At 71.0% G+C, this 54605-nt stretch carries 56 protein-coding genes (1 of these 56 running past the window's edge); 36 read left to right on the top strand and 20 right to left on the bottom strand.

Annotated elements, in window-relative coordinates; genetic code table 11:
* A protein-coding gene (locus ACIBJB_RS25730; protein ID WP_398933477.1) for a glycoside hydrolase family 3 protein crosses the window boundary here: on the top strand, window positions 1–1471 show its 3' portion. It extends 14 nt beyond the left edge of the window; the window shows 1471 of its 1485 coding nt (coding positions 15–1485); the start codon falls outside the window, past its left edge; the stop codon is at window positions 1469–1471.
* 78 nt (window positions 1472–1549) lie between these two features.
* On the opposite strand, the gene nagB is transcribed toward ACIBJB_RS25730, so the two are convergent.
* A complete protein-coding gene (gene nagB, locus ACIBJB_RS25725) occupies window positions 1550–2335 on the bottom strand; it encodes a glucosamine-6-phosphate deaminase (RefSeq protein WP_398933476.1) in 786 nt (261 codons plus the stop codon).
* 175 nt (window positions 2336–2510) lie between these two features.
* Here nagB and ACIBJB_RS25720 point away from each other — a divergent pair, with 175 nt between their 5' ends.
* Window positions 2511–3584 (top strand): SIS domain-containing protein, encoded by a 1074-nt coding sequence (locus ACIBJB_RS25720; RefSeq protein ID WP_398933475.1) that lies wholly within the window; start codon window positions 2511–2513, stop codon window positions 3582–3584.
* A gap of 15 nt (window positions 3585–3599) precedes the next feature.
* Here the strand turns inward: ACIBJB_RS25720 and ACIBJB_RS25715 are convergent, their stop codons facing one another.
* The gene (locus ACIBJB_RS25715) at window positions 3600–4352 is read right to left on the bottom strand and encodes an SDR family oxidoreductase (protein ID WP_398933474.1); all 753 of its coding nucleotides are present in this window, start codon (window positions 4350–4352) and stop codon (window positions 3600–3602) included.
* Window positions 4353–4446: 94 nt separating this feature from the next.
* Between ACIBJB_RS25715 and ACIBJB_RS25710 the strand changes: the two genes are divergently transcribed.
* Both ACIBJB_RS25710 and ACIBJB_RS25705 read left to right on the top strand, forming a co-directional pair.
* On the top strand, window positions 4447–5097 hold the full coding sequence (locus tag ACIBJB_RS25710; protein WP_398933473.1) for a TetR/AcrR family transcriptional regulator: 651 nt from the start codon (window positions 4447–4449) through the stop codon (window positions 5095–5097).
* Between the two features lie 370 nt (window positions 5098–5467).
* Entirely contained in the window at window positions 5468–6934 is a 1467-nt protein-coding gene (locus ACIBJB_RS25705; RefSeq protein WP_398934005.1) for a sensor histidine kinase, read from the top strand.
* A 181-nt stretch (window positions 6935–7115) separates the two neighbouring features.
* Here the strand turns inward: ACIBJB_RS25705 and ACIBJB_RS25700 are convergent, their stop codons facing one another.
* Together ACIBJB_RS25700 and ACIBJB_RS25695 are read right to left on the bottom strand one after the other, a co-directional pair.
* Entirely contained in the window at window positions 7116–7373 is a 258-nt protein-coding gene (locus ACIBJB_RS25700; RefSeq protein WP_006142322.1) for a WhiB family transcriptional regulator, read from the bottom strand.
* A gap of 320 nt (window positions 7374–7693) precedes the next feature.
* On the bottom strand, window positions 7694–8662 hold the full coding sequence (locus ACIBJB_RS25695; RefSeq protein WP_398933472.1) for a diacylglycerol/lipid kinase family protein: 969 nt from the start codon (window positions 8660–8662) through the stop codon (window positions 7694–7696).
* 169 nt (window positions 8663–8831) lie between these two features.
* On the opposite strand from ACIBJB_RS25695, the gene ACIBJB_RS25690 reads away from it, so the two are divergent.
* Window positions 8832–9281 (top strand): hypothetical protein, encoded by a 450-nt coding sequence (locus ACIBJB_RS25690; protein WP_326664532.1) that lies wholly within the window; start codon window positions 8832–8834, stop codon window positions 9279–9281.
* 667 nt (window positions 9282–9948) lie between these two features.
* Here ACIBJB_RS25690 and ACIBJB_RS25685 read toward each other — a convergent pair.
* From ACIBJB_RS25685 to ACIBJB_RS25675, 3 genes are all read right to left on the bottom strand, one after another.
* Complete coding sequence (locus ACIBJB_RS25685) at window positions 9949–11094, bottom strand: RNA polymerase sigma factor SigF (protein WP_398934003.1); 1146 nt, start codon at window positions 11092–11094, stop codon at window positions 9949–9951.
* A 17-nt stretch (window positions 11095–11111) separates the two neighbouring features.
* Window positions 11112–11525, bottom strand: coding sequence for an anti-sigma regulatory factor (locus ACIBJB_RS25680; protein WP_004925829.1), 414 nt, complete (start codon window positions 11523–11525; stop codon window positions 11112–11114).
* 260 nt (window positions 11526–11785) lie between these two features.
* Complete coding sequence (locus tag ACIBJB_RS25675; protein ID WP_069765922.1) at window positions 11786–12046, bottom strand: UBP-type zinc finger domain-containing protein; 261 nt, start codon at window positions 12044–12046, stop codon at window positions 11786–11788.
* 90 nt (window positions 12047–12136) lie between these two features.
* Between ACIBJB_RS25675 and ACIBJB_RS25670 the strand changes: the two genes are divergently transcribed.
* Window positions 12137–13732 (top strand): Na+/H+ antiporter, encoded by a 1596-nt coding sequence (locus ACIBJB_RS25670; protein ID WP_398933471.1) that lies wholly within the window; start codon window positions 12137–12139, stop codon window positions 13730–13732.
* A 79-nt stretch (window positions 13733–13811) separates the two neighbouring features.
* On the opposite strand, the gene ACIBJB_RS25665 is transcribed toward ACIBJB_RS25670, so the two are convergent.
* Window positions 13812–14726 (bottom strand): 1-aminocyclopropane-1-carboxylate deaminase/D-cysteine desulfhydrase, encoded by a 915-nt coding sequence (locus tag ACIBJB_RS25665; protein ID WP_398933470.1) that lies wholly within the window; start codon window positions 14724–14726, stop codon window positions 13812–13814.
* Between the two features lie 10 nt (window positions 14727–14736).
* A complete protein-coding gene (locus tag ACIBJB_RS25660) occupies window positions 14737–15327 on the bottom strand; it encodes an N-acetylmuramoyl-L-alanine amidase (protein WP_398933469.1) in 591 nt (196 codons plus the stop codon).
* Between the two features lie 312 nt (window positions 15328–15639).
* Between ACIBJB_RS25660 and ACIBJB_RS25655 the strand changes: the two genes are divergently transcribed.
* From ACIBJB_RS25655 to ACIBJB_RS25645, 3 genes are all read left to right on the top strand, one after another.
* Complete coding sequence (locus ACIBJB_RS25655) at window positions 15640–17046, top strand: family 2B encapsulin nanocompartment shell protein (protein WP_398933468.1); 1407 nt, start codon at window positions 15640–15642, stop codon at window positions 17044–17046.
* A 587-nt stretch (window positions 17047–17633) separates the two neighbouring features.
* Window positions 17634–18752 (top strand): family 2 encapsulin nanocompartment cargo protein polyprenyl transferase, encoded by a 1119-nt coding sequence (locus tag ACIBJB_RS25650; protein ID WP_398933467.1) that lies wholly within the window; start codon window positions 17634–17636, stop codon window positions 18750–18752.
* Window positions 18753–18920: 168 nt separating this feature from the next.
* A complete protein-coding gene (locus ACIBJB_RS25645) occupies window positions 18921–19526 on the top strand; it encodes a GNAT family N-acetyltransferase (RefSeq protein WP_398933466.1) in 606 nt (201 codons plus the stop codon).
* Window positions 19527–19995: 469 nt separating this feature from the next.
* On the opposite strand, the gene ACIBJB_RS25640 is transcribed toward ACIBJB_RS25645, so the two are convergent.
* On the bottom strand, window positions 19996–20610 hold the full coding sequence (locus ACIBJB_RS25640) for a TetR/AcrR family transcriptional regulator (protein WP_398933465.1): 615 nt from the start codon (window positions 20608–20610) through the stop codon (window positions 19996–19998).
* A gap of 119 nt (window positions 20611–20729) precedes the next feature.
* Here ACIBJB_RS25640 and ACIBJB_RS25635 point away from each other — a divergent pair, with 119 nt between their 5' ends.
* From ACIBJB_RS25635 to ACIBJB_RS25615, 5 genes are all read left to right on the top strand, one after another.
* Window positions 20730–21314 carry a dihydrofolate reductase family protein gene (locus ACIBJB_RS25635; RefSeq protein WP_398933464.1) on the top strand — a complete coding sequence of 195 codons (585 nt, stop codon included), beginning with the start codon at window positions 20730–20732 and terminating at the stop codon, window positions 21312–21314.
* Window positions 21315–21372: 58 nt separating this feature from the next.
* Window positions 21373–21606 (top strand): hypothetical protein, encoded by a 234-nt coding sequence (locus ACIBJB_RS25630; protein ID WP_398933463.1) that lies wholly within the window; start codon window positions 21373–21375, stop codon window positions 21604–21606.
* 85 nt (window positions 21607–21691) lie between these two features.
* Complete coding sequence (locus ACIBJB_RS25625) at window positions 21692–22105, top strand: YciI family protein (RefSeq protein ID WP_398933462.1); 414 nt, start codon at window positions 21692–21694, stop codon at window positions 22103–22105.
* Window positions 22106–22110: 5 nt separating this feature from the next.
* Complete coding sequence (locus tag ACIBJB_RS25620; RefSeq protein WP_398933461.1) at window positions 22111–23316, top strand: RNA polymerase sigma factor; 1206 nt, start codon at window positions 22111–22113, stop codon at window positions 23314–23316.
* A 9-nt stretch (window positions 23317–23325) separates the two neighbouring features.
* On the top strand, window positions 23326–23655 hold the full coding sequence (locus ACIBJB_RS25615) for a DUF952 domain-containing protein (protein WP_398933460.1): 330 nt from the start codon (window positions 23326–23328) through the stop codon (window positions 23653–23655).
* Between the two features lie 76 nt (window positions 23656–23731).
* Here ACIBJB_RS25615 and ACIBJB_RS25610 read toward each other — a convergent pair whose 3' ends face one another.
* The gene (locus ACIBJB_RS25610) at window positions 23732–24124 is read right to left on the bottom strand and encodes an ArsR/SmtB family transcription factor (protein ID WP_398933459.1); all 393 of its coding nucleotides are present in this window, start codon (window positions 24122–24124) and stop codon (window positions 23732–23734) included.
* 96 nt (window positions 24125–24220) lie between these two features.
* Here ACIBJB_RS25610 and ACIBJB_RS25605 point away from each other — a divergent pair, with 96 nt between their 5' ends.
* On the top strand, window positions 24221–25486 hold the full coding sequence (locus ACIBJB_RS25605; RefSeq protein ID WP_398933458.1) for an MFS transporter: 1266 nt from the start codon (window positions 24221–24223) through the stop codon (window positions 25484–25486).
* A 307-nt stretch (window positions 25487–25793) separates the two neighbouring features.
* Here the strand turns inward: ACIBJB_RS25605 and ACIBJB_RS25600 are convergent, their stop codons facing one another.
* Entirely contained in the window at window positions 25794–26447 is a 654-nt protein-coding gene (locus tag ACIBJB_RS25600) for a ScbR family autoregulator-binding transcription factor (protein ID WP_398933457.1), read from the bottom strand.
* A gap of 242 nt (window positions 26448–26689) precedes the next feature.
* On the opposite strand from ACIBJB_RS25600, the gene ACIBJB_RS25595 reads away from it, so the two are divergent.
* The 13 genes from ACIBJB_RS25595 to ACIBJB_RS25535 all read left to right on the top strand — a co-directional run bounded on the left by ACIBJB_RS25595 (window position 26690) and on the right by ACIBJB_RS25535 (window position 40582).
* The gene (locus ACIBJB_RS25595) at window positions 26690–27634 is read left to right on the top strand and encodes a ScbA/BarX family gamma-butyrolactone biosynthesis protein (protein ID WP_398933456.1); all 945 of its coding nucleotides are present in this window, start codon (window positions 26690–26692) and stop codon (window positions 27632–27634) included.
* The gene (locus tag ACIBJB_RS25590) at window positions 27628–28764 is read left to right on the top strand and encodes an acyl-CoA dehydrogenase family protein (RefSeq protein ID WP_398933455.1); all 1137 of its coding nucleotides are present in this window, start codon (window positions 27628–27630) and stop codon (window positions 28762–28764) included. The genes ACIBJB_RS25595 and ACIBJB_RS25590 overlap by 7 nt, the downstream gene beginning before the upstream one ends.
* Window positions 28761–29531 (top strand): HAD family hydrolase, encoded by a 771-nt coding sequence (locus tag ACIBJB_RS25585; protein WP_398933454.1) that lies wholly within the window; start codon window positions 28761–28763, stop codon window positions 29529–29531. The genes ACIBJB_RS25590 and ACIBJB_RS25585 overlap by 4 nt, the downstream gene beginning before the upstream one ends.
* A gap of 81 nt (window positions 29532–29612) precedes the next feature.
* Complete coding sequence (locus tag ACIBJB_RS25580; protein WP_398933453.1) at window positions 29613–30242, top strand: TetR family transcriptional regulator; 630 nt, start codon at window positions 29613–29615, stop codon at window positions 30240–30242.
* A 146-nt stretch (window positions 30243–30388) separates the two neighbouring features.
* A complete protein-coding gene (locus tag ACIBJB_RS25575) occupies window positions 30389–31417 on the top strand; it encodes a LysR family transcriptional regulator (protein ID WP_398933452.1) in 1029 nt (342 codons plus the stop codon).
* A gap of 267 nt (window positions 31418–31684) precedes the next feature.
* Window positions 31685–32671, top strand: coding sequence for an NAD(P)H-dependent flavin oxidoreductase (locus ACIBJB_RS25570; RefSeq protein WP_398933451.1), 987 nt, complete (start codon window positions 31685–31687; stop codon window positions 32669–32671).
* A gap of 125 nt (window positions 32672–32796) precedes the next feature.
* A complete protein-coding gene (locus ACIBJB_RS25565) occupies window positions 32797–33387 on the top strand; it encodes a YciI family protein (protein WP_398933450.1) in 591 nt (196 codons plus the stop codon).
* Between the two features lie 48 nt (window positions 33388–33435).
* Entirely contained in the window at window positions 33436–34866 is a 1431-nt protein-coding gene (locus tag ACIBJB_RS25560) for an FAD-binding protein (protein WP_398933449.1), read from the top strand.
* Between the two features lie 31 nt (window positions 34867–34897).
* A complete protein-coding gene (locus ACIBJB_RS25555; RefSeq protein ID WP_398933448.1) occupies window positions 34898–35830 on the top strand; it encodes a hypothetical protein in 933 nt (310 codons plus the stop codon).
* Window positions 35831–35847: 17 nt separating this feature from the next.
* Window positions 35848–36750: an alpha/beta fold hydrolase gene (locus tag ACIBJB_RS25550; RefSeq protein WP_398933447.1), complete on the top strand. Its 903-nt coding sequence runs from the start codon at window positions 35848–35850 to the stop codon at window positions 36748–36750.
* The gene (locus ACIBJB_RS25545; RefSeq protein WP_398933446.1) at window positions 36747–38612 is read left to right on the top strand and encodes an isocitrate/isopropylmalate family dehydrogenase; all 1866 of its coding nucleotides are present in this window, start codon (window positions 36747–36749) and stop codon (window positions 38610–38612) included. The genes ACIBJB_RS25550 and ACIBJB_RS25545 overlap by 4 nt, the downstream gene beginning before the upstream one ends.
* Entirely contained in the window at window positions 38605–39462 is an 858-nt protein-coding gene (locus ACIBJB_RS25540; RefSeq protein ID WP_398933445.1) for a DUF6282 family protein, read from the top strand. The genes ACIBJB_RS25545 and ACIBJB_RS25540 overlap by 8 nt, the downstream gene beginning before the upstream one ends.
* A gap of 88 nt (window positions 39463–39550) precedes the next feature.
* Window positions 39551–40582 carry an MBL fold metallo-hydrolase gene (locus tag ACIBJB_RS25535; protein ID WP_398933444.1) on the top strand — a complete coding sequence of 344 codons (1032 nt, stop codon included), beginning with the start codon at window positions 39551–39553 and terminating at the stop codon, window positions 40580–40582.
* Window positions 40583–40630: 48 nt separating this feature from the next.
* Here ACIBJB_RS25535 and ACIBJB_RS25530 read toward each other — a convergent pair whose 3' ends face one another.
* Genes ACIBJB_RS25530 through ACIBJB_RS25520 form a run of 3 tightly spaced genes read right to left on the bottom strand, consistent with a single transcriptional unit; the run spans window position 40631 to window position 42230 of the window.
* A complete protein-coding gene (locus ACIBJB_RS25530) occupies window positions 40631–41374 on the bottom strand; it encodes a VOC family protein (RefSeq protein ID WP_398933442.1) in 744 nt (247 codons plus the stop codon).
* Between the two features lie 37 nt (window positions 41375–41411).
* A complete protein-coding gene (locus tag ACIBJB_RS25525) occupies window positions 41412–41825 on the bottom strand; it encodes a VOC family protein (protein ID WP_398933441.1) in 414 nt (137 codons plus the stop codon).
* A 9-nt stretch (window positions 41826–41834) separates the two neighbouring features.
* A complete protein-coding gene (locus ACIBJB_RS25520) occupies window positions 41835–42230 on the bottom strand; it encodes a helix-turn-helix transcriptional regulator (RefSeq protein WP_398933439.1) in 396 nt (131 codons plus the stop codon).
* A gap of 103 nt (window positions 42231–42333) precedes the next feature.
* Here ACIBJB_RS25520 and ACIBJB_RS25515 point away from each other — a divergent pair, with 103 nt between their 5' ends.
* From ACIBJB_RS25515 to ACIBJB_RS25495, 5 genes are all read left to right on the top strand, one after another.
* On the top strand, window positions 42334–43488 hold the full coding sequence (locus ACIBJB_RS25515; protein ID WP_398933438.1) for an anion permease: 1155 nt from the start codon (window positions 42334–42336) through the stop codon (window positions 43486–43488).
* 20 nt (window positions 43489–43508) lie between these two features.
* Window positions 43509–43745: a hypothetical protein gene (locus ACIBJB_RS25510; protein ID WP_398933437.1), complete on the top strand. Its 237-nt coding sequence runs from the start codon at window positions 43509–43511 to the stop codon at window positions 43743–43745.
* Between the two features lie 27 nt (window positions 43746–43772).
* Window positions 43773–44645 carry a polyphosphate kinase 2 gene (gene ppk2 / locus ACIBJB_RS25505; protein WP_398933436.1) on the top strand — a complete coding sequence of 291 codons (873 nt, stop codon included), beginning with the start codon at window positions 43773–43775 and terminating at the stop codon, window positions 44643–44645.
* Window positions 44646–44793: 148 nt separating this feature from the next.
* Window positions 44794–46539: an aminotransferase class I/II-fold pyridoxal phosphate-dependent enzyme gene (locus ACIBJB_RS25500; protein WP_398933435.1), complete on the top strand. Its 1746-nt coding sequence runs from the start codon at window positions 44794–44796 to the stop codon at window positions 46537–46539.
* Window positions 46536–47339 carry a phosphatidate cytidylyltransferase gene (locus ACIBJB_RS25495; protein ID WP_398933434.1) on the top strand — a complete coding sequence of 268 codons (804 nt, stop codon included), beginning with the start codon at window positions 46536–46538 and terminating at the stop codon, window positions 47337–47339. Before ACIBJB_RS25500 ends, ACIBJB_RS25495 begins: the two co-directional genes overlap by 4 nt.
* Window positions 47340–47413: 74 nt before the next feature.
* On the opposite strand, the gene sodN is transcribed toward ACIBJB_RS25495, so the two are convergent.
* Window positions 47414–47809 carry a superoxide dismutase, Ni gene (gene sodN / locus ACIBJB_RS25490; protein ID WP_020136639.1) on the bottom strand — a complete coding sequence of 132 codons (396 nt, stop codon included), beginning with the start codon at window positions 47807–47809 and terminating at the stop codon, window positions 47414–47416.
* Window positions 47810–47954: 145 nt separating this feature from the next.
* Here sodN and sodX point away from each other — a divergent pair, with 145 nt between their 5' ends.
* Entirely contained in the window at window positions 47955–48392 is a 438-nt protein-coding gene (sodX, locus tag ACIBJB_RS25485) for a nickel-type superoxide dismutase maturation protease (RefSeq protein WP_398934001.1), read from the top strand.
* On the opposite strand, the gene ACIBJB_RS25480 is transcribed toward sodX, so the two are convergent.
* The gene (locus tag ACIBJB_RS25480) at window positions 48296–48925 is read right to left on the bottom strand and encodes a CGNR zinc finger domain-containing protein (protein WP_355757500.1); all 630 of its coding nucleotides are present in this window, start codon (window positions 48923–48925) and stop codon (window positions 48296–48298) included. The genes sodX and ACIBJB_RS25480 overlap by 97 nt on opposite strands.
* Window positions 48926–49023: 98 nt before the next feature.
* Here ACIBJB_RS25480 and ACIBJB_RS25475 point away from each other — a divergent pair, with 98 nt between their 5' ends.
* The gene (locus ACIBJB_RS25475) at window positions 49024–49782 is read left to right on the top strand and encodes a class I SAM-dependent methyltransferase (RefSeq protein ID WP_398933433.1); all 759 of its coding nucleotides are present in this window, start codon (window positions 49024–49026) and stop codon (window positions 49780–49782) included.
* A gap of 99 nt (window positions 49783–49881) precedes the next feature.
* Here the strand turns inward: ACIBJB_RS25475 and ACIBJB_RS25470 are convergent, their stop codons facing one another.
* From ACIBJB_RS25470 to ACIBJB_RS25460, 3 genes are read right to left on the bottom strand one after another with little or no spacing between them, the layout of a single operon-like run.
* The gene (locus ACIBJB_RS25470) at window positions 49882–50643 is read right to left on the bottom strand and encodes an amino acid ABC transporter ATP-binding protein (RefSeq protein ID WP_398933432.1); all 762 of its coding nucleotides are present in this window, start codon (window positions 50641–50643) and stop codon (window positions 49882–49884) included.
* The gene (locus ACIBJB_RS25465; protein ID WP_398933431.1) at window positions 50640–51584 is read right to left on the bottom strand and encodes an amino acid ABC transporter permease; all 945 of its coding nucleotides are present in this window, start codon (window positions 51582–51584) and stop codon (window positions 50640–50642) included. The genes ACIBJB_RS25470 and ACIBJB_RS25465 overlap by 4 nt, the downstream gene beginning before the upstream one ends.
* 30 nt (window positions 51585–51614) lie before the next feature.
* Complete coding sequence (locus tag ACIBJB_RS25460) at window positions 51615–52577, bottom strand: ABC transporter substrate-binding protein (RefSeq protein WP_398933430.1); 963 nt, start codon at window positions 52575–52577, stop codon at window positions 51615–51617.
* A gap of 580 nt (window positions 52578–53157) precedes the next feature.
* On the opposite strand from ACIBJB_RS25460, the gene ACIBJB_RS25455 reads away from it, so the two are divergent.
* Complete coding sequence (locus ACIBJB_RS25455) at window positions 53158–54381, top strand: NADP-dependent malic enzyme (protein WP_398933429.1); 1224 nt, start codon at window positions 53158–53160, stop codon at window positions 54379–54381.
* Window positions 54382–54605 lie beyond the last annotated feature (224 nt).

The following is a 54605-nucleotide window of genomic DNA, read 5'->3' as shown; positions in this document are numbered from 1 at the left end:
CAGCGGCACAGACACGCTGACCCGCGACGCGCTGACCGTCCTGCAGCCCGGCTTCACCGGCACCACCGCCCCCGACTGGCTGCTGCGCCGCCTCGGGGAGGGCCTCGCCTCGGTCGGCCTGTTCGGCCGCAACATCGCCTCGCCGGAACAACTGGCCGCCCTGACAGCCCAGTTGCGCGCCGAACGCGACGACGTCCTGGTGGCCATCGACGAGGAGGGCGGTGACGTCACCCGCCTGGAGGTGCGCACCGGCTCGTCCTTCCCCGGCAACCACGCCCTCGGCGCGGTGGACGACGTGGAACTGACACGGGAGGTGGCCGCGGAACTCGGCCGCCGTCTCGCGGCCTGCGGGGTCAACCTCAACTGGGCCCCTTCGGCCGACGTGAACTCGAACCCGTCCAACCCGGTGATCGGCGTACGCTCCTTCGGCGCCTCCTCGAAGCTGGTCGCCCGCCACACCGCCGCCTACGTCACCGGCCTCCAGTCGGCGGGCGTGGCGGCCTGCACCAAGCACTTCCCGGGCCACGGCGACACCGCGATCGACTCCCACCACGCACTGCCGCGCATCGACGTGGACGAGTCGGTCCTGCTGGAGCGGGAACTGCGGCCCTTCCGCGCGGCCATCGCCGCCGGCACCCGCGCGGTGATGACCGCCCACATCCTGGTCCCCGCCCTGGACCCGGAGCGCCCGGCAACCCTGTCCCACAAGGTGCTGACCGACCTGCTCCGCGGCGAACTCGGCTACACCGGCCTCATCGTCACCGACGGCATGGAGATGCAGGCCATCGCCGGCACCTACGGCATCGAGCGTGGCAGCGTCCTGGCCATCGCCGCCGGCGCCGACGCGATCTGCGTGGGCGGCGGCCTGGCCGACGACGAGACGGTACGGCGCCTGCGCGACGCCCTGGTCTCGGCGGTGCGCTCGGGCGAACTCCCCGAGGAGCGGCTCGCGCAAGCGGCGGAGCGCGTCCGCACGCTGGCCCACTGGACGGCGGCCGGCGCGGCCGACGCGCAGCTGCCGGCCGACGAGGAGGTGGGACTGCGCTCGGCCCGAAGGGCGTTGCGCATCACCGGCGCGGACGGCTTCACCCCCCTCACCGCGGCGCCCTACGTCGCCGCCTTCACCCCGGTGGCCAATGTGGCCGTCGGCGACGAGACGCCCTGGGGCGTCGCCGCCGAACTCGCCCGTCTGATCCCGGGCACGGAAACGGGCAGCTTCGCCGGCGAGGACGCGGGCCTCGCCACCCTGGCCGCAGCCGGCCCCCGCCGCATCGTGGCCGTGGTGCGCGACGAACACCGCCATCCCTGGATGGGAGCGGCCCTGGACACCGTCCTCAGAACCCGCCCCGACACGATCGTGATCGAAATGGGCCTCCCTCAGGCCCCCGCCCGCGGAGCCCTGCACATCGCGACCCACGGCGCGGCCCGTGTCTGCGGAAGGGCGGCGGCGGAGATCATCGCGGGGGAGTAGCTCCTACGGCAGACAGGTGCCGGTTCCCTTTCGAGGGAACCGGCACCTGTCTTCGCCGGGGGCCGCCGGGAACTCGTCCTAAATCCCCTGCCAGTCAGGCTTGTTGACGAAGGTGTGCCGAAAGTAGTCCGCCAGCTTCAACTTCGAAGCGGCCCCCTCGTCGACCACGACCGTCGCATGCGGGTGCAGCTGAAGCGCCGAAGCAGGACACACCGCGGCCACCGGTCCCTCCACCGTCGCCGCCACCGCGTCGGCCTTCCCCTCACCCGTGGCGAGCAGCACCAGATGCCGGGCCTCGAGAATCGTCCCGATCCCCTGAGTGATCACATGGTGCGGCACCTGCGAGATGTCCCCTTCGAAGAACCGCGCGTTGTCCACCCGGGTCTGCTCGGTCAACGTCTTGATCCGAGTCCGCGAGGCCAGCGAGGAACACGGCTCGTTGAACCCGATGTGCCCGTCCGTCCCGATCCCGAGCAACTGCAGGTCCACACCCCCCGCATCGGCCAGCGCCGAGTCATAGGCCTCACAGGCGCCGGGGATGTCCTCCGCCGTCCCGTCCGGCCCCAAGAACGAGGACATCGGCACCCCCAGCGGCTCCAGCACCTCGCGCCGCAGCACCGAACGGTAGGACTCCGGATGCTCGGCCGGCAGCCCCACGTACTCGTCGAGCTGGGCTACCCGCGCCCGCGAGGCGTCCACGGCACCGGACCGCACCTTGGCCGCCAGCGCCTCGTAGACGGGCAGCGGGGTCGAGCCGGTCGCCACGCCGAGCAGGGCGTCGGGCTTGCGCCGGAGCAGCTGGGCCATGGCCCCGGCGATGAGCTCGCCACCCGCCTTGGCATCCGGAACGATGACAACTTCCACGCTGGGCCTGCCGATCTGAGGAAACGGTCTGATCTGGAGAAACGGTCTGAGTGGTTTAGACCAATCTAACAGAATCGGGTTCCACGGCCCAGGTCCACGAAAGCCATCACCGCTCCACATCTCGGACAGGCCCCATTCCACGCGGGGGAGCGGAAGGGGGAGTGGAATAGAGGCCATGACCACCGTCACGACACCCGACCCCCAGAGCGAACCGCCCGGCCGGATCATGGCCCGTGAAATGGCCGAACAGCCCGCCGTCCTGCGCCGCATCCTGGACGAGGGCGCCCCGGCGATCCGCCAGGTCGCCCAGGAGATCGCCGCCCGCGCGCCCCGCTTCGTCCTGCTGACCGCCCGCGGCACGTCCGACAACGCCGCCCTCTATGCCAAATACCTCCTCGAAGTGCGCCTCGGGCTGCCCTGCGGCCTGACCTCCATGTCGACCACCACCGCCTACGGGGCCCGCCCCGATCTCAGCGACGTCCTGGTCGTCGCCGTCAGTCAGTCCGGCGGTTCTCCGGACCTGGTGGCCTCGACCCGGGCCGCCCGCGAGGCCGGCGCCCTCACCCTCGCGGTGACCAACAACCCCGACTCCCCGCTGGCGGGTGTCTCCGAATACCACGTCGACATCATGGCCGGGCCGGAGAAGGCCCTGCCCGCGACCAAGACCTATACGGCCTCCCTCCTCGCCCTCTATCTCTTCGTCGAAGGTCTGCGCGGCGGGGACGGCGCTCCCGCCCAGGTGCTGCCGGACCTGGCCGCCGGACTGCTCGCCCGGCAGGACGAGGTCCGCGCCCTCGCCGCCCGCTACCGCTTCGCCGAGCGCATGGTGATCACCTCCCGCGGCTACGGCTATCCCACCGCCAAGGAAGCCGCTCTCAAGCTGATGGAGACCAGCTACATCCCCGCGCTCGCCTACTCGGGTGCCGACCTGCTGCACGGGCCCCTCGCCATGGTCGACAACGTCTCGCCGGTCATCGCGGTCGTCACCGACGGCAAGGGCGGCGAGGCCCTCCAGCCCGTCCTCGACCGGCTGCGCGGCCGGGGTGCGGACCTGGTCGTGGTCGGTCCCCGGAGCCAGGTCGAGCAGGCCTCGGCCGGCTTCGTCCTGCCGACCGAGAACGTCGCCGAGGAAGTCCAGCCCGTCCTGGAGATCATTCCTCTCCAGCTCCTGGCCTACGAGGTCACCCTCGCCCGCGGCCAGGACCCGGACGCACCGCGGGCACTCGCGAAGGTGACGGAGACACACTGAGCCCTGCCGGGCGGCTCACGGCATCGAACCTCCCGTCGCGTCCACCCAGCTCCCGGTCACCCACCGCCCGTCGTCCGAGGCCAGGAAGGCGACCACGTCCGCGACGTCGGCCGGTGTCCCCACCCGCCCGAGCGCCGAATAGGCCTCCGCCTGCGCCCAGCCGCCCTCGGTGCCGTGCAGGAAGTCGGCGGTGTTGTCCGTGTCGACCAGGCCCGGTGCCACCGAGTTGACCCGGATGCCCCGGGCGCCCAGCACCTTGGACAGGTCTCGGGAGAACACGTCCAGCGCGCCCTTCGTCATGGCGTAGGCCATGTTGTGCGGCATGGCCGCGGTGCGGGCGAGTCCCGACGAGACGTTGATGACCCGGCCACCGTCGCGCAGTCGTATCAAGCCCTGCTTGACCAGGAAGAACGGTGCCTTCACATTCACCGTGAAGAGACGGTCGTACTCCTCCTCGTCGATCTCCTCGATGGGGCGTGAGCTGCCGATGCCCGCGTTGTTCACCAGGATGTCCAGCCCGTCCGCGTGCCGGTCGAACTGCTCCCAGAGGGCCTCGACGGCTCCCGGTGTCTCCAGCTCGGCCCTGATCGTGAAGGCGGAGCCGCCGGACGCCTCGATCGCGGCGGCCGTCTCCTTCGCCGCCGTCTCGCTTCTGCCGTAGTGCACCGCGACCCGCGCGCCGTCCCGCCCCAGCCGCTCGGCGATCCCTCGTCCGATGCCCCTGCTCGCACCCGTGACCAGAGCTGTCCTGCCCGCAAGCACGCCCATGTCGGCGCCCCCTCATGTTGTCTAATGGTCGCTACAGAAAGACCGTACAACAGGGGCCGGAACTTTCTCTAGCACCCGCTATACAATTCACTCCATGGTGAGCAGCAAGGACACCGAAGCGCAGGTCAAGCCCGCCCCCAAGGCGTCCGGGACGTCCAGGCCGCGTGGCCGTCCCCGCTCCTTCGACCGCGAGACCGCGCTGGAGAAGGCGATCCTGGCCTTCTGGGAGCACGGGTACGAGGCGACCTCCGTCTCCGACCTCACCCGCGTCATGGACATCGGGGCTCCCAGCCTCTACGCGGCCTTCGGTGACAAGCGGTCCCTGTTCGACGAGGTCGTCCGGGAGTACGGACAGCGGTACGGCTCCTTCGGCGACCGGGCGCTCGCCGAGGAGCCCACCGCCAGAGCCGCGGTGGAGCGGACGCTGCGCGAGGCCGCGGCCGAGTACACGGCTCCTGGCCGCCCGCACGGCTGCCTGGTGATCCATGCCGCCACAAACTGCTCGACCCCCGGAGTCGAGGAGTCGCTGCGGGCGCGGCGCAACGCCAACATCGCCGCCCTGGAGAGCCGCATAAGAGCGGAGATCGCCGCAGGTGAGCTGCCGGCCGGAACCAACGCCGCCGCGCTCGCCCGGCATGCCGGCGCGGTCATCCAGGGCATGTCCCAGCAGGCGCGCGACGGCGCGAGCCGGGAGGAGTTGGAGGCGGTCGCGGAAATTGCCATGGCCATCTGGCCCCGCACATGAACCCACACGGGCTAGGCTGCGTGGTGGTTGCTAGGGCGTCCGACTAGGTGACTCCCGTGAGGGAAAGCTCCAACAACAAACAGGCTCCAACGCATGGACACACCTAGTGGTCTAGTCCACAATTGAACACGTGACTTCCGTCTTCCCCGCACAGGAAGGCGGACCGAGGAACCGGAGCTCTCTGCCCTGACTGCCCCGGGTCCTCATCTCGGCCGACCGGGACCGCACACCCCACGGCCGATATTGCTCCGGGCTGCGGTGCCGGGAAGGTTGAGGGTCCTTCCCAGGCGCCGCGGCCCGCGGGTGTTCTCAGGCCCGGTGTTTTTAGGTCACTCACATACCCCCAGGTACGCTCGCACCTGTGCCCTCCATGAACGAACTGGTCCGCCAGCACACCGCCCTCGACGACTCCGACCTCGAGTGGCTGCATCTGCTGGTCTCGGAGTGGCAGTTGCTCTCCGACCTCTCCTTCGCCGACCTCGTTCTCTGGGTCCCCACCCGCGACGGCACCCGCTATGTCTCCGTCGCCCAGATGCGGCCCAACACCGGCCCCACCTCCTACCAGGACGACATGGTCGGCCACCTCGTCCCGCGCGGCCGCCGCCCCCTGCTGGACGCGGCGCTCGACGAGGGCCGGATCGTGCGCGAGGGCGACCCGGAGTGGCGCGAGGAGGTCCCGGTCCGTGTCGAGTCGATTCCGGTACGACGGGAGGGGCGCGTCCTCGGTGTCATCGCGCGCAACACCAACCTGCTCACCGTGCGCACCCCGAGCCGACTCGAACTGACCTATCTGCAGAGCGCGTCGGACCTGGCGCAGATGATCGCGGCCGGCTCCTTCCCGTTCCCCAACCAGCAGATGGACATGGACGCCGCCCCGCGCGTCGGGGACGGGCTGATCAGGCTGGACGCGGACGGCATCGTCCAGTACGCCTCCCCGAACGGCCTGTCCGCGTACCACCGCATGGGCCTCGCCTCCGACCTCGTCGGCCAGCACCTCGGCAGGACCACCGCCGAACTCGCTCCGACCCGCGGCCCGGTGGACGAGGCACTCGCCAAGGTCGCCAGCGGCTGGGCGCCCCGTGAGTTCGAGATCGAGGCGCGCGACGGGGTCATCCAGTTCCGGGCGATTCCGCTCAAGCCCAAGGGCACCCGCATCGGTTCGCTGGTCCTGCTGCGGGACGTGACCGAACTGCGCCGACGCGAGCGCGAGTTGATCACCAAGGACGCGACCATCCGGGAGATCCACCACCGGGTGAAGAACAACCTCCAGACGGTGGCGGCCCTGCTCCGCCTCCAGGCCCGGCGCATCGAGTCCGACCGCGGCCGGGAGGCCCTCGAAGAGGCGGTACGGCGGGTCGGCTCCATCGCGATCGTGCATGAGACGCTGTCTCAGAACCTGGATGAACGCGTGGAGTTCGACGAGATCGCCGACCGGGTGCTCGCGATGGTCGCCGAGATCTCCCCGGGCAAGGTCACCGGCCGGCGCAGCGGACGCTTCGGCATCCTGGACGCCGAGGTCGCCACCCCCCTGTCGATGGTCCTGACGGAAATCCTGCAGAACGCCCTGGAGCACGGGTTCCGCGAGGGCGAGACCGGCACGGTCGAGGTCTCGGCCGTCCGCGGCGGCACCACCAAGGAGGCCCGCCTCCTCGTGACCGTCCAGGACGACGGCGTCGGTCTGCCCGAGGGCTTCGACCCGCACACCGGGGGCAACCTGGGCCTGCAGATCGTACGGACGCTGGTGGAGGGCGAGTTGGGCGGTACGTTCGACATGGTCCCGGCACCGGAGGGCGGCACCCGGGTGATCCTGGACGTACCGGTGCTGGCGCACAAGTAGATCCGCGCCCCGGCCGGGGTGTGGGCACAGCAAAAAGCCCCGGACCGTTCAGGGGTCCGGGGCTCACATGCTCGTTGCCAGCGGTTGCTGCGCATCGGGGGTACTGCGCGCTGCGGCTCGGGGCGGGAGAAGCGTACGCGGTGTACGCGCCGCCAAGCTCAGGCTGTGCGGGGCGGGTGTGTCAGGCGGAGGCCTGACGGGCCCGGTTGCGGGCGGCACGGCGCTTCATGGCGCGACGCTCGTCCTCGCTGAGACCACCCCAGACGCCGGAGTCCTGACCGGACTCGAGCGCCCACTGCAGACACTGATCCATAACGGGGCAGCGACGGCAGACGGCCTTGGCTTCCTCGATCTGCAGCAGCGCAGGACCGGTGTTGCCGATGGGGAAGAAGAGCTCGGGGTCTTCCTCGCGGCAAACGGCGTTGTGACGCCAGTCCATGGCTGCTACCTCTCCTTGGTATTACATGCAAGTTGCTTGTGAATGTGAACGCTTTCACGAATCCCTCAACAAGTGAAGGGCCGTCCGCCGAGTCTCCCCGGCGTGGTCCTGTGGATTGAAGAGGGGTTCCGGTGGTCTGTGGACGCTAGTGTTGCGGGCTGTCCCGACCGCCACGTAGAGACTCGCAAACCTCAGCGGCGGATACAACCCCTTCCGGAAAGTTTTTTTTGATTCCTCGGTGTCGACTAGGTCACAGCCGTACTTCCATGGGGTGGACCCTGGCCTAAACGTTCGAGTGAAAGGACTTTAGCCCCTTCTGCTCACACAATCACACGCAGTGCACGGCGTACGCCTGTGAACGTCACGCTCGTACGCAGCCCGAGGTGGTCGCCGTCCATCTGGAGGGGCAGGGGCACCTTCGAATGCAAGGTGAACTGGTCCAGGTCGTGCAGGGACACGGCGTGCTTGCCATGGGGGCCGCGTTCGGGGGACGAAGTGAGCAACTGGGTGCCATATCGGGTGATCGCGGTCGTCGTCATACGGCTCAGACCGAGTACGTCGAGGCCTTTATCGAACGAGGCCTTAGGTGACGCGTACATCGGGTGATTGCCGAGGAAGGTCCATGGAGAGGTGTTCGAGACTATGGAAAGGACCAGATCGGTCACCGGCTCGGCATCCGGACGCTCCACCGTGATCGTCCCGTGGCGGCGGTGCGCCTCGCCGAAGAACTGGCGCAGTGCCTGGCGGACGTAGAGAGCGTGGGTGGATTTCCTGCCGCGCTCACGCTGCTGCTCGACCCGCCCGACCACACCGGCGTCGAATCCGAGCCCCGCGTTGAAGGTGAACCAGCGTCCCGGGACGGCCTCGTCCTCGGTGCCCGGTGTACCGGAGGCCAGACCCAGGCCGACCGTACGCTCGCTGCCCTCGCGCAGGGCGTCCAGGAGGGCGCCGGTGGCCTCGACGGCGTCGTTGGGCAGGCCGAGGGCGCGGGCGAAGACGTTGGTGGAGCCGCCGGGGACCACGGCGAGGCCGGGGAGCTGCTCGGGGGCGGGGCCGGCGTGCAGGAGGCCGTTGACGACCTCGTTGACCGTGCCGTCGCCGCCCAGTGCCACGACCAGGTCGATGTCCTTGCTCTCCGCGGCCTGCCGGCCCAGGTCGCGCGCGTGGCCGCGGTACTCGGTGGTGACCGCTTCCAGTTTCATCTCGCTCGCGAGCGCGTGGATCAGGACATCGCGCGTACGTGCGCTTGTGGTGGTTGCCGCCGGATTGACCACGAGAAGTGCACGCATGGGTTGCAGCGTACCTACTGGGTGGTACCGGGCACAGGCCGAGGTAGGGATCACGTAAGACTTCGGCGCGTGAACCTTGCCACGGGGGCGTGAGGCAACCCGAGCGCGGCGGTGTGCGTTGCCCGCGCCTCACCCGCGGGGCTTGGGGGGTGAGGGCTACTCTTCTTGGGTGAGCAGCGAGCAGACCCCCGCCATCCCCGAGACCGCCGGTCCGCGCCCGCGGCGCCTGACGTACGCCGCCGCCCTGGCCGCGCTGGAAGGGCTCGCGCTCGTCGTGGGAGGCGCCTGGATGCTCGTGGAGGGCCTCGCCGGTGACCCGGACGACCGGCAGTCGGCCGTCACCGGGGGTGTCACGCTGATCGTCCTCGCACTGCTGCCGCTCCTCGCCGCGCGCGGACTGCTGGCCCGGCGCAGTTGGAGCCGGGGGCCGGCCGTCATCACCCAGATCATGGCCCTGCCCGTCGCCTACAACCTCCTCCAGGCCGACAGCGTGGCGATCCCGGCCGGCATCGCCCTCGCGGTCGTCGCGGTGGCCGCGCTGATCCTCCTGATCAACCCGGCGACGACCCAGGCCCTCGGCATCAGGGGCCCGGGACGGGCACAGGACGGCAAGCAGTAGCGGTAGGGGCGTGGTCTGGGTGCGCCGCCCGGTGGGCAAGCCGCGGCTCTCGGCTCCGAGTGCCGACAGTGCTGCCGGCCGAGGTGGCGGGCAACGGCCGTAGGGCTCACGGCGGCTGCCTGGTCGGGTCGAGTCGTTGCAGCCGCTCCCCGCTCCCCGCTCCCCGCTCCCCGCTCCCCGCTCCCGCTCCCGCGCGGGCGTCGGGCAGATCCGTGGCCGAGGGCGGCGGGCGATCGTCGTGGAACCCAGGTGCGGGCGGCGAGTGCGGTGCCGGGGGGTGCCGCAGCTGTCGGTCGGTGCGCGGGTGTCGGCCGGGGCGGTGGCGCCTGAGGGGGGCGAGCGGGGGCCGGTGGGCGTCGCAGCTGTCGGCCGGGGCGGCGAGTGCGGTTCCGGTGGGGGCCGCAGTTGGCGGTCCGGTGTGCGGCTGTCGGCTGAGGGCGGGAACTCTGAGGGGGTGGCTGGCGGCGAGCCGTCGAACCGTGGCCTCGGAGCGCCGGTGGGGTCGTAGGGCGGACGCGGTTGACGGCCTCCGGCCTGCTACCCGGCCCGAGGCCGACGCGCGGTGGCGAGCGGTGACGTCGGCCCGAAGTGGATGTCGCCCGCCTCGAATCCGTAGCCCCGAAGCCTGGACCCGTGACGGAACCGCCGCTTGGGGCGGCTCCTGGGCCTACTCCTCCACCAGCAGCTTCTCCCGGAGCTGGGCCAGGGTGCGGGCCAGCAGGCGGGAGACGTGCATCTGGGAGATGCCGACCTCCTGGGCGATCTGCGACTGGGTCATGTTGCCGAAGAAGCGGAGAAGGAGGATTCGCTTCTCGCGCGGGGGGAGGTCCTCGAGCAGCGGTTTGAGTGACTCCCGGTACTCGACGCCCTCCAGCGCCTCGTCCTCCGCGCCGAGGGTGTCCGCCACCGCCGGGGACTCGTCGTCGGTGTCGGGGACGTCCAGGGACAGGGTGGAGTACGCGTTGGCGGACTCCAGGCCCTCCAGGACCTCTTCCTCCGAGATGGCCAGCTTCTCGGCCAGCTCATGGACCGTGGGGGAGCGGCCGTGCTGCTGGGAGAGCTCGGCCGTGGCCGTCGTGAGAGCCAGGCGCAGTTCCTGCAGGCGCCGCGGCACCCGCACCGCCCAGCCCTTGTCGCGGAAGTGGCGCTTGATCTCGCCCACGACCGTGGGAGTCGCGTAGGTCGAGAACTCCACCCCGCGGTCCGGGTCGAAACGGTCGACCGACTTGATCAGGCCGATGGTGGCGACCTGGGTGAGGTCGTCCAGCGGCTCGCCGCGGTTGCGGAAGCGGCGCGCGAGGTGCTCGACGAGCGGCAGGTGCATCCGGACCAGCCTGTTGCGCAGCTCCGCGTACTCCGGGCTGCCGTCCTTCAGCGCGCGCAGCTCGACGAACAGGGCGCGTGCCCCGCTGCGGTCCTGGGGGTCGTGCCGCGGGACCGGCGTGTTGTTCGCGCCCGCCACGCCGTCCTCTGCGTTTCGCTCGTGCTCGCTCATCGTCCCGCCCGTTGCCCTTCCACGAGCCCTCGCCTCCGTCGGCATCGGGAAGACCCCGGCCCGCCCTGCCGGAGGCGCACCCTGCACGGCACCTTGCACATCACGCCGCCCGTCGTCCAGGAGGCCGGTCGCCGTGGTGTCGACGGTGTCCTCCTGGGGATGCGGCCGGGCCTGCTCGGGGATGCCGTCGATGCCGTCCGCCATGCGTCGGGAACCGCCGGGGCCGTCGTCGCCCAGGCTGTCGGCGCCGCTCGGGCAAGGAAGGCGGTGTCCGCCCTCGGCCGGCAGCTCCCGTGTGCCGCGCTCTTCGTCCCGCACCGGCCCGTCCCCGTTCCTCACGCCGGCCCGGGTCCCGCGCCGCGCTGTTTGTAGAGGCTGATCGAAACGGTCTTGTCCTCGTCCACGGCCGACGAGACCTTGCCCGCGAGGGCCGAGAGGACGGTCCAGGCGAAGGTGTCCCGCGAGGGTGCGTGACCGTCCGTGGTCGGGGCCGAGACGGTGACCTCCAGCGAGTCGTCGACGAGTCGGAAGACACAGCTGAGCACCGAGCCGGGCACGGCCTGCTGGAGCAGGATCGCGCAGGCCTCGTCCACCGCGATGCGCAGGTCCTCGATCTCGTCGAGGGTGAAGTCCAAACGGGCTGCGAGGCCGGCCGTGGCCGTCCGCAGCACCGACAGGTAGGCACCCGCGGCCGGCAGCCGGACTTCCACGAAGTCCTGGGTCGCGGGCTCGCCTGCGATCTGGGACACCCTCACCTCCAAGGTGGTACAAGCTTTACGGGGGCCGAGGGTCGCCCCCCGGAGTAACGCGAAGTGTGGTTCAGCGGTGACGCTATCGCGCTCTCGGCTTTCCTGTCCCCGGGACCCCAACCCCTTGCCGTCACTCACAGTAAAACTGTGAACACGCTCCGTGTCTAGGGGTTTGCGGCTCCAATTGGGAAGAACGCGCGCCGGGTTGACGTACCCAGACGTCAGACGGTCGAACCGTCCTGGAACCCGACGGTCCAGGGTCACACAAGGACATGGTCCACGAAGCACCAACGCCAGTTCTCACCCGGTTCGTGGGTCCGCATGATCGGGTGGTCGGAGTCCTTGTGGTGCTTCGTCGCGTGTTGTCCCGGCGAGGAGTCGCAGCAGCCGACGTGGCCGCAGGACAGGCACAGGCGCAGTTGTACCGGGTGGGTACCGTCCCTCAGGCACTCCGGGCACGTGTCGGCCAGCGGCTCGGGTTCCGGGTGCGGCAGCGCCTCGGCGTGCGTGCACTGTTTCATGATTGCCAGGTTACGACGGCCGCGCGGGCGGCCGCGCACAAAAACGACGAGGGGCGGGCGCACGACGATGAGCGAGGGCGGGCGAGGGCCATGGACGTGATGCCACTGCTGTTGCTGGTGGCGGGGAGTGCGGCGATCGCCGCTGCCGCCCGGCGCACCCCCATTCCGGCGCCACTCCTGCTGGTCGCGGCCGGCCTGGTGATCTCGTACCTCCCCGGGGTCCCGGAGTACACGCTCGACCCGGACGTGGTCCTGCCCATCATCCTGCCGCCGCTGCTGCACTCCGCGGCCACCGACAGCTCCTATCTCGACCTCAGGGCGCAAATGCGGCCCGTGGCGCTGCTGTCGGTGGGATACGTCCTCTTCGCGACCTTGTTCGTCGGCTGGGCGGCGTACCAGATCGTGCCGGGGCTGTCGCTGACCGGGGCGCTCGTGCTGGGGGCCGTGGTGGCGCCGCCGGACGCGGTCGCGGCGACGGCGGTGGCACGCCGCGTGGGGCTGCCGTCCCGGATCACGACCATCCTCCAGGGCGAGTCCCTGGTGAACGACGCCACCGCGATCACTGCCTACCGGGTCGCGCTCGCGGCCGCGGTGGGCGAGGGGGCCACCTGGGCGGGCGGCATCGGCGAGTTCCTGCTCGCGGCGGTCGGCGGCGTCGCGGTCGGCCTGGTGCTGATGGTGCCGATCCACTGGCTGCGCACGCACCTCAAGGAGCCCCTGCTGCAGAACACGCTCTCCCTGCTCATCCCGTTCGTCGCCTACGCGGCGGCCGAGCAGTTCCACGCGTCCGGGGTGCTCGCGGTGGTCGTGGTGGCGCTCTTCCTCGGACACCGCGCGTGGGAGGTCGACTTCGCGACGCGCCTCCAGGAGGACGCCGTATGGAAAATGGTTGCCTTCGTCCTGGAATCGTCGGTGTTCGCCCTCATCGGACTGCAACTGCCCGTCGTACTGAGGGGCCTCGGGCCGTACGAGGGCGGCCGCGCCGCCTGGTACGCGATCGCCGTCTTCCTCGTCGTCGTCGCGTCCAGGTTCGTCTGGGTCTATCCCGCGACCTTCCTGCCGCCCATGCTCTCCGCGCGGATCCGCGAGCGCGAGGACAATCCCACCTGGAAGGGGCCGTTCGTCATCGCCTGGGCCGGGATGCGGGGCGTGGTCTCGCTGGCGATCGCCTTCTCGATCCCGGAGCACCTGCACAACGGAGAACCGTTCGAGGGCCGCAACCTGATCCTCTTCCTCACCTTCACCACGGTCATCGGCACCCTCGTCGTCCAGGGCGTCACCCTGCCTCCGCTGATCCGCGTGCTCAAGCTCCCGGGCCGCGACCAGCAGACCGAGACCCTGGCCGAGGCCAACGCCCAGGCGCAGGCGTCCAGGGCCGCCGAACGCCGCCTGGACGAACTCCTCTCCGACGAACGCAACGCCCTCCCACCGCCCCTCGCCGACCGCCTGCGCATGGTCCTGGACCGCCGCCGCAACGCCGTCTGGGAACGCCTCGGCCAGTCCAACCCCCTCACCGGCGAGACCGTCGACGACACCTACCGTCGGCTGTCCCGGGAGATGATCGGCGCCGAGCGCGCGGTGTTCGTGAAGCTGCGGGACCTGCGGTACATCGACGACGAGATGCTGCGGACACTGCTGCGCAGGCTGGACCTGGAGGAGGCGGCGGCGTATCGGGAGGCGGAGTGAGGCGGCCGGGCCGGCGCAGACGGGTTGGTCATGACCGGGCCGTGGGCGTTACCGCTCACGAGCCGCTCGTCAACCGCCGTCAGGCCTGCTGGGGTGTCCCCGTGACGACCGCCGCGACCGTCGAGCCACGCGGGAAGGCTCCTTCGCCGGTCAGGACGACAAGTCCGTACAGCAACTTGGCGACATAAAGACGCTCGACGGGCACGCCGTGCCGTTCCTCGAAGTCGTCGGCGAAGGCCTCGAGTTCGGGAGTGGTGCGGGCGTAGCGGCCGAAGTGGAAGCGGTCGTCGAGCTGCCAGTCGCCGCGCGGACCGCCGAAGGCCTGGCGCTGGAGAGCCCGTATGTCGGCCGTCAGGAAGCCGCCTCTGACGACCGGCACGCCCAGGGCGCGCTGGTGCGGGGAGAGGCCCGCGGCCAGGCCTGCGAGGGTGCCGCCGGTGCCGCAGGCGATCGCGACGACGTCGGCTCGCCGCCCCGACAGCTCCTCGCCGAGCGTGCGGCACCCCCGTACGGCGAGGGCGTTGCTGCCGCCCTCAGGGACGACGTACGCGTCCTCCGCGTCCGCTGCGCGCAGCACGCGCGCGAGGATGTCCGGTTCGGACTTGCGGCGGTACGTCGACCGGTCGACGAAGCGCAGACGCATGCCGTCCGCCGAGCAGCGGGCCAGGGAGGGGTTCAGGGCGCGGTCGGCGAGTTCATCGCCGCGGACCACGCCGATCGTGGGCAGGCCGAGGAGGCGGCCCGCCGCCGCCGTGGCGCGCAGGTGGTGGGAGTACGCGCCGCCGAAGGTGAGGATCGGGCGGCCGGCCGCGGCCGTGAGGTTCGGGGCGAGCTTGCGCCACTTGTTGCCGACGAGGTCCGGGTGGATCAGGTCGTCGCGCTTGAGGAGGATCCGGACGCCCCGACGGGTGAAGCGCTCGTCCTCGACCTCCTGCAGCGGCGAGGGGAGCCGGGGACGCAGGGTGGTGAGGTCGGGGACGCCTGGTCTGGACACCGCTCCATTGTCACGTGAGGCGGTTCCGGATGCGCCCCCGCATCGAGGCCATGGTGAAGCCCCGCGGGTCCACCTTTCCCGGCTGCCACTCCAGATGTCCGATGACCGACCGTTCCGTCCAGCCGTGATGGCGGCACACCGCGGCGGAGACCCGCTCGAGCGCCGTCAGCTGGGCCGCCGGCCAGGGGTCCTCGCCGTCACCAAGGTTCTCGCACTCGAATCCGTAGAAGTGGCGGTTGCCGTCGGTGTTGGCCTCGTTGTCGAGGGGGAGCGCCTTCTCCGCGATCACCGCGCGCAGGACGTCGTCGTCGCCCAGGCCGGCGTGGTTGGCGCGGCCGTAGCCGACGAGATGGACGGTGCCGTCCTTGGTGATGACACCGTGGCAGAGCGGGCCGGGCAGGCCTGTGTAGCCCTTGCGGCACAGTTCCACCGTCGCCGCGCCGCCCTTCGTCACCGTGTGATGGATCATCACGCCGTGCACCGGACCCCAGGCGCCGACGTGGTTGCGGTTGTGGTGCTCCCAGTCGCCGACCTCGACGACGGTGGCGCCCTCCGCCCGCAGGACGGCCAGGAATCTGCCCGCGGACATGGGTGAGGCCATGGCCCCCTCCTTCGCACTGCGCACCGGCCGCCGACCGCGGCCGGCTCGTACCGGTGCTTGTACCGAGAACGGCGGACTCCGACTCCTGGTTCGCACAGCGTGCGAGCTGATTCGGACAGGCAAATTCCGGTCCGGGAAGGGGACTTGACCTGTCGGCAGTGGACATGAAGCGCGCATATGCCCAGCCTCACGATGATCCATTCCCGCTCTTTCGTGTAATAGCACCGCCACGCTCCGTAAGGAAGGCTTGTCCCTGCACACGATGCCCGGGAGCAGATCGCGTCCGGGCATGTACCGGGAGGGCAATTCCTTATGTCGGTAGGCGAAGAGGTCCGCACCGAGCAGGACAGGCCGCAGCAGAGCCTCGGCACGGCGGCCGCGCGGAACCTGGCCACCACCACCAAGTCCGCACCCCAGATGCAGGAGATCAGCTCCCGCTGGCTGCTGCGCATGCTGCCCTGGGTGAACGTCCAGGGCGGCACGTACCGGGTGAACCGACGACTGAGCTACGCCGTCGGCGACGGCCGGGTGACCTTCGTGAAGACCGGGGACCGGGTCGAGGTGATCCCCGACGAGCTGCGCGAACTGCCGGCGCTGAGGTCGTACGAGGATGACGACGTGCTCTCCGAGCTCGCCCGACGCTGCCAGCAGCGGGAGTTCACCCCGGGCTCGGTGATCGCCTCGTTCGGCGCCCAGACCGACGAGGTGTACCTGCTGGCGCACGGCAGGGTGGAGAAGGTCGGCACCGGCCCCTACGGCGACGACGCGGTCCTCGGAGTCCTCGCCGACGGCTCCTACTTCGGCGACCAGGCGCTCCTCGATCCGGACGCCATCTGGGAGTACACCGCCCGCGCGGCCACCGCCTGTACGGTCCTCGTGCTGCCGCGCCAGGACGTCGAGCAGGTGGCGGAGCGTACCGAGGCCCTGCGCGAGCACCTTCGGGAACAGCGCGCGATCCCCTCGCAGCGCACCAACAAGTACGGCGAGAAGGAGATCGACCTCGCGGCGGGCCATGACGGCGAGCCCGACATCCCGCACACCTTCGTCGACTACGACGCCAGTCCGCGTGAGTACGAGCTGAGCATCGCCCAGACCGTCCTGCGTATCCACACGCGGGTGGCAGACCTCTACAACCAGCCGATGAACCAGACGGAACAGCAGATCCGGCTGACCGTCGAGGCACTCAAGGAGCGCCAGGAGCACGAACTCGTCAACAACCGCGAGTTCGGGCTGCTGAACAACTGCGAGTACGACCAGCGGCTCCAGCCGCACGACGGCGTGCCCAGCCCCGACGACCTCGACGAGCTGCTCAGCCGCCGCCGGGGCACCAAGCTGCTGCTCGCCCACCCGCGCGCGATCTCCGCGATCGGCCGTGAGCTCAACAAGCGCGGACTGGTCCCCGAGACCATCGACATCGGGGGCAACCGCATCCCCACCTGGCGCGGGGTGCCGATCTACCCGTGCAACAAGATCCCGGTCACCCCGGAGCGGACCACGTCGATCATCGCCATGCGTACCGGGGAGGCCGACCAGGGGGTCATCGGCCTCCAGCAGGCCGGTATCCCGGACGAGATCGAGCCGAGTCTGTCGGTGCGGTTCATGGGCATCAACGAGCAGTCGATCATCAAGTACCTCGTGACGGCCTACTACTCGGCAGCCGTGCTGGTGCCGGACGCGCTCGGAGTCCTGGAGAACGTCGAGATCGGCCGCTGGAGGTGACGTTTCTGCACCTGGGAGGCGTGTCCCCGCCCACCGCGGCGGGTACACCCCCGTCGAACACCGGGCCGGAGACACCTCGGTGGAAGGCGCCCACCCACAGCGGAAGCGCCACCGTCCGCGGCCTGACCGAGGGGGGTTCCATGGCCGAGTTCACGACGGGGACGCAGGCGTGTGCGACGGAAAGGGCGGAGGTGCGGGTGCCTTCGGCCGGGGGGACGGAGGTGCCGGCCACCGGGCGGGCCGGGGAGCGGGCACAGTCCGGTGAGACGGGCCCGCTCGACGGGCTCGAGACACGCTCGCACCAGGAGGCCGAGGCGGTTTCGCTGCAGGGGTTCGGGGTGCGGGCCGAGATGTCTTCGCCTCAGGCTGCCCCGCTGCCCGAGGCGGGTTCGCTTCACGGGTCTGAGGTGCGGGTCGAGGCGGGTTCGCTTCACGGGTCTGAGGTGCGGGTCGAGGTGTCTTCGCTGCACGGGGCTGCCCCGCGGCCAGAGGCGGGTTCGCTGAACGGGTCTGAGGTGCGGGCCGAGGCTCCTCCGCTTCACGGGTCCGAGGTGCGGGCCGAGGCCCCTCCGCTTCACGGGTCCGGAGTGCGGTCCGAGACGCCTGCACTTCACGGACGCAACCCGCGGTCCAAGGCGCCTCCGCTTCACGGCCCTGACCCGCGGCCCGAGACGCCTCAGCTCGACGGTCATGAGGCGGGGATGATCCTGGAGGGGATCCGGGCGTCGGTCGATCCCGAGCTGCGCTCCGCCCTGGAGTCGCTGCCCGGTTCCCTGCGCAGGGTCGCGCTCTACCACTTCGGCTGGGAGCATGCCGACGGCACCCCGGCGGCGGGCAACGCCGGCAAGGCGATACGGCCCGCACTCGTCCTCACCGCGGCCACCGCCCTCGGAGGTGACCGGGCCAGGGCGGCGGCCGTCCGGGCGGCCGTGGCGGTGGAGCTGGTCCACAACTTCACGTTGCTGCACGACGACGTGATGGACCGCGACACCACCCGCAGGCACCGGCCCACCGCGTGGACGGTGTTCGGCGACGCCGACGCGATCCTCGCCGGGGACGCCCTCCAGGCGCTGGCGCTCCGGCTGCTGGCCCAGGACCCCCACCCCGGGGCGGGAGCGGCCGCCGCCCGGCTCGCGGACTGTGTCGTCGAGCTGTGCGAGGGCCAGCACGAGGACACCGCCATGGAGGCACTCGACCCCGGCGAGGTCACCCTCGACCAGGTGTTGGTCATGGCCGAGGCCAAGACGGGGGCGCTGCTCGGGTGTGCCTGTGCCCTCGGGGCGCTGTACGCGGGAGCGTCCGGCGAGGAGGTCGGGGCGATGGACGCGTTCGGCCGGGAGGCCGGGCTCGCCTTCCAGCTCATCGACGACGTGATCGGCATATGGGGCGACCCGAGCCGCACCGGCAAGCCGGCCGGCGCGGACCTCGCCGCCCGCAAGAAGTCCCTCCCGGTGGTCGCCGCGCTCACCTCGGGAACGGCGGCGGCCGCGGAACTGGCGGCGCTGTACGCGGCGCCGTACGACGAAGGGGATCTGGCGCGTACGGCCCTCGCCGTCGAGGAGGCCGGCGGACGCGACTGGGCGCAGGTGCAGGCCGCCGACCGGATGGCCCGGGCGATGGCGCAACTGGCCCGTGCGGTGCCCGATCCGGAAGCGGCGGGCGGGCTGCTGTCCCTCGCGGAGTTCGTGACGCGGCGCAGCGCCTGAGAACCCCGCAGCGCCCGGTACCGCGCGGTTCCTGACCCCGCGCGGCCCTCCGGGGGCTCCGGCCGACGGGTCCCGCACATCCCCACGGTGTGCGGGGCCCGTTTCAGCGCTCACCGGATAGTCTCAACGTCCTTGTGGTCAAAGGCGGTTGAGACAAAGGGGTGGGGCATGGGCGTGGCGATACGGACGGCCGGCGCAGACGACCGCGAGTTGGTCGCGCGGCTGCTGGACTCGGCCTTCCAGGACGATCCGGTCAGTGGGTGGATCTTTCCGGGGGAGGAGGAGCGCCGGACGATCCACCCCCGGTTGATGGCCGCGTTCGTCGACATCGTGCTCGCCGAGGGGCGGATCGATGTCACGCAGGACGGGGCTGCGTGCGCGTTGTGGCTGCCGGCGCCGGCGGAGAGCGCTGACGGGCATGACGACGAGGACGGGTTCGCCCAGTTGAGGGAGGCTCTCGATCCGGGCAACGAGCGGATCGAGTTGATCGGGCGGCTCACCGCGGAGGTGCATCCGTCGGGACGGGCGCACGAGTATCTGTGGATGATCGGCGTGGCTCCGGAGCGGCAGGGGGAGGGGCTCGGGACCGCGCTCATCGGGGCTGTTCTGGAGCGGTGCGACCGCGAGACGGTGCCCACCTATCTGGAGGCGAGCAGCGTGCGCAGCCGGGGGCTGTACGAGCGGCTCGGCTTTGAGCTGGTGGAGCGGCCGCTCGACCTGCCGGACGGGCCTCAGATGTGGCCCATGTGGCGCGAGCCGCGCGCTGCGCGATAGTGCCGGGCGGGTCGTCCTGCGGCTGCGGCGGTGTGGGAGCAGGTCGCGCCCACGCCGCGGCAGCCGCAGATTCAATGCCGTTCCGCGTCCCTTGGCTGGCGCGATAGTGCCGGGGCTGGGCGTCCTGCGGTTGCGGGCGTGTGGGGGCAGGTCGCGCCCGCGCCGCGGCAGCCGCAGATTCAATGCCGTTCCGCGTCCCTTGGCTGGCGCGATAGTGCCGGGGCTGGACGTCCTGCGGCTGCGGCCATGTGGGAGCAGGACGCGCCACCCGCGCCGCGGCAGCCGCAGATGCAACGCAGTCCGCGCCGCGTGTGGGGGCGGTCGCGTCCGCGCCGCGGCAGCCGCAGATGCAACGCAGTCCGCGCCGCGTGTGGGGGCGGTCGCGTCCACGCCGCGGTAGCCGCAGATGCAACGCAGTCCGCGCCCCGAGGGGAGGCCGGCCTGCGCCTACGTGGCCGTAGCCGCAGGTTCAATGGAGCTCAGCGTTCCTTGGGTCGGTCGCCGGGACGATCGTCTCCACGATCCGTTCCACGAGGGCCTCCGGAACGCCCGTCCCCGGTAGTGCATCCTCCAGCACCCCCGGCAGCGTCAGGTGCTCGAGGAGCAGCCCCAGCATGGCCAGATAGAGCACCATGACCGTCTCGTCTCCGCCCGGCAGGCCCGCCTCGCGGTGGAACCGCATGCCCTCCTCCAGGTCTGCCCGGACCGACCGGGTGTAGGAGGCCCGTAGTTCGGGGCGGCGGGTGGCTTCCAGGCGCATCTCCAGGAGGGCCAGGTAGCCCGTGCGGTCGTGGGTCGCGCGGGCCGTCAGGTCGTGCATGAGGGCCTTGACCAGCGAGCGGTCCTTCGGTCCCGTCAGCAGGTCGGCCACGACGTCGGGATCCGGCGCGAGGCGCACATGGAGACGGGCGTCGATCTGGCGGAGCAGGTCGTCGCGGCTGGTGAAGTAGTTCGAGGACGTGCCCACCGGCACCCTCGCCTCGGTGTCGACCGCGCGGAACGTCAGCCCGCGCGCCCCCTCGCGGGCGAGCACCTCGACCCCCGCGTCCACGAGCGCGGCCCGGCGCTCCGGGTTGCCGGCCATGCGGAACCCCCCCTCCCAGTTGCGTCCGGTGCGGAAAACTTGCTTGCAACCACTACAGGTGAAGTACTACAACTGCTGTGGTTCACACGTCGGAGCGCAGCCTACGAAAAGAGACCCGCTTGCGAAAGCTCACGTACTTCGTCGCCTGCTCGATCGACGGTTTCATCGGAGACCCGGACGGCGACGCGTCGTTCATGTACGCGTTCCTCGACGAGGAGTTCCTCGCCTACCTCACGACCGAGTACCCGGAGACCATCGCGGCCCACGCCCGCAGGGGCCTCGGCATCCACGACCTGGAGAACAAGAGGTTCGACACGATCATCCAGGGCCGCCGCAGCTACGAGGTCGCACTGAAGGAGGGCATCACCAGCCCGTACTCCCACCTGCGCGAGTACGTCGCCTCGCGCACGCTCGTCGAGTCGCCAGACCCGCACGTCGAGATCATCGCCGACGACCTGGTCGGCAGGGTGCGCGAACTGAAGGCGGAGGCCGGCGGGTCCGGCATCTATCTGTGCGGCGGTTCCCGGCTCGCCGGCGAACTGCGCGACGAGATCGACGAACTCGTCATCAAGACCTACCCGGTCCTGCTCGGCAGCGGCATGCCGATGTTCGCCGCCGACTTCGCCGTCACCGGGTTCGCGCTCGACGAGGTCCGCCTGTTCGACAACGGCGTCCTGGTGCGGACGTACGGCAGGAAGAGCTGACCGAGGCAACGGCTCGCAGCGGCAGGCACCGGCGGCTTCTTCCCCCTACCCTGAAGGCATGGACAGCGACGAACACGTCTGTCCCGTCTGCGGACAGCCGGTCGAGACAGTCGTACGGCGTCACAAGACGCTGGGTGTGTGGGTCCCCGTGTGGGTGGGCGGCCCGTGCCACAACCCCGAGTGCGAGGCGAACGCCGACAAGGCCACCGAGCCCGACAAGGTCACCAGCTCCGGCAAGGTCACCGAGTCCGGCGAGGGCCACGGTGGCGCCCCCGCCGGAAAAAGTTCCTGAATCCGTGTCGAGAATCAGTCCCCGGTTCCGACGTCCCCCGTGAGAGCCGCCCGCACGGGGCGGCCGAAGCCGAAGGAGCGGAATCATGAAGTACCTGGTCATGGTGCAGGGAACGCAGGCCGACTACGAGGCCATGCGCGGCAAGGGCTCCGAGCACTCCCCGGCCTGGAGCGAGCAGGAGATCCAGACGATGTACGCCTTCATGGGCGCCATCAACAACGACCTGTCCGAGACCGGCGAGCTGCTCGACGCACAGGGCCTCGCCGAACCCGCGAAGGTCCGCCACGTCAGCCGGGACGCGGACGGCAAGGCCGTGATCACCGACGGGCCCTACAGCGAGACCAAGGAGCTGCTGTGCGGCTACTGGGTGCTGGAGTGCGAGAGCCTGGAGCGCGTCACGGAGATCGCCGAGCGCATCGCCCAGTGCCCCCAGCCCGCCGGCGCCCCCGACTACCCGGTGGTGATCCGGCCCATCCTGGACGGCGCCGGGGACATCTGAGGACCGTGCGAGGAGCCACCGAGACCGAGGACCTGCTGCGCCTGCACGCGCCGCAGGTCCTCGGCGCGCTGGTCAGGCGGTACGGCCATTTCGACACCGCCGAGGACGCCGTACAGGAGGCACTGCTCGCCGCGGCCGGGCAGTGGCCGTCGGCAGGGGTGCCCGACAATCCGCGCGGGTGGCTCATCAAGGTGGCCTCGCGGCGGCTGACCGACGCGCTGCGCGCGGAGGAGGCGCGGCGGGCGCGGGAGGAGCGGGCGGCGGCGCTGAGCGTGCGGGACACGGCCGTCGCCGACCGTGCGCCCCGCGAGGACGACACCCTGTCCCTGCTGTTCCTGTGCTGCCATCCGCAGCTCACCGCGTCCGCGCAGATCGCGCTCACCCTGCGCGCGGTCGGCGGTCTGACCACGGCGGAGATCGCCCGGGCGTATCTCGTCCCCGAGGCGACCATGGCCCAGCGCATCAGCCGGGCCAAACAGAAGGTGCGGGGCGTCCGTTTCGGCCGGCCGGAGAACTGGGAGGAGCGGCTGCCCGCCGTCCTGCAGACCCTCTACCTGATCTTCAACGAGGGTCATACGGCGACCTCGGGACCGGCCCTCCAGAGGCGCGACCTCGCCGGCGAGGCGATCCGGCTGACCCGCACGGTCCACCGGCTCCTGCCCGACGACTGCGAGATCGCGGGCCTGCTCGCCCTGATGCTCCTCACCGACGCCCGCCGCGACGCCCGCACCGGCCCGGACGGCGACCTGGTTCCCTTGGACGAACAGGACCGCGCCCGCTGGGACAAGGCGGCGATCGAGGAGGGCGTCGCGCTGGTCACCCGGGCGCTGGCCCGCCGCCGTGCCGGGCCCTACCAGATCCGCGCGGCCATCGCCGCCGTACACGACGAGGCGCCTTCCGCGGCGGCGACCGACTGGCGGGAGATCCTCGGCCTGTACGACGTTCTGGTACGGCTCGTTCCCGGGCCCGTGGAGCGGCTGAACCGGGCGGTCGCGGTCGCCATGGTCCATGGCCCGCAGGCGGGACTCGCGGAACTGGACTCGCTCACCGGCGAGTTGGGGCACCGCCTGGACGCCGTACGGGGGCATCTGCTGGAGCGGGCCGGTTCCCGCGAGCAGGCCCGCGCGGCGTACGAGTCGGCGGCGGCCAAGACCCTGAGCCTGCCCGAGCAGCGCTATCTGCAGGGGCGGGCGGCCCGGCTGAGGCCCTAACGTGGGCCCATGTCCACGACACCCATCCTGCACCTCACCGAACGCTCCCTGTGGGACGAGGCGCGCGCCCGGGGCACGTACGAGATGTCCACGCGCGGCCGCACCCTCCAGGAGGAGGGGTTCATCCACTGCTCGACGCGCGAGCAACTGCCCGCCGTCGCCGCCTTCCTGTACGGCTCCTACGACGGCCCCGACGAACTGGTGCTCCTCGTCATCGACCCCGCGCGACTGTCCGTACCGCTGAAGTACGAGGCCCCGGAGCCCGGTGCCGAGGAGTTCCCGCACATCTACGGGCCGATCCCGGTGGAGGCGGTCGTCGACGTGGAACCGTGGGCGTGAGCGGTTTCCGCCGGGCGTGAGCGCGTGCCGTGGCGGTCTGGGCGGCCTTCACAGGGGCTGAACCGCGCCCACCGGCTCACCCCTCGTCGGGCGTCCAGGCCGCCACCAGATCGAGGAGGCCGGGGAAGCGGGCGTTGAGGTCGTCGACGCGGACGTGACTGCGGCGCTCCAGGCCGTACTGGCGCTGGCGGGTGATACCCGCCTCGCGCAGGGCCTTGAAGTGGTGGGTCAGCGAGGACTTCGGGCGGTCGAGGCCGAACCAGCCGCAGGAGTGGTCGAACCGCTCCGAATCCAGGAGGAGTTTGCGCACGATACGCAGCCGGAGCGGGTCGCTCAGGGCTCCCAGGACCGTCTCCAGACGAAGCTCCTCCACCGCCGGTTCCGGGAGCGCCTCGGGCAGCCCTTCGGGTTCCGGCAGCACCTTGATCGTCGGCACCTGTACCGGCACCGGACGCGCTGTCGACGGCATAGGCAACTCCTCATGACCCAAATCCTATGTACGACTCTGATCGTACTGCATGCTATGTTCGAGAAAACTCGTACTGCATCGCTGGAGGAGCCTGACATGTCGGAGAGTCGAACGGCGCCCGTGAAGGTGGTGGACGAGCAGCGTGCCGGCGCGGACGACCTGCCTGCCGCGGCCTCGTACGCCTCGCCCACCTGGTGGGTATGGCTGGCGGCCTGGCCGGTGACCGCGGTCTTCATCCTGTCCAACGCGGCAACCCCGCTGTATGTGCTGTGGCAGCGCGACATCGGGTTCTCCAAGGGGACCCTGACCGTCATCTTCGCCTTCTACATCGTCGGGCTGATCGGATCCCTGCTCGTCTGCGGCGTCGTGTCCGACCGGCTGGGCCGCAAGCCCGTCCTGCTGCCCGCGCTGGGGCTCGCCCTGGCCGCGTGCGTCATCTTCGCGACCGCGTCCACCGTGGCCGCGCTGATCGTGGCCCGGCTGTTCACCGGCATCGCCGTCGGCGCCGTGGTCTCCGCGGGCATGGCCGCCGTGACGGACGTCGCCGGACAGGACCGCAAGCGGCTCGCCGCCCTGCTCGCCTCCTGCGCCATGGTCTTCGGGGCCGGCCTCGGACCACTCCTCGCGGGTGTCCTGTCCGAGACCGCGCCCGCCCCGACCGTCACCGTCTTCCTCGTGGAGATGGTGCTGCTCGCGACCGCGGTCCTCGCGGTGCTGCGCATGCCGGTGCGGCGCCCGGCCGCGCCGGCCAAGGGCGCGTGGATCCGGGTACCCGGTGTGCCCCGCGGCAGCGGTCTGCACCTCGTCCTCGGCATCGCCGTGTTCGCCCCCGGCATCACCGCGACGTCCTTCGTGCTCTCCCTCGGACCGTCCCTGCTGTCGGGCCTGCTCGGCACCACCAGCCGGATCGTCGCCGGGGCCATGGCGTTCGCGATGTTCCTGGCCGCCACCGGTGTTCAGTTCGCGGTCCAGCGACTGCGCAGGCGCACCATCCTGACCGCCGGAGCGATCAGCACCACCCTCAGCATGGTCACGCTGATCGTCGCCGTGCACACCTCGTCGGTCCCGGTGCTCATCGCCTCCGCGCTGCTGGCCGGCGCCGGACAGGGCATGGGGCAGCTCGGCGGCCTCTCCCTGCTCAACTCCACCATCGCCCCGAAGCACCTCGCCGAGGCCAACGCGGCGCTCAACGTGGGCGGTTACATCCCGGCGGGCGTCCTGCCCGTCTCGGCCGGCTACCTCAGCGACGCGATCGGCCTGACCGACGGGGCGACGGTGTTCGGCGTGGTGCTGATGAGCCTGGCGGTCATCGGGGGACTCGTGGTCGTTGCGAGCCGCCGCAGGGTCCCGGAGCCGGCCTGACCGCCCGCCCCGGCCCGTGACCCTCCGCTCCGGCGGCGTACCAGGGCAGCGGCCGTGGTGCGCCGCCGCTGCCTGTGCGGTGCGGCGCAACCATTCGTGGTCGTCGCGAGCCGCCGCAGGGTCCCGGAGCCGGCCTGACCGTCCGCCCCGGCCCGTGAACCTCCACTCCGGCGGCGTACCACGGCCACGGCCGCGGTGCGCCGCCGTCGCCTGCGCGGCGCGGCCGGGCGGTCCAACCGCGCTCGTCGCCGCACCCGCCCCCGAAGCCGCGCATCCCCCCTGCCTCACGCCCCGTGACCCCTCGCCCTCATCGCGCGCGGATCGCGGCGAAGAGCAGTTCGCTCGCCTCGGCCCAGCGGTCCACCACATCCGTCCTCCCGTGCAGCACGTCCGAGATGTGCTGGGTGCCGAAGAACGCCGCGACCAACGACCGCGCGGCCGCCGCCGGCCGGACCTCCTCGCGCACCTCGCCGCCCTCCTGGGCGGATACGAGCAGCGACTCCAGGAGCTCGGTCCAGTCCACGTACGGCGTCGGCAACTGGGCGTCGATCTGCGGGCGTTCGATCTGGAGCCGCGCACCCGCCTGCACGATGACGTCGTCCCGGAACGCCATCGCCGCCCGGGCGAGCAGCTGCGCGGCGGTGTCCAGCGGCCCGTACCCCTCCGCCACGACCTGCTCCAGGAGGGCCGGCCACCGCCCGTAGTGCTCCTCCACCACGGCTACCGCGAGCGCCTCCTTGGTCGGGTAGTGGAAGTACACCGCCCCTTTGGTCATCTCCACACGGTCGGCGACGTCCTTGACCGACGTGTGACGGAATCCGTGCTCCGCGAAGAGCTCGGACGCCGCGGTCAGCAACAGCCGTCTTGTACGGGTGGACCGGTCCTGCTTGGGTTCGGACCCTCGTCTCGTCACGATCTTCTTCCGGACGAACGGCGAGAAGGCAGGGTGCGGTTCCGACATGGTTCGGCTCCTCTGTGCGGCGGCTTCGCCCAGGGTGACGCAGAACACCCTCGGCAAGAAACCTTCTGGAAGGTATCTTTACGGGGTCGCTTCCCGTGGGGACGGGACGACAGCGGGCCCACTCCCGCTGCCGCGACTTGGGGAGGAACAGTAACGTGCACGTCGTACCATCACCAGCGCCGCACTCGCCCCCGAGCGGCCCTCTCCAAGACCCCTGGAGAAGGCTGCGCTTCGCACACCGGGTGCCTCGCGCGTCGGTGCACAAGTCCGCCACCGCGGAAGTGCTGCTGACCGATGCCGTCCACCTGGGCGACGACCGGTTCGCCGTGGCCGCGGTCTGGCACCGTGACCATTTTCTCGGCCATCACGGGGCCCCGGCCTCCGATCCCGTACTCCTGGCGGAGACCGCGCGACAGGCGGCCATCCATCTGTCGCACCGCTTCCACGACATCCCCGAGGACCGTCCGTTCGTTCTCGACGAGGTCGCCGTGGAACTCGACGAGGCGTTACCGCCGGCGGACGCGGAGCCGCTCGCCCTCGGTCTCGACATCCGGTGCCGGCGCACCGCCGGGCCCTCCCGCAGGACCGGCCTGGAACTGGACGCGGTGGTGCGCACCGCGCACCGCCGACCAGGGCGGGCCCGGGTCCGCTGGGAGGTCATAGAGCCGCGTCGCTACGCGGTACTGCGCAAGCGCGGCGCTCCGGAGCCCGGCACGCCGGGTGAGCCGGAGCCGGCCGCCACCGTGCCCGTGCCGGCACACCTGGTGGGAGGGCGGCAGGAGCACGACGTCCTGCTGGCCGCCGACCCGGCCCGCCCCGACCGGTGGTGGCTGCGGCTGGACCTGGGCCATCCCGTGCTCTTCGACCACCCTTCGGACCACATACCGGGCATGGCACTGGTGGAGGCGTTCCGGCAGGCCGTCCTCGTCACCGTCGGCGACGGGCACCGGGCGGACGGCTCGGAGGCGGCACGGCAGGTCCGCATACTCATCACCCGGTTCACCTCGTTCGGCGAGCTGAACCTGCCGGTGTCCATCACCGTGGAGTCCGCCGGCGGCGATCACGGTGCCGGACCGGAAACCGCCTTCACGCTGCGGGCCGTACAGGGAGAGCGTGAGCTGGCGTCCGCGCGCGTGGTGTGCGCGACACCCCACTCCGGCCGCCGCCCCGAGGGAGCGGCATGCTGATCACGGAACGGACCGACGGCACGACGGTCACGGAAGACGCCCAGCTCGAACCGACCGGCCTGGCCGCGCTCGCCCGCCGTGACGCACGGCGGGCGGAGGAGCGGCGCAGTCTCACCCCCGAGGTCGCGGCCGCCGTCTCGGCAGCGGGCTTTCCGCGCCACTTCGTGCCGCGCCGCCGCGGCGGTGCGGCCGGGGACTTCACCGAGCTGGTCACCGGTACCGCCGTGGTCGCGGAGGCCTGCGCCTCGGCGGCCTGGTGCGCCGCGCTGTACGCCGCGCACGGCCGGCTGGCCGCCTATCTCCCCCAGGACGGGCAGGACGAACTGTGGGACCGGGGACCGGACGTCCGTATCGCCGCCGCGGTCGTACCGCCGCAGGGCACCGCGACAGCACGGGGCGGCGACTGGCTCCTCGACGGGGCCTGGCGGCCGGCCAGCGGGGTCGACCACGCCGACTGGGTCCTGCTGGCGTCCTGGACACCCGGCGGGAGCGGCCGGGAACACAGGATCTTCGCCGTGCCCCGCTCGGAGCTGTCGGTGGTGGACACCTGGTATCCCTCGGGCCTGCGCGGCACCGGGAGCAACACGGTGACGGCCGACGCGGTCCGGGTCCCGGGCCACCGCTCCTTCACCCTGGACGACCTGCTCCGCCCGCAGCCCGACGCGGCCCGCTGCCACACGGTTCCCTATCCCATGGTCGCCGCGCTCATCTTCGCCGCTCCCCTGCTCGGTCTCGCCCGGCGGGCGCTGCGCGACTGGACGGACGAGCGGGTCGGCGCCGCGCCCCGGCACCCGGCCACGCACACCGTGCTGACCGAGGCCTCGGTACGGATCCGCTCCGCCGCACTGCTTCTCGACGGCGCGGCCGAGCGGGCCGACCACGGGGAGATCACCCCGCTCACGGTGGCCGAGAACCGCAGAGACGCGGCGACGGCGGCCGCGCTGTGCCGCGAGGTGGTGGACACCCTCTTCCGCACGGCCGGTCTGCGCGCGCAGACGCCGGATCACCCCCTCCAGCAGGCATGGCGGGACGCGACGGCCGCGGCGGGCCACGGCGCGCTCGATCCCGACGCGGCGGCCCGGGCGTACGCGGAGACGGTGCTGGCCCCGGAGACGGGCGGCCCGTCGTGAACCGTACGACGCGGACGGCCCGCGCTGCCTTCGCCGGGGCGCCCGCCGTCGCGCGGCCTGCCGTGATCGCCTTCTTCGATGTCGACGAAACCCTGCTGGCCGCGAAGACCATGCTCGACTTCTGGGATTTCTGGGCCGGTTCGGGCACCTGGCCGGCCCCCGCCGGGGTGCCCGACCTCCGGGCCCGCGCGGCGACGGGTGAGGACCGGGGCACGTTGAACCGGGAGTACTACCGCCGGTTCGCCGGCGTCCCTCTCGACGTAGTGCGGTCGGCGGCGCACGCCTGGTACGAGACCCACCGCCGAGGCACGCGGGCCTTCGTGACCGCCGGAATCGAGGCCGTCGAGCGGCACCGGGGCCTGGGCCACGAGGTCGTGCTCGTGTCGGGTTCTCTGCGGCCCCTGCTGGAAGCGGTGGCGCAGGACCTGGGCGGGGCCGAGGTGCGGTGCACCGAGCAACTGGTGACGGACGAGGGCGTCCTCACGGGAGAGATCGACCGGCCGATGATCGGGCAGGCCAAGGCCGACGCCGTCGCGGACGTCGTACGCGCGCGTGGGGCACGCGGCGCGGACTGCTACGCGTACGGCGACCACGAGAGCGATCTCGCCATGCTCCGCTCGGTGGGGCACCCGGTGGTGGTGGGCGGCTCCGCCGCGCTGGCCCGGGAGGCGGAACAGGCCGGCTGGACGGTACTTGTCGGACATCTGGGCCCGTACCGGGCGCCCGCACACGCCGGGCCACCCGCTCCGGCCTCGGAAAACGGCTGATGTCCGGCCGGTTTCCCTCTCCTAAGGAAATACCTTCCCGAGGGTATGTTTATGTCCTCATCAACGCTGGAGGACACCTGCATGGCCAAGCAGGAAAGGGCGCGGCACACCCGCGAGAAAGTACTGGACGCCGCCGCCGAGGAGTTCGCGCTCCAGGGATACAGCAGGGCCACGCTCAACGCCGTGGCAACGCGGACCGGGATGACGAAGGGAGCCCTCTACGGGCACTTCGCGTCCAAGCGAACCCTGGCGGGAGCCCTGCTCACCCAGTCCCACGAGGTGTGGGAGGAGATGCTGCTGACCCGGGACACCCCCGGTGTCACCGCCCGGACGGCGCTCGAGTCCCTCGTCCTGGATCTCGCGCACCGTCTCACGGCGGATGTCCGCCTCCGGGCGGCGCTCCGGCTCGCCACCGACTGCCCCAGCCTGAGCCGTGCGGCGCCGGACGTCTTCGAGGACGTACGGCGCAACCTCGTCGACCTCATCCGCCGCGCGCAGCAGGAGGGCGGGATGCCCCCGCACCCGCCCGAGCTCGTCGCACAGCTGCTGCTGGCCGCGATGCACGGGGCGCTTCATGTGTCGTTCGGGTCGGCGGGGTGCGGCGGTCCGGCGGCCTGGGAGGCGGTGTGGCGCCTGCTCCTGGACGCGCTCTCGGCCACCCCCCGGCAACCGTCGGGCGGCCATGAGGTGGACGGGGTGCACGCCAGATGAGAGGTGTGTTGCGGGACCGTTAAAAATACCTTCCGGAAGGTTTTCTATGGCATCCTGGGGGTCCCGGCCCCCCGAGCGGCCTCCGCCCGACACGAGACAGATCACTACTCAGCCCCCAGTCGACATGTTGTGAAGGAGGGAAGATCATGAGTGTGCTGGATGAGAGAGTCGGACCGTTACCGCTCGACCAGACAAACTCCGGCGACACCCTCGGCGATTCGAACCTCGAATGGGTCCGGAGCGCCACCGCCCACGCCGAGCATGTCGATGATTTCGACATGCGGCATCTTCGGTATTTCCTGACCGTGGTCCGCGCGGGAACCGTTTCCGGAGCCGCCCAGGAGTTGCGGATATCGCAGCCGAGTCTGAGCCAGCAGATCAAACGCCTGGAACGCCGCGTTGGCGCACCGCTGTTCATCAGGAGTTCACGCGGGGTCGAGTTGACCACCGGCGGACGGGCTTTTCTGCGGGAAATCCAGAGCATTCCGGGGCAGCTCCGGTCCGCCATCGCGGCCGCCACGCCGTCGCCCCGCACCTGGCCCGTGGGGGTGTGCGGGGGAGTGCCGGCCGAGGTGCTCGCCGAAGTACAGGAGGGGCTCACCGGGCAGGACGCGGACTGGACGGGGGGCCGGACCAAGCCGCCCCTGCGCATGCGCTCGGTCAGCGCGGCGGACCAGCTGGAGCTGCTCCAGCACGGCGAGATCGCGTTCGGCATCGTGCGGCTGCCCGTCCCGGTACCGGGTCTCGTGCGTGCCGTGGTCTGGGACGAACCGCTCGGGGTCGTGCTGTACGCCCACCACCCGCTGGCCGACCGTACCGAGCTGACCTGGTCCGATCTCTCGGCGCAGCGGCTCCTGTGGTACGACGAGGGGTGCGCCCCGGGCTATGCGGACACCGTGCCGACCCAGCTCACCGCGCTGGGCTGGAAGGCCGCGCTGCATCCCGCCGACCAGGACCAGCAAGCCTTGTTCGTGCATGCGCTCCAGACCGGCGGCGACCTCGTGGCCCTACGTCCCCGGCTCGCTGTGGAGGGTGACCCCCAGCTCGTCTGGCGCCCCCTCCCCACCCGGGCGGCGCCACGCGAGCGACTGGCCGTCACCGCGCTGGCGGGGACCCGCTCGGCCCGTTTCCTGGGCAGGGCCGCGACCAGGCGCGGCTGGCCCTTCCTCACCTGATCCCTTTTTCCGTTCCCCGCATTTCCTACCCTGATGATCGGCCCGGAGCTTCACAGCTCCGGGCCGATTTTTTCGTCCGCCGGCTGGAATGTTTCATTCCGTTGAACGGCTTCCCCTGCCCATAGGCCCCTCGATATATCTGCCACGTCCTTTGCGTCTTGGACGCCGAAGAGCCCGGGAATCTAGTCTCTTCAACGTGAAACCACAGCGTTTCGCCTGCACTTTCTGAGCAACCTCACCGGCAGCGCCGGAATACAGGGGAGAAGCGTGATCTCGACCAAACTGACAGAGCTGCTGGGAATCGACCATCCGGTCGTCTGCGCTCCGATGGGTTCCGTGTCCGGCGCGGAACTCACCACCGCCGTCACCCGCGCCGGCGGGCTGGGACTCGTGGGCGTGAGCTACGGTGACGCGGCCTTCATCGACGAGCATGTGGCCCGTGCGGCCCAGGGCGGCGGCGCCTGGGGCGTCGGCTGTGTGATGTTCACCTTCGACGAGCGTCCGGGCCTGTGGGACAAGGTGCTCGGCTACGCGCCGCCCGTGATCGCCCTGTCCTTCGGTGACGCCGAACAGGTGCGCAGGTACACGGCTTCCGCCGCGGAGAGCGGTGCGCAGGTGATCGTGCAGGTGCACGACACCGAGCAGGCGGCCGTCGCCCTCCAGGCCGGGGCATCGGTGCTGGTGGCCCAGGGCTCCGAGGCCGGGGGCCACCACAAGGACCGGGCGACCCTGCCGCTGGTCCCCGCCGTGGTCGATCTGGCCCAGGGAGTCGTACCGGTCGTCGCCGCCGGCGGTGTCGCGGACGGACGGGGCCTGGCTGCGGCACTGGCACTGGGCGCCGACGGCGTGATGATGGGCACCCGGTTCGCCGTCACCGAGGAATCGATGGGCACGGCCGGCTTCAAGGCCTCCCTGGTGTCCGCCGCCACCGCCGACACCGTCGACACCCGGGCCTTCGACGTGGTCCGCGGCATCCCCTGGGACGAGGTGTACCGGGCACGGTCGGTCGGCAACGCGTTCACCCGTGAGTGGACCGGGCGGGACGCGGAGCTGGCGGCCCTGCGCGCCGAGGTCGAGCCCGGCTGGGCGGCCGCGGTCGCCCGCGACGACACGGCGCAGCGTGCGCTGTTCGCCGGTGAGGTGATCGACCTCGTCCAGGACGTACGGCCCGCGGCGAGCGTGGTGCGGGACACCGTCACCGAGGCCGAAACGATTCTGCGCAGGCTCGCCGGAAGCCTGGCGTCCTCGCGGTGAGCGCTGTCCGGGGCTCTGCCTCCGGTACGGCCTGAACCGCCTCGTCCTCGACCGCCGCCGGACCCCCTCTGTCCCCGGTCCCCGCCCCCTGCACCGCCAAGATCCAAGATCCCTCGGAGACTTCCATGATCCATGTCCTCACCCTCACCTACCTCGTCCCCCGCGAGACCGTCACCGCCCACCTCCCCGAGCACAGGGCATGGCTGCGCGAACACGCCGACCAGGGGCGCATCCTGCTCAGCGGCCCCCGTCCGGAGGGCGGCGCCGTCATCGTCACGGCCGACCTCGACGAGGCCGTCGTACGCGAGCTGATCGAGAGCGACCCCTGGCACCGGCTCGGTATCGCGTCCTACGAGCGGATCGGCTTCGAGGGCCGGGGGGTCAGCCCCGGTGTGGTGACCGCTGCCGAACCGGACGACGGAGTACTGCTCATCAACGTGGCCACCACGGACGACGCGTCGGCCAGCGTCGACGCACTCGCCTCGGCCGTGGAGCACGTCGCCGCCACCGCCGACGGCTTCCAGGGCTCGCGTCTGCTGACGAGCGTCGACGGTGACGCCATCGTCAACCTCGCGGCCTGGGCGGACCAGAAGCGGTTCGACGCCATCTTCGACGACCCCGAGTTCACGCGTCGCTACCAGGCGTTCGCCGCCACCACGACCGGCGCCAAGTACCGCCTCTACCGCACCAGCCGGGTCATCACCCCGAACCGCTGACCCGGCCGCAGCCCCACGCCGCAACCGTCACACCCTTAGGAGAGACCCATGTCAGCCTCGACGTCCGCCGAGTACGACCTCATCGTCGTCGGATTCGGAGCCGCCGGCCTGTCCGCCGCCCTGTCCTTCGCCGAGGCCACCGAGGGCCGCGAGCGGCCCGCCCGGATCGCGATACTCGAGCGCTCCCCCGAGGAGGAGCGCGGTGGCGCCACCCGCTGGACGGGCGCCTTCCTCCGCGTCGACCAGCAGCGACGGCTCGACACCGACTGGGCCGAGCACGTCGGCCGGGTCTCGGGCGGCCTGGCCGATGCCGCGTACTGCCGCGCCGTCGAGCGGGAGGCACCGCAGACCCTGGCCTTCGTCGAGAAGCACGGCGTCGAGATCGCCTTCGAGGACTTCCCCCTCCCGCACACGTTCGACGGCGGTACGCCGTCCATGACGCCGCCCGCCAGCCCGCGCGGCGGCGGTGCCTCGATCGTCGAACACCTGGGCGCCGCCCTGGAGAAGGACCCTCGCGTCGACATCCGGTACGAGACGGAGGCCCTGCGGCTGACCACCGCCGAGGACGGCACCGTCGACGGTGTGGTGGTCCGCGGCTCCGACGGCCGCACCCGGCGGCTGACCGGCCGTGCGGTGGTGCTGGCCTGCGGTGGCTTCGAGGGAAACACCGAGATGCTCACCCGGTACGTCGGCGACCGCGCCTGTGACCTCCCGCTGATCGCGCCGGGCATCGCCAACAACCGCGGCGACGCGCTCCGCATGGCGCTGGAACTCGGTGCGGACACGTCCGGACAGTTCGACGGCATCCACGCCGAGCCGGTGGACCGCCGTACGACGAAGGCCGACTCGGTGCTGTACGGGTTCTCCGCCGGCATCTTCGTCAACGGCCGGCTGGAGCGCTTCTTCGACGAGGGCCGCGACACCTGGGACAACACCTTCGAGCACATCGGTTACGAGATCTGGAAGAACCAGGAGCAGGAGGCGTACTGGATCGCCGACGCCAAGACCCTGGCCATCCCCGGAATCATGAACTCGCTCCTCAGTGACGTGCCGCCGGAGCAGGCGGACACCCTGGAGGAACTCGCCGCGAAGCTGGGCGTGGACGCCGAGACGCTGGAGAAGACCGTCGCGGAGTTCAACGCGGCGGTGGCTCCGGGGGAGTTCGACCCGACCCGACCCGACGGCAAGCACACGGTCGGCCTCACCCCGCCGAAGTCCAACTGGGCCACCCCGCTGGACACCGCGCCGTTCATCGGAGTCCCGGTGACCGCCGCGATCTGCTTCACCTACGGCGGCATCCGCACCGACCTCGACGCCCGGGTCGTCACCCCCTCCGGTACCGCCATCCCGGGTCTGTACGCGGCCGGTGAGGCGACCGGCCTCTTCTACCACGCCTACCCGCCGGCCACGTCCGTCCTGCGCTCGCTCATCTTCGGGCGGCTCGCCGCACACCACGCGGCCGCCGCCCAGTCGGCCTGACCCCACCTCACGTCAGTCACCTGGAGACTCCATGAGTATCGTCAACATCGACGTCACCCTCCGCGACGGCGGTTATCGCAACGGCTTCGACTTCCCGCTCGGCTACGCCCTCAAGCACGCGAGGCTCAGTGTCGAAGGCGGCTTCGACTGGGTCGAGATCGCCTACCGCAAGGGCTCGTTCGCCCCGATACCCCACCTCGGGCTCACCGGCCGCGGTGACGACGAGTTCATCGCCGCGGTCGCCCAGGAGATCGGCCCGGAGCGGGTGGCGGTGATCCTCCACCCGAAGAACATCACCCGCGACGATCTGCCCGCCATGTACGCGGCGGGGGCGCGCCTCGTCCGGATCATCCTGCCCGCCGCGGGCTACGAGGCCGGCCTCGACTACATCCGCCAGGCCCGGGACACCGGCTTCACCGTGGGTGTGAACTTCGCCCGGATCAGCCAGTGGACGGGCCGCGACGTGGTGGAGGTGGCGACCGCGGCCACGGACGCCGGCGCCGAGTTCGTCTACCTGGCCGACTCCAACGGCAGCCTCTCTCCCGCGGAGACCACCGGCCTCACCCACCTGACCAGGTCCGTCACCGGCGGCGCGGTCGGACTGCACGCCCACAACAACCTGGGGCTCGCCCTTTCCAACGCCATCAGTGCCGTGGCCGCGGGCGCGACCTGGATGGACTCGTCGATCCAGGGCATGGGCAAGGGACCGGGCAACCTAATCGCCGAGCAGTGGCTGGCGCACCTCGACCGGACGGATCCGCAGGCCGCGGCGCGGCTGGACCTGGCGCCCGTCCTGGAACTGGCGGACCTGCTGCTCGCCGAGATTCCCGAGGGCCGGCCGTCGCTGCCGCTGCCGGACCTGGTGCTGGGCCGCTACGACCTGTCGGTGGAGCACCGCAAGGCCCTGCTGGGCCGGCACGGGAAGGCGATCGCCACCGCGCGCACCCTCGCCACCGTCCGGTGATCCATACCGGAACGGCTGTGCCGACGGCGGTCTTCGCACCGCGGACCGCCGTCGGCACGGCCCACGCTCTCGTCCTCGCCCCCGTCATCCCGCACTGGGACGAAGGAGCGTTCTTCGCCCCCGTGGTCCGGACCCTGACCGGGGCGGGGCTCAGGGTGACCGTGGTGGACACGCTCTCCCTGTGGGACGAGGAGGTGGACTCGATGGCCTCCTTCGTCGCCCGCTGGCGCGCGCGGCTGCCGCGGTTCGGCCCCGTCGACCTGCTGTGCGGGAACGCGCTGGGCGCCGCGGTGGCGCAGGCTCTGCTCCCCTACGTCGATCCCACCACGTCCGCCCTCCTCGTCTCGGGTCCCGCCCGTACGGACCCGCTCCTGGACGACCGTCTCACCGACATCGCGAAGCTGGCGGCAGCGGGCCGCACGGAGGCCGCACTCGCCCTCCTCCACCGACGCGTCCAGCCCGGACAGGGCGACCCGCCCGACGGCACCGAGCCTTCGGAGACCGCCTGCGACGATTCCCGGCTCGCCGCCGCCAACGGCCGTAGCCGGCCGGCGACCACCCACGGCACCGCCCGGCTAACCCGCATCGACGCCGTGGCCCCGTCCGCCGACGCCGACGGCCACACCCCGCCGGTGAACGCCGGCGGCGGCACCGGTGACCCGGTCGCCGGACGGAGGCTGGCCGCCGGGATGCGGCTGCTGTGCGGGACCGACGTCTCCGACGCCGTACTCGCGCACCCGGGCCCGCTGCTCCAGATCGTCGGTGGCCGGTCCCAGCTCGTCACCCTGCGGCACACCGCCGCCGCCCCGCACCACCGGGTGCACGTCGTCCCCGAGGCCGGCATGCGCCCCCACGCCGAACAGCCCACCGAAGTGGCCGCGCTCATCGAGGCCTTTCTGTGGGAGAAGGGATTCCAATGAAGTCGGCAACCGACCGACCGGCCCCTAACAAGAGCATCGCCGTCCTCCCGGGCGACGGCGTCGGGCCGGAGGTGGTCTCCGCCGCGCTCGACACCGTGGACCTGCTCGGCCTCCCCCTGGACTTCCGCTTCGGCGAGATCGGCTGGGAGTGCTGGCGCCAGGAGGGCGACACGGTGCCCCAGCGCACCTGGAAGCTCCTGGAGGAGACCGACACCTGCCTGCTGGGCGCCATCACCAGCAAGCCGCTGCGTGAGGCAGAGGCCGAGCTCGCCCCGGAACTGCGCGGCACGGGAAGGACCTTCGTCTCCCCGGTCATCCAACTCCGCCAGCGCCTCGGCCTGTACGCGAACATCCGCCCGGTCACCGACCTGGACCACGGACGGTTCGACTTCACCGTCATCCGGGAGAACACCGAGGGCCTGTACGCAGGTTACGACCTCCACGGCCTCGACGGCGCCCTCTGGGACACCGTGCGCGACCATCCCAACGCCGACGCCTCCGGCCCCGAGGGCACCAGCGTCACGCTCCGGCTCCAGACCCGCTTCGGCATCGACCGCCTCCTGCGCTTCGGCTTCGCCTACGCCGAGGCGCACGGCCACCGCAGGCTCACCGTGGTGGACAAACCGATGGTGCTGCGCCACAGCGGCAACCATCTGCGGGAGCGGCTCGAACTCATCTCCCGCGACCACCCGGACATCGAGACCGAGATCCTCAACGTGGACGCCGTCGCCCTGTGGATGGTGCGCAGGCCGGAACGGTTCGGCGTCCTCGTCGCCGAGAACATGTTCGGCGACATCCTTTCCGACCTGGGCGCCGGTGTCATGGGCGGCCTCGGACTCGCCCCGAGCGGCAACATCGGCGACCACGGCAGCTACTTCGAGCCGGTGCACGGCAGCGCTCCCGGCATGGCGGGCCAGGACCGGGCCAACCCGATGGCGATGCTGCTGACGGTCGCGCAGATGCTCGACCATCTCGGCCTGTCCGTTCCGGGCGATGACCTGCGGGGCGCTGTACGCGCCGTCGCGCGGGCCCGTACCACCGTCACCTACGACCTGGGCGGCACCGCGGGAACCCGGCAGGTGGCACGCGCCGTCGCCCACGCGCTGCCCGGCCGGGCGGACGCGTCAACGGCGGAGCCCGCCGCGGAGAGGGACCACCTGACCGCCGTCACCGTGGACGCCGTCCCGACGGAGGTGGTGGACCGGCTGGCCGCACTGGACACGGCCTCGGTCTCCGACGCGCTGGACAGCCTCGGCATCGCGGGGGTGCTCGCCGAAGTGACCGCGCGCGTGCCCGGAGCCCGCACGGCCGGGCTGGCCTTCACGGTCGCCTACCGGCCCGTGGACACCTCCGACAGCGGCTTCCGCAACGCGGCGAATTACCTGGACGACGTGCCCCCGGGCTCCTTCGTGGTGGTCGACAACGGCGGTAGCACCAGCTGCACCAACTGGGGTTCGCTGCTGACATCCGTGGCGCAGGGCCGCGGTGTGCGCGGCACCGCGCTGTACGGCTCGGCCCGGGACATCGCCGAGATCCGGGCCGCCGGATACCCGCTGTTCAGCACCGGCGTCACGATGGTGAGCGGCAAGAACCGGGTGGAACTCGCGGGAACCGGACGGGAGATCACGGTCGGCCCGGTCACCGTGCGCCCCGGTGACGTGGTGGTCGCCGACGACAACGGAGTCCTCGTGGTGCCCGCGGAACGGGCGGCCGAGGTGGCCGACCGGGCCGAGCGCGTGGAACGGACCGAGTCCGCCATCGCCGACTCGGTCGCCTCGGGCCTGCGGCTGGACGAGGCGCGCCGGCGGTTCGGCTACGCCAAGCCGTGGGAGGGCCCCGCCGAGCGGTCCCGCGATGCGTGAGCCGACGCGGCGGTTGGTGGACGTCCACTACCACGCGGGGCCCGACCTCTACCGGCGTCGCCTGACGACGGGTGGCGCCGGGAGGGCGTACGCCGCGGCGGACGGCTGGGTGGTGATCAAGAGCCATCTGGGATCCACCGCGGCGGGCGCCTGGGAGGCGCGTCAGGAGGGCCTGCCCGTCTCCGGGGCGGTCGTGCTCAACGACCTCGCCGGCGGCGTTCGCCCCCAGGTGGTGGAGCAGGCCGTCTACGCCCACGGGCCGGACGCTCCTGCACGGCTGATCGCCTACCTGCCCACGCTCGTCGGTCCCGCTCACCGGTCCGCTCTGCCGCGGGAGCCGTTCCATCCACTGCTGGACGCCGGACGCTGGCGCAGCGACCGTGTGCTGGACGGAACGGGCCGGCTGAACCGGCCCGTGCGCGAAGTCCTCCGGGCCGCCCGCGACCTGCCCGTCGTCCTGGCGACCGGGCACTGCGACCGGGAGGAGACTCTGCGGGTGATCGACGAGGCGGCCCGTCTGGAACTGCCGCGGCTGCTGCTGACACACGCCACCCACCCGATGTCCGGCCTCGGCCCCAAGGACCTGTCGCAGCTGGCCGACCTCCCCGGTCTGTTCGTCGAACTCACCGCGCTCACCCTCTTGCTGGGCCACCGGGACGTCCCGCACCTCGCCGAGGTGGTGCGGGCTCACCCACGCGTGGTGTTCAGCTCCGATCTCGGACAGCCGGACCAGCCGGATCTCGCCGGCTGGCTGGCGGTGAGCCGCCGCTGGTTCGCGGAAGCGGAACTCACCGCCGTCGAGGTCGAGGCCATCACCTCCGTCAACCCGTCGAGGCTGCTGGCGCCCTGACCCTGGAGGACGGCGTGCCGGCGGGCCCGCGCACGCACCGGCTGCCCCTCAGTGAAAAGCGGTCTCCTCCCAACCAACCGGAGCCCCCATGACGCACCCCCCCGACCTGCCGCGCCGCCAAGTGCTGCGCAGCGCGCTCGCGGCCACGGCCCTCTCCGCCCCTCTCCTGAACGAGAACGCGGGCGCGGCCCACGCTGTGCCCCGCCCTCCCCGAATCGGCTCGCTGGGCGACCAGTCCGCCGTCCGCACCTTCACGCTGGGCGACGTACGGCTCACCTATGTCGTCGACGCGGCCATGGAGTTGGACACGGCCGGTTTTCTTCCCGCCGTCCCCGCCGCGTACTGGCGGGAACATCCGGAAGCGCTGGCGTCGTCCGGCCGTATCGCCGCCTCGGCGGGAGGTGTCCTCGTCGAGCGGGGCGGCCGGCGGCTGATGGTGGACGCCGGTCTCGGTGCCAACGTCCTCTCGCCGGCGCTCGGCGTCTCCCGAGGCGGTGCGCTGCCCCACACCTTGCGAGCGCTGGGGGTGTCACCGGCGTCCGTCGACACTGTGGCCTTCACCCATCTGCACACCGACCACACCGGGCTCGGTTTCCTCAAGGGCCGCGACGGGGAACTGCGCAAGGCGTTCCCGCGCGCCGACTATCTGGTGGCGGATGCCGAGTGGGGCCCCTTCTGGCGAGGCGAGATCAAGGTCGGGGCGCCGTCGTGGGAGGGGTTCATGGTGCCGATGTCCCGAGTGCTGCGGCGCTTCGACGACGGCGACGAGGTGTGGCCCGGCGTTACCGCGCTGATCACGCCCGGCCACAGCCCTGGACACACCACGTACGTGATCGCGGCGTCCGAGGGACGGCGCATCCTGGTTCTCGGAGACGCGTTCCACACCCCTGCGCAACTCACCCACCCCGAGTGGCCCTCCGGCCCCGACACGGACGTCGAGGGAGTCCTCAAGGCCCGCGAGACCCTCCTGACCCAGCTCCTCGCCCCCCGCACCTACGCCTTCGCCTTCCACTTCGGCGACCAGGCTTTCGGCCGCGTGGTACGCGACAGCGCCGACGGAGTCCGGTGGCGGCCGGTTCCGGCCCGGGAACTCCTCCCCAGTCCGGTACACCTCACGTGACGGAGGGGCGGGACGCGGCGGGCCGTACCGCCGTCCCTGGGGGCGCGTTCATCTCCGGCCAGGCAGCCCGCCCGTATCCGGGTCCCGCCCCGTCAGGCAGTACAGGCCGCCTGCCGGGTCCCTCATCACCGTCCAGCTCCTGCCGTCGGCGACGAACTCGGCGCCCAGGCGCTCGTGTTCCGCCCGCGTCGCCCCGATGTCCGCGCAGGCGAGGTCCAGGTGGGCGGAGGCGGGGCGTTCCTCGTCGAGGCGCTGGAGGAGGATGCGGACCGGGAGGCCGGGCGGCGGCTTGAGCACATGGAATTCGGGGAGCGAGCCGGAGAGGGACTCCCAGTCGGGCAACAGGGCGGCCCAGAAGGCGACTTCGGCGTCGTGGAGGGACGGCGGGATGTCGAGGCAGACCTGGTCGAGGCGGGTGCCGCGGACCACCGGCGGGCGGGTCGACTGCCCGCGCCAGGGATCGGCGCAGAACAGCTGGCCGGCGGGGGAGCGGAGCACGACCAACGTGCCCTGGTCGGCGACCACATGGGCGCCGAGCGCCTGCGCACCCTTCGCGAACTTCCGTACGTCGTCGACGCAGAAGTCGAGATGAGCACCGCCGGGCCCGGACGCGACGGCCTGCACCTTGGCACAGGCGTCGGCCCCGCCGGGCGGCACCAGGGTCACGAACTCCCGCCGCTCGCCCCGGGGGTCGGACAACCGGGTGCCGGTGGCGCCGGTCCAGAAGTCACAGGCCTGAGCGAAGCGGGCCACGGGCCGGTCAACGAAGGCGTACGTCCAGCGGGTCGTCATGCCGTGATCGTAGGCGCCGCTACTTCGACAGGCACGGCTACTTCGGCGCTTCCATGAACCGCAGCATGTTCCCCGCCGGATCCCTGAACGCACAGTCCCGCACCCCGTACGGCATGTCCGTCGGCTCCTGGATCACCTCCGCTCCCGATTCCCGCACCCGGGCGAACAACGCGTCGCAGTCGGACGTGGTGAAGTTGACCCCCCGCAGCAGCCCCTTGGCCAGCAACCGGGCCATGGCCTCCTTGTCCGCGGGCGAGGCGTCCGGATCGGCGGCGGGCGGCTCCAGGACGATGTCCACGTCCGGCTGGAGCGGCGACCCGACCGTCACCCAGCGCATGCCCTCGTACCCGACGTCACCGCGCACCTCCATGCCCAGGACGTCCCGGTAGAACGCGATCGCCTTGTCGTGGTCGTCCACGGCGATGAAGCAGTTCCTGAGTCTGATGTCCATGGCTTCACGTTAGGCCCGACGGGGCCGGGTGTGCCTGCGGACCACGCACGGTGGGATCTCCGCGATCTCCTCGTGGGAGCGGGCGCGGTACGCGCTCGGGGTCTCGCCCACCAGTTCCGTGAAGCGTGAGCTGAAGGAGCCGAGGGACGTACACCCCACGGCCATGCAGACCTCGGTGACGGACAGGTCCCCGCGCCGCAGCAGCGCCTTCGCGCGCTCGATGCGCCGGGTCATGAGGTAGCCGTACGGCGTCTCACCGAACTCGGCGCGGAAACTGCGCTGGAAGTGACCCGGTGACATCAGCGCGGTGCGGGCGAGCGCGGTCACGTCGAGTGGCTCGGTGTACTCGCGGTCCATCCGGTCTCGCGCCTGCCGCAGCCGCACCAGGTCCTCGATGCTCACCATCACGCCAGCATCGCACGACGCTCACGAGCTGGGCGCGTGGACCTGGAACGGGCTTTGCCTCGCGTTCGCCTGCCGTACGGAAGCGCTTGCTCCCATGAGAGGCATGGACCACATCACGTTCCTCGTGGCGGTCGTCATCGTCACGGCTCTGGCTTTCGACTTCACCAACGGATTCCACGACACGGCCAACGCGATGGCGACGTCCATCGCGACCGGCGCACTGAAACCCCGGACCGCGGTCCTGGTGAGCGGCGTCCTGAACGTCGTCGGTGCCTTCCTGTCGACCGAGGTCGCCAAGACGATCTCCGGCGGCATCGTCGACGACTCCCTCGTCTCACCGGGGATGATCTTCGCGGGGCTGGTCGGAGCGATTCTGTGGAACCTGCTGACCTGGCTGGTCGGCCTGCCGTCGAGCTCGTCGCACGCCCTGTTCGGCGGACTCATCGGCGCCGTGTGGGTCGGTGCCGGCTCCCACGGTGTGCACTTCGACAAGGTGGTCGAGAAGATCCTGATCCCCGCGGTGGCCTCGCCGGTGGTGGCGGGTGTGGCGGCGCTGATCGCCACCTACTTCGCCTACAAGCTCACCGCCCGTGCCCGCAAGGACTCGGTGACCAAGGGTTTCCGGCTCGGCCAGATCGCCTCCGCGTCCCTCGTCTCCCTCGCGCACGGCACCAACGACGCCCAGAAGACCATGGGCGTCATCACGCTGACCCTCATCTCGGCGGGCGCGCTCGGCCACGACGCCGGTCCGCCGGTCTGGGTCATCGCCTCCGCCGGTCTCGCGATCGGCCTCGGCACCTACCTCGGCGGCTGGCGGATCATCCGCACCATGGGCAAGGGCCTCACCGAGATCCAGTCCCCGCAGGGCTTCGCCGCGGAGACCGCGTCCACGACGGTCATCCTGACCTCCGCCCACCTCGGTTTCGCCCTGTCGACCACCCAGGTCGCCTCGGGCAGCATCCTCGGCGCGGGCCTCGGCCGGAAGCTGGCGGAGGTCCGCTGGGGCATCGCCGGGCGCATGGTCGCGGCCTGGCTGATCACCCTGCCGGCGGCCGCGCTGGTCGGCGGCATCTCCGCGAGCGCCGTGAAGCACGGCGGCAACTTCGGCACGGTCGTCGTCGCGCTGGTCGGTGCCGCCGTCGCCGCGGGCATCGTGCTGCTCTCGCGCCGCAACCCGGTCAGCGCGCACAACGTCAACGACGCCCACGAGGTCACCCTCCGCACCGAGCCGCCGGCCCGCGTCGGTACGGCCGCCTGAACCCCTCAGGAGTTCCCGTCATGAGCATCGACTGGTCCGCACTCGGCCAGGTCACCGCGGTGAGCGTCGGCGTCACCGTCGCCGTGGTCGTCGTCTTCGCCCTCGGTGTCCTGGGCCTCGCCCGCTTCGAGGGGGCGAGGGAGGATGGCGGTGGTGGCACTTCGACACTCGGCATCGCCCAGGCCGGCCTGTGCTTCCTCGCCTGCGCGGCGGTGGTGGCGTACGGCATCTATCTGATCGTGCCGCAGTTCCACTGATCCACCGAGACGAGAGGGGGAGCACCGATGACGCCCCTGCTGACCGACCTGAAGGTCGACTACACAGACCCCGACGACCCCGTCCTCATCCGCCCGGACGGCAGCACGATCGACACCTGGCGGGAGAACTACCCCTACGCGCACCGCATGGAGCGCAAGGAGTACGACTGGCACAAACGGCTCCAGCAGATCGAACTGCTGAAGCTGCAGAGCTGGATCAAGGAGACCGGGCGCCGGCTCGTCATCGTCTTCGAGGGGCGGGACGCGGCCGGCAAGGGCGGCACCATCAAGCGCTTCACGGAGCACCTGAACCCCCGTGGCGCGCGAGTGGTGGCGCTGGAGAAGCCCACCGAGCGCGAGCGCGGGCAGTGGTACTTCCAGCGGTACGTCGAACATCTGCCGACCGCGGGCGAGATCGTGCTGTTCGACCGGTCCTGGTACAACCGGGCCGGGGTGGAGCGGGTCATGGGCTTCTGCACGGACGACGAGTACCGGCGCTTCATGCGGCAGGCCCCGCTGTTCGAGCGGATGCTCGTCGACGACGGCGTGGACCTGCTGAAGTTCTGGTTCTCGGTCTCCCAGGGCGAGCAGCGCACCCGCTTCACCATCCGTCAGATCGACCCCGTACGGCAGTGGAAGCTCAGCCCCATGGACCTCGCGTCCCTGGACCGCTGGGACGACTACACCGCCGCCAAGGTCGCCATGTTCCGTGAGACGGACACCCAGTTCGCGCCCTGGACGGTGGTCAAGAGCAACGACAAGAAGCGGGCCCGCGTCGAGGCCATGCGCAGTGTGCTGGCCCGCTTCGACTACTCCGACAAGGACGACGAGGTCGTCGGCACGCCCGATCCGCGGATCGTGGGCGCGGCGCCTGGACTGCTGGAGGCGGGCGAGGACTAGAGGCACGCCGGGGGCGGGTCGAGTGCCGAGGCACAGAAGGAGGGACCGCGCCTGAGCACCCGTACTCAGGCCGGTAGCGGCGCTCGGCTCTGGCGGGGGCGACGCGGGTTTTCCATGATGCAACCCACCCGCGTCGAAAGAGGTGCTCATGGCTCGCGACCTGCAGCTGCGCACAGCCACTTCCGAGGATCTCGACTGGATCCACGAACTGCGTCACCGCGTCTACGCACAGGAGTTGGGCCAGCACGCGCCGGATCCGGCCGGGCGGCTGCGCGACGGTCTCGACGGGGACAACGTCTACCTCGTCGCGGCGCGCGGAACGGCCCGCATCGGCTTCGTCAGCCTCACTCCGCCCTGGCTGGGACGGTTCGGGCTGGACAAGTACCTGACCCGCGACGAACTGCCGGTACTGTCCGGCCACGACGTGTTCGAGGTGCGCATCCTCACCGTCGAGCCACGCTGGCGCACCACCTCCGCGGCACCCCTGCTGATGTACGCGGCGCTGCGCTGGATCGCCTCCCGGGGCGGCCGTCGGGTGGTGGCGATGGGGCGCACGGAAGTGCTCGACCTGTACCGGGCCGTCGGTCTGCGCGAGGTCGGTCGTACCGTCCGCAGCGGGGCGGTGACGTTCGAGGTGCTGACCGGCGAGGTGCCCGAGCTGACCAGGCGGGCGAGGGAGCGGTACGGCAGCGCCCTGGAGCGGTTGCGGTCCATGGTGGACTGGCGGCTCGACATGCCGTTCGCGCCCCGGCCGGACGGCTGCGAGCACGGCGGTGCCTCGTTCACCGCCATCGGCACGGACTTCCGCACCCTGCACCGGCGGCACGACATCGTCATGGCCGATGTGCTCGACGCCTGGTTCCCGCCGGCCCCCGGAGTGCGGGCGGCCCTCGTGGACGACCCGGACTGGGCCGCCCGTACCTCGCCGCCGTCCGGCGCCGAGGGTCTGTCGGCGGAGATCGCCGCGGCCCGTCAACTGCCGCAGGACACGCTGGCGGTGGGCGCCGGTTCGTCCGACCTGATCTTCCGGGCGTTCGGCCGCCGGCTGACCCCGCAGAGCCGGGTGCTGCTGACCGACCCGTGCTACGGCGAGTACGCCCACGTCACGGAGCGGGTGATCGGCTGCCGGGTGGACCGTTTCCCGCTGCGCCGTGAGGACGGCTGGCGGATCGACCCGGACCGGCTGTCCGCGGCCGTCCACGCCGGCCGTTACGACCTCGTGGTGGTGGTCAACCCGAACAACCCGACCGGGCGGCACGCGCCGGCGTCCGGGCTGCGCGCAGTGATAGCGGCCGCGCCGGACCGTACGCACTGGTGGATCGACGAGGCGTACCTGGGCTACGTCGGCCTGGACGAGTCACTCGCCGGCCTCGCCGCGACGGACCCTCGGGTGACCGTCTGCACCTCGCTGTCGAAGATGTACGCGCTGTCCGGAATGCGGGCCGCCTACGCGGTGGCCGAACCTGCCACGGCGGAGGAGCTGCGCCGATGGACTCCGCCCTGGCCGGTCAGTCTGCCGGCGCAGCTGGCCGCCGTGGCGGCGCTGCGCGATCCGGAGTACTACCGCGACCGCTGGCACGCCACGCACGCCCTGCGCCGGGGACTCGCGGCGGATCTGGCCGGGTCGGCGCAGGACGTGACGGTCGAGGAGTCGGTGGCGAACTTCCTCTCGGTCACCCTGCCGCCGGGCGGACCGAGCGCCGCGCAACTGGTGGACGAGTGCCGCCGCCACGGTGTGTACCTGCGCGACCTGTCGCCGTTGTCGCCCTGCTACGAGGGGCGCACCGTGCGCATCGCGGTCCGCGACAGCGCCGAGAACGCGCGCATCGTGTCGGCCTGCCGGGCCGCTCTGGACGTGCTGCGGCCGGCTCTCGCCACGAGCACCGGTCGATGATCACGGTCGCTTCACTGGCGCCCTGCCTCGGTGGGGCGCTGGCCCTGGGCGGTGTGGCGGTGGCGGCCTCCGGGCGCCGCGAGCTGATCATCCGGTGGTGCGCCTGGGCGGTCGGGGTGCCGCTGGTCACCGGGGCGTTCTGGTGGGGCGAGCCGGGTACCGCGGCCGTCGCCGTGGTGGTCGGGGTGATCGCGGTGCTGGAGTTCGGCGGGCTGATGCAGCTGGCCCCGGTGGACCGTGCGGTGCTGGCCGCGGCGGTGACGGGTGTGGTGCTGACCACTTGGCTGGCGCCCGGAGAGGTGCTTCGGGCGCTGGCGGCCGGGGCGCTCACGGTGGCCGCGGTGCCGTTGGTGACCGGCGACGCCGACCATGGGCTGCGGCGGCTCGGCGCCGGGCTGCTCGGGCTGGCCTGGCTCAGTGTGCTGGCCGCGTTGGTGCCCCTCGGGGCGAGCGCGCTGGCGTTGTTCGTGGCGGTCTCGGTCGCCGACATCACGGCGTACTTCGCCGGACGACGGCTGGGTGGGCCTCGGTTGTCGCCGCTGTCACCGGCCAAGCGGTGGAGCGGGACCCTGGCCGGGGCCGCGGCCGGGCTCGGCGCGCTGGCCGCGCTGTCCGGCCTGAGCTGGCCGACGGCGGTCGCGGTGGCGGTCGGCGGACCGGCCGGGGACCTGCTGGAATCCATGATCAAGAGGGGCGCGCAGGTCAAGGACGCCGGCCACTGGCTGCCCGGCTCCGGCGGCCTGCTGGACCGGATCGACTCCCTGCTCGTCGCCTTGGCCGTGCTGCTCGTCCTGAGCTGACGTGCCGTATCGCGGAAGGGGCTCGGCCGGTATCAGCCGGCCGAGCCCCTTCCACACGTTCGCAGACCCGGGAGTCAGGCCTTCTTGGTCTCCCAGAAGATCTTGTCGATCTGGGCGATGTAGTCCAGAGCCTTCTGACCGGTGGCCGGGTCGGTCGACGCCTTGGCGGCCGAGAGGGCCTTGAGGGTGTCGTTGACCAGCTGGTGCAGCTCCGGGTACTTCTCGAAGTGCGGGGGCTTGAAGTAGTCGCTCCAGAGCACGGAAACGTGGTGCTTCGCGAGCTCGGCGCGCTGCTCCTTGATGACCGTGGCACGTGCCTGGAAGTGCGGGTCGTCGTTGGCGGCCATCTTCTCCTGCACGGCCTTCACCGACTCCGCCTCGATGCGGGCCTGGGCCGGGTCGTACACACCGCAGGGCAGGTCGCAGTGTGCGCTGACCTTGACCTTGGGGGCAAACAGGCGGGAAAGCATGGAGCATTCCTTCCTCGTGATCGTCTTCTCAGGTGCGACATTACTCCCTGGGAGAGCCGAAATCGCGGGTGCCCCCATGGGCTTAGGACAAAAGTCCGGGGTCAAACTGAGACTGGTGGATGAACGTACCGGGGAGGTGCCGGGGATGCCGGAGCTGTCGCAGGAGACCGAGCGGGAGAGGTCGTTGCTGCCCTTCGTGGGAGTGGCCGAGGTGACCGGGCCGTCGATGGTGCCCACGCTCCAGCACGGTGACCAGCTCGTCGTGCACTGGGGGGCCAGGATCGTCCCCGGTGACATCGTGGTCCTGCGGCATCCGTTCCAGCAGGACCTGCTCGTCGTCAAGCGGGCCGTGGAGCGGCGTGAGGGCGGCTGGTGGGTGCTCGGGGACAACGCGTTCGCGGGCGGCGACAGCACGGACTACGGCGTCGTACCGGAAGAGCTTGTGCTGGGGAAGGCCCGGCTGCGGTACCGGCCGCTCAAGCCGGGTCAGCGCTCGCCGCTGGCCGCCGTGCGCTGGGCGCTGTCCGCCGTCCGGCCCGTCTTCCCGGACCGGTCGGCCTCCAGGCGTTTGCGGGCCCGGTAGGCGGCCACGTTGGCGCGGGTGGCGCAGCGGTCGGAGCAGTAGCGCCGGGAGCGGTTGGTCGAGGTGTCCAGGTAGGCGTTGCGGCACGGGGAGGCCTCGCACAGGCCCAGCCGGTCCACGCCGTACTCGGTGAGGTGGAACGCCAGGCCCATCGCCGCGATCGCCGCGTACCCGGCGGTGGCGTTCGACGGATGGTCCGCCAGGTGCATGTGCCACAGCGGGCGGCCGTCGTCGTCGCGGAAGTCGTGCCCGGAGATCTGCGGACTCACCGGGAACTCCAGCAGGAGCGAGTTCAGCAGGTCCACCGCGAGCGTCTCGTCGCCGTTGTCCGCCGCCTCGAAGACCGACCGCAGCCGGGCCCGGACCGAACGGAACCGGGTGACGTCGGCGTCGGTGGCGCGGCGGGCGCCCGTGCCGTAGCCGCCGAACAGATCGCGGACGGCCTCCACCGAGGTCAGGGTGTCCTTGCCGCGGGCCGGGTCCTCGCTGTTGACCAGACGTACGGCATAGTCCGAGTAATAGGCCAGTTCCACTTGTAGTCCTTACGGAGGCGTTCTATCGTCGTGGCACGGTCGGGTAACAGCTGATCGCGCTTCCAGGGTATTACGACAGTGAGCGGACAGGGGTCCCCATGACGACTGGTGTCGGCACGGACTGGCAGGCCTGGCAGGAGAGCTGGGACCGGCAGCAGGAGTGGTACATGCCGGACCGCGAGGAGCGGTTCCGGGTGATGCTCGACATGGTCGAGGCCCTCGTCGGGCCCCGGCCGCGCGTGCTCGACCTCGCGTGCGGCACGGGAAGTATCACGGCCAGGCTGCTCGCCCGGTTCCCCGAGGCCACCAGCACCGGTGTGGACCTCGACCCGGCGCTCCTCGCCATCGCCGAGGGCACGTTCGCGGACGACGAGCGGGTCACCCTCGTGACGGCCGACCTCAAGGACCCGGACTGGCCGTCGAAGCTGCCGTACGACGCGTACGACGCCGTCCTGACCGCCACGGCCCTGCACTGGCTGCACAGCGAACCCCTCGCGGCCCTCTACGGCCGGATCGCGGAGCTCGTCCGCGACGGCGGTGTCTTCATGAACGCGGACCACATGATCGACGAGGCCACGCCCCGGATCAACGCGGCCGAACGCGCGCAGCGGCACGCGCACATGGACCGGGCCAAGCGGGACGGTGCCCTCGACTGGGCCGCATGGTGGCAGGTCGCCGCCGAGGATCCCGTCCTCGCCGGGCCGACGGCGCGCCGCTTCGAGATCTACGGCGAGCATGCCGACGGGGACATGCCGTCCGCCGCGTGGCACGCACGCGTGCTGCGCGAGAAGGGCTTCGGGGAGGCCCGGCCGGTGTGGTGCTCCCCCTCGGACACGCTGCTGCTCGCGCTCAAGTAGGCGCCCCTGCGCCCCTGCGACATGCGACATGCGAAAGGGGGCGGTACGGGAATCCCGTACCGCCCCCTTTCGCATGTCGTACCGCTCAAGGGCCTTCGACTAGAGGACCTTCGACAAGAACGCCTGGGTGCGCTCGTGCTGAGGGTTCGTCAGGACCTCGCGGGGGTCGCCGGACTCGACGACCACGCCGCCGTCCATGAAGACCAGGCTGTCGCCGACCTCGCGGGCGAAGCCCATCTCGTGGGTGACGACGACCATCGTCATGCCGGACTCGGCGAGGTCGCGCATGACGTCGAGGACGTCACCGACCAGCTCCGGGTCGAGCGCCGAGGTCGGCTCGTCGAAGAGCATCAGCTTCGGGTCCATCGCCAGCGCCCGGGCGATCGCCACCCGCTGCTGCTGGCCGCCGGAGAGCTGGGCGGGGTAGCTGCCCGCCTTGTCGGCCAGGCCGACCTTCTCCAGCAGCTCCCGCGCGCGCTCCCGGGCCTCGGCCCGGCTCGTGCCCTTGACCTGGACCGGCGCCTCCATGACGTTCTCGGTGGCCGTCATGTGCGGGAACAGGTTGAACCGCTGGAACACCATGCCGATGTCCCGGCGCTGGAGCGCGACCTCGCTGTCCTTGAGCTCGTACAGCTTGTCCGCCTTCTGGCGGTAGCCGACCAGCTGGCCGTCGACGTAGAGCCGGCCGGCGTTGATCTTCTCCAGGTGGTTGATGCACCGCAGGAAGGTCGACTTGCCGGAGCCGGAGGGGCCGATGAGGCAGAACACCTCGCCCTGCTTCACTTCCAGGTCGATGCCCTTGAGGACCTCGACCAGACCGTAGGACTTGTGGACGCTCTCGGCCCTGACCATGGCCGTCATACTGCCGCACCCCCTTGGCTCCGGAGCGACAGCAGGTTCGCCCTGATCTTCTGGAACGGCGTCGGCGGCAGGTTCCGCGACGAACCGCGGGCGAAACGGCGCTCCAGGTAGTACTGGAAGACGCTGAACACACTGGTCATGACCAGGTACCAGATGGACGCCACGAACAGCATCTCCATCACGGCGTACGAGGTCGAGCCGATCGTCGAGGTGGCGCGCAGCAGTTCGTTGTACGTCACCGCGTACACCAGCGACGAGGTCTTCAGCATGTTGATGAACTCGTTGCCGGTCGGCGGCACGATCACCCGCATCGCCTGCGGGATCACGATCCGGCGCAGCGTCTTGCCGTGGCTCATGCCGAGCGCGTGCGCGGCCTCCGTCTGGCCCTCGTCGACGGCCATCAGACCGGCGCGGCAGATCTCCGCCATGTATGCGGCCTCGTTGAGGCCGAGGCCCAGCAGGGCGCACATGAACGGGGTCATCACGTCCGTCATCTCGTCCTTGTAGATCGGACCGAGATTCAGCATCGGGAAGATCAGCGCCAGGTTGAACCACAGCAGCAGCTGGACGTAGACCGGGGTCCCGCGGAAGAACCAGATGTAGAACCAGGCCACCCAGCTCGTCACCGGGTTCTTGGAGAGCCGCATCACGGCCAGCACGACGCCGAGGACCACGCCCACGATCATCGCGAGGACGCTGATCAGCAGGGTGCGGCCGGCGCCCGCGAGGACCGTGGAGTCGAACAGCTTGTCGCCGACCGCGCTCCACTGGATCTTCTCGGCGGTGGCGAACGCGTTGACCAGCAGGGCCACCAGCGCCAGCACGATGACCGCGCTGACATAGCGGCCGTAGTGGCGGACCGGGATGGCCTTGATGGTCTCGGGGGCGGGGGAGGTGCGGGGCGGTGTGTCCGCCGGCCCCTTGTCGATCTTGTCAGTCACCGTGACTGCCCTTCAGTGGTACGGGGTCCGTCACTTGCCGCCGTTGACCGCGGCCTTGTCGATGGCGCCGGTCTGGGCGCCCCACTTGTCCAGGACCTTCTTGTACGTGCCGTCCTGGATGATGGCGTTCACGGCCGCCTCCAGGGCGCTCGTGAGCTCCTTGTTGTCCTTGTTCACGGCGATGCCGAACGGGCCGGCGTCGACCTGCTCGCCGACGACCTCGAAGGCGTTGCCGCCGTCGGCCTTGCGGGCGATGTCGACGGCGACCGGGTAGTCGTTGACGCCCGCGACCGCGCCGCCCGACTTCACGCGGGTCTGCGCCTCGGTGTCGTTGTCGAACGCCTCGATCGTCAGCTTCTTCTTGCCGGCCTTCGTGCACGCCGTGGACTGCTTCTGCAGGGCCTGCTCGTAGGTCGTGCCGTGCTGCACGGCGACCTTCTGACCGCAGAGGTCCTCGATCGAGCCGATCTTCTTCGGGTTGCCCTTCTGGACGTAGATGGCGGTGCCGGCCGTGAAGTAGTCGACGAAGTCGACACCCGGGCCGAGCTTCTTGCCCTTGTCGTCCAGCCCCTCCTGGCGTGCCTTGGTGTCCGTGATGGAGGACATGGCGACGTCGTAGCGCCCGGAGTTCAGTGAGCTGATCAGGCCGTCGAAGGAGCCCGAGGTGAACTGGAACTCCACGCCCAGCTGCTTGCTCAGCGCGGCCGCGATGTCGGGATCGACGCCGACGATCTTGCCGCCCTCCTGGTACTCCATGGGGGCGTACTCGGCGTTGGTGCCGACCTTGATGACACCGGCCTTCTGGATCTTCGCGGGCAGCTTGTCGAACAGCGGTGCGCTGCTGGACGACGAGGATTCCTTGGTGCTGCTGCCGCCGCTGTCCGTCTGGTCACCGCAGCCGGTGAGAATCAGGGCGCCGGCGACCGCGATCGCACCTACCGCGGCTGTCCTGGTGCGCGCGACGGTCGTACGACGGGTGGAGCTTGCGGTCATGGTGGGTTCCTCCGGCGGATGGGTGGAGTTGCCGATGGGCGGGGGCGACCGCCGAGTGGTTCGGCAGCACTGCCTTCATTCCTCAGGTCGACGAGAGCACACGCCTTCGAGTGTCGCGACCTCGTGTGATGACGGCATCTTGCCATTCGGACTGGACCATTCAGGGGGCCGGTCATGTCAAAATCGGATAACGGGTGACCCCCGAACCGCACCATGTCCGTACATCACGACCGGACCATCTGCGGGAATCTGGCATTCCGGCCGGAAGATCTTCGGTGCGTGTCGCGGAGCGGGTGACCTCTCCGGGGCGGCCCGTGGTCGCCCGAACGGCCCCGTGGTGATCGATGATCGATTTTCCGTTCGGGCATGTGACCTTGGACGTATTGGACTCGTCCCCGACGCCGTTCGTCCGGTAAGAAGGTTCTTTACACCCCTCATCCGGGGCTCAGGGCGCGTGTGCGGCGCGCCCGTCGTGTACCGGCCCGTACGAATCAGTGAACAGGGCCGTACGCGGTGCCCGCCCACTTCTCAACCAGGAGTGGCCACCCTCAAACCATGAAGACCTAAGGGGTAACACAAAGTGGCAGCGGAGATCGTCAATCCTCGCAGCGACAGCGATACGGGACAGGACGGAGGGGCCGAGCCCCTCGATTCCTTCGACCCCGCGTTCGCGCTGCACCGCGGCGGCAAAATGGCTGTGCAGGCCACCGTGCCGGTCCGTGACAAGGACGACCTGTCCCTCGCGTACACGCCCGGCGTGGCGAAAGTGTGCAGCGCCATCGCCGAGCAGCCGGACCTCGTCCACGACTACACGTGGAAGTCGTCGGTCGTCGCCGTCGTGACGGACGGTACGGCCGTGCTGGGGCTCGGCGACATCGGGCCCGAGGCCTCCCTCCCGGTCATGGAGGGCAAGGCGATCCTGTTCAAGCAGTTCGGCGGCGTGGACGCGGTTCCGCTCGCGCTGGCCTGCACGGACGTCGACGAGATCATCGAGACGGTGGTCCGTCTCGCGCCCTCCTTCGGCGGCGTGAACCTCGAGGACATCTCGGCTCCTCGGTGTTTCGAGATCGAGCGGCGGCTCCAGGAGCGGCTCGACATTCCCGTGTTCCACGACGACCAGCACGGGACCGCGGTCGTGACGCTGGCCGCCCTGCGGAACGCCGCGCGGCTGAGCGGGCGGTCGATCGGGGATCTTCGTGCGGTGATCTCCGGTGCGGGTGCGGCGGGCGTGGCGATCGCGAAGATGCTCGTCGAGGCGGGCATCGGAGATGTTTCGGTGGCCGACCGCAAGGGTGTCGTGTCCGGCGATCGGGACGACCTCACGTCTGTGAAGCGGGAGCTGGCCGGGTTCACGAACAAGGCGGGGCTGTCGGGGTCGCTGGAGGACGCGCTCGCGGGTGCGGACGTCTTCATCGGCGTGTCCGGCGGGACGGTGGCGGAGGCGGCCGTGGCTTCCATGGCCTCCGGTGCCTTCGTCTTCGCGATGGCCAACCCGGATCCCGAGGTGCACCCAGATGTCGCGCACAAGTACGCGGCCGTGGTGGCGACCGGGCGGTCCGACTTCCCGAACCAGATCAACAACGTGCTGGCATTTCCGGGGATCTTCGCGGGGGCGCTGCAGGTGCGGGCCTCGCGGATCACGGAGGGTATGAAGATCGCGGCGGCGGAGGCGCTGGCGGCGGTCGTCGGTGACGATCTGGCGGCGGACTACGTGATCCCGTCCCCGTTCGACGAGCGGGTGGCTCCGGCTGTTACGGCGGCGGTTGCCGCGGCGGCTCGGGCTGAGGGTGTTGCTCGCCGCTGAGTCTTGTCGGGTGTGAGGTGGCCTCGTCCGGGTGTGGTCCGGGCGGGGCCGATTCTTTGCATTTGGGTGCGGCTGATCGGGTGGCTGCGGGTTCGGTGGGGGCGGGCGTTGTGCGCAGTTCCCCGCGCCCCTTTTGTGCCTGCGGCGGCCTGTTTCGGTTCGGTGGGGGCTTGTGTAGCGCGTGGGGTTCGGTGGGTGGGTCGGGGCCGGGGTGGGGGGGGGGG

The sequence above is a fragment of the Streptomyces sp. NPDC050759 genome (assembly GCF_044456945.1).
Classification (GTDB): domain Bacteria; phylum Actinomycetota; class Actinomycetes; order Streptomycetales; family Streptomycetaceae; genus Streptomyces.
This window is presented reverse-complemented; position numbering and strand designations above follow the sequence as displayed.

What these genes read in the sequence shown, in the direction of transcription:
- sodN (WP_020136639.1), bottom strand. Translation starts at nt 47,809, where the DNA reads ATGCTTTCCCGCCTGTTTGCCCCCAAGGTCAAGGTCAGCGCACACTGC.
- ACIBJB_RS25625 (WP_398933462.1), top strand. Translation starts at nt 21,692, where the DNA reads ATGAAGTACCTGGTCATGGTGCAGGGAACGCAGGCCGACTACGAGGCC.
- ACIBJB_RS25640 (WP_398933465.1), bottom strand. Translation starts at nt 20,610, where the DNA reads ATGGCCGGCAACCCGGAGCGCCGGGCCGCGCTCGTGGACGCGGGGGTC.
- ACIBJB_RS25720 (WP_398933475.1), top strand. Translation starts at nt 2,511, where the DNA reads ATGACCACCGTCACGACACCCGACCCCCAGAGCGAACCGCCCGGCCGG.
- ACIBJB_RS25630 (WP_398933463.1), top strand. Translation starts at nt 21,373, where the DNA reads ATGGACAGCGACGAACACGTCTGTCCCGTCTGCGGACAGCCGGTCGAG.
- ACIBJB_RS25460 (WP_398933430.1), bottom strand. Translation starts at nt 52,577, where the DNA reads ATGACCGCAAGCTCCACCCGTCGTACGACCGTCGCGCGCACCAGGACA.
- ACIBJB_RS25710 (WP_398933473.1), top strand. Translation starts at nt 4,447, where the DNA reads ATGGTGAGCAGCAAGGACACCGAAGCGCAGGTCAAGCCCGCCCCCAAG.
- ACIBJB_RS25500 (WP_398933435.1), top strand. Translation starts at nt 44,794, where the DNA reads ATGGCTCGCGACCTGCAGCTGCGCACAGCCACTTCCGAGGATCTCGAC.
- ACIBJB_RS25600 (WP_398933457.1), bottom strand. Translation starts at nt 26,447, where the DNA reads ATGTCGGAACCGCACCCTGCCTTCTCGCCGTTCGTCCGGAAGAAGATC.
- ACIBJB_RS25540 (WP_398933445.1), top strand. Translation starts at nt 38,605, where the DNA reads ATGCGTGAGCCGACGCGGCGGTTGGTGGACGTCCACTACCACGCGGGG.
- ACIBJB_RS25555 (WP_398933448.1), top strand. Translation starts at nt 34,898, where the DNA reads ATGAGTATCGTCAACATCGACGTCACCCTCCGCGACGGCGGTTATCGC.
- ACIBJB_RS25535 (WP_398933444.1), top strand. Translation starts at nt 39,551, where the DNA reads ATGACGCACCCCCCCGACCTGCCGCGCCGCCAAGTGCTGCGCAGCGCG.
- ACIBJB_RS25670 (WP_398933471.1), top strand. Translation starts at nt 12,137, where the DNA reads ATGGACGTGATGCCACTGCTGTTGCTGGTGGCGGGGAGTGCGGCGATC.
- ACIBJB_RS25495 (WP_398933434.1), top strand. Translation starts at nt 46,536, where the DNA reads ATGATCACGGTCGCTTCACTGGCGCCCTGCCTCGGTGGGGCGCTGGCC.
- ACIBJB_RS25645 (WP_398933466.1), top strand. Translation starts at nt 18,921, where the DNA reads ATGGGCGTGGCGATACGGACGGCCGGCGCAGACGACCGCGAGTTGGTC.
- ACIBJB_RS25470 (WP_398933432.1), bottom strand. Translation starts at nt 50,643, where the DNA reads ATGACGGCCATGGTCAGGGCCGAGAGCGTCCACAAGTCCTACGGTCTG.
- ACIBJB_RS25660 (WP_398933469.1), bottom strand. Translation starts at nt 15,327, where the DNA reads ATGGCCTCACCCATGTCCGCGGGCAGATTCCTGGCCGTCCTGCGGGCG.
- ACIBJB_RS25520 (WP_398933439.1), bottom strand. Translation starts at nt 42,230, where the DNA reads ATGGTGAGCATCGAGGACCTGGTGCGGCTGCGGCAGGCGCGAGACCGG.
- ACIBJB_RS25590 (WP_398933455.1), top strand. Translation starts at nt 27,628, where the DNA reads ATGCTGATCACGGAACGGACCGACGGCACGACGGTCACGGAAGACGCC.
- ACIBJB_RS25515 (WP_398933438.1), top strand. Translation starts at nt 42,334, where the DNA reads ATGGACCACATCACGTTCCTCGTGGCGGTCGTCATCGTCACGGCTCTG.
- ACIBJB_RS25695 (WP_398933472.1), bottom strand. Translation starts at nt 8,662, where the DNA reads ATGCGTGCACTTCTCGTGGTCAATCCGGCGGCAACCACCACAAGCGCA.
- ACIBJB_RS25675 (WP_069765922.1), bottom strand. Translation starts at nt 12,046, where the DNA reads ATGAAACAGTGCACGCACGCCGAGGCGCTGCCGCACCCGGAACCCGAG.
- sodX (WP_398934001.1), top strand. Translation starts at nt 47,955, where the DNA reads ATGCCGGAGCTGTCGCAGGAGACCGAGCGGGAGAGGTCGTTGCTGCCC.
- ACIBJB_RS25700 (WP_006142322.1), bottom strand. Translation starts at nt 7,373, where the DNA reads ATGGACTGGCGTCACAACGCCGTTTGCCGCGAGGAAGACCCCGAGCTC.
- ACIBJB_RS25580 (WP_398933453.1), top strand. Translation starts at nt 29,613, where the DNA reads ATGGCCAAGCAGGAAAGGGCGCGGCACACCCGCGAGAAAGTACTGGAC.
- ACIBJB_RS25565 (WP_398933450.1), top strand. Translation starts at nt 32,797, where the DNA reads ATGATCCATGTCCTCACCCTCACCTACCTCGTCCCCCGCGAGACCGTC.
- ACIBJB_RS25545 (WP_398933446.1), top strand. Translation starts at nt 36,747, where the DNA reads ATGAAGTCGGCAACCGACCGACCGGCCCCTAACAAGAGCATCGCCGTC.
- ACIBJB_RS25610 (WP_398933459.1), bottom strand. Translation starts at nt 24,124, where the DNA reads ATGCCGTCGACAGCGCGTCCGGTGCCGGTACAGGTGCCGACGATCAAG.
- ACIBJB_RS25715 (WP_398933474.1), bottom strand. Translation starts at nt 4,352, where the DNA reads ATGGGCGTGCTTGCGGGCAGGACAGCTCTGGTCACGGGTGCGAGCAGG.
- ACIBJB_RS25575 (WP_398933452.1), top strand. Translation starts at nt 30,389, where the DNA reads ATGAGTGTGCTGGATGAGAGAGTCGGACCGTTACCGCTCGACCAGACA.
- ACIBJB_RS25560 (WP_398933449.1), top strand. Translation starts at nt 33,436, where the DNA reads ATGTCAGCCTCGACGTCCGCCGAGTACGACCTCATCGTCGTCGGATTC.
- ACIBJB_RS25530 (WP_398933442.1), bottom strand. Translation starts at nt 41,374, where the DNA reads ATGACGACCCGCTGGACGTACGCCTTCGTTGACCGGCCCGTGGCCCGC.
- ACIBJB_RS25705 (WP_398934005.1), top strand. Translation starts at nt 5,468, where the DNA reads ATGAACGAACTGGTCCGCCAGCACACCGCCCTCGACGACTCCGACCTC.
- ACIBJB_RS25525 (WP_398933441.1), bottom strand. Translation starts at nt 41,825, where the DNA reads ATGGACATCAGACTCAGGAACTGCTTCATCGCCGTGGACGACCACGAC.
- ACIBJB_RS25655 (WP_398933468.1), top strand. Translation starts at nt 15,640, where the DNA reads ATGTCGGTAGGCGAAGAGGTCCGCACCGAGCAGGACAGGCCGCAGCAG.
- ppk2 (WP_398933436.1), top strand. Translation starts at nt 43,773, where the DNA reads ATGACGCCCCTGCTGACCGACCTGAAGGTCGACTACACAGACCCCGAC.
- ACIBJB_RS25475 (WP_398933433.1), top strand. Translation starts at nt 49,024, where the DNA reads ATGACGACTGGTGTCGGCACGGACTGGCAGGCCTGGCAGGAGAGCTGG.
- ACIBJB_RS25510 (WP_398933437.1), top strand. Translation starts at nt 43,509, where the DNA reads ATGAGCATCGACTGGTCCGCACTCGGCCAGGTCACCGCGGTGAGCGTC.
- ACIBJB_RS25615 (WP_398933460.1), top strand. Translation starts at nt 23,326, where the DNA reads ATGTCCACGACACCCATCCTGCACCTCACCGAACGCTCCCTGTGGGAC.
- ACIBJB_RS25605 (WP_398933458.1), top strand. Translation starts at nt 24,221, where the DNA reads ATGTCGGAGAGTCGAACGGCGCCCGTGAAGGTGGTGGACGAGCAGCGT.